Below are 56181 nucleotides of genomic sequence, written 5' to 3'. Positions count from 1 at the left end.
ATGACAGGACACTGGGAAATCATGGGTCTTTACATAGACACACCGTTCAAAGTCTTCCCAGACGGATTCCCAGATGAACTATTAAATGAACTAAAAGAAAAAACAGGCAGAGGCATTATTGGAAATAAACCTGCGTCTGGTACTGAAATTTTAGACGAGCTTGGCGAAGAGCACATGAAAACAGGCGATCTAATCGTCTATACATCTGCGGATTCTGTGCTGCAAATTGCTGCGCACGAAGAAGTGGTGCCTTTAGATGAACTTTACCGTATTTGTGAAATTGCACGTGAACTCACATTAGATGAAAAGTATATGGTTGGACGTATTATCGCTCGTCCGTTTGTCGGGGAGCCTGGCGCATTTAACAGAACACCAAACCGCCATGACTATGCTTTAAAACCATTTGACCGTACAGTTATGAATGAGCTGAAAGATGATGGGCTCGATGTGATTGCAATCGGCAAAATCTCTGATATTTATGATGGCGAAGGAATCACATCTTCTCTTAGAACAAAATCGAACATGGATGGAATGGACAAGCTGGTCGATACACTTAAAACAGACTTTACAGGACTCAGCTTTTTAAACCTTGTTGATTTTGACGCTCTTTACGGACATAGAAGAGATCCAGAGGGCTACGGAAAAGCATTAGAGGAATTTGACGCACGACTTCCTGAAGTGTTTGACCTGTTGAAAGAGGATGATCTCCTTGTGATCACAGCAGATCATGGAAATGACCCTGTTCATCACGGAACAGATCATACAAGAGAATACGTTCCGCTCATTGCTTACAGCAAAAAGCATCAGGGAGCAAATGAACTGCCAACAGCAAAAACCTTTGCTGATCTTGGAGCAACAGTTGCAGACAATTTCAAGTCAGCCATGCCAAAATACGGCACAAGCTTTTTATCTAAACTCAAATAGGGGGAAATCTCGTGGGAGCACAGTTTTCAGAAGCGGCGGCATACATTAAACAAGCATCGACAAACGTACCAACAGTTGGATTGATCTTAGGTTCAGGGCTTGGCATTTTAGCAGATGAGATTGAAAATCCAATCAAATTGAAATATGAAGATATTCCTGGATTCCCTGTTTCAACAGTAGAGGGTCATGCAGGACAGCTCGTCATCGGGACGCTGAAAGGCACTGTCGTATGTGCTATGCAAGGACGTTTTCACTTCTATGAAGGATATGATATGAAGCAAGTGACGTTTCCAGTCCGTGTGATGAAAGAAATTGGCATTGAGACATGCATTGTGACAAATGCAGCCGGCGGTGTGAATACATCCTTCCATCCAGGCGATCTCATGCTGATTACAGATCATATCAATATGATGGGGACCAATCCATTAATTGGACCAAATGACAGTCAAGGTGTTCGTTTCCCTGATATGTCTGCCCCATACGATAAAGATTTGCTGGCACTTGCAGAAGAAACAGCTCAGCGCTTAGGTATATCTGTACAGCATGGTGTTTATGCAGGGATGACAGGTCCTTCATATGAAACACCGGCTGAAGTTCGTTTCCTCAGAACACTTGGAGCAGATGCTGTAGGCATGTCAACTGTTCCAGAGGTGATTGTTGCGCGTCATGCAGGAATCAAAGTGCTTGGTATTTCATGCATTTCTAATGCGGCATCAGGTATTTTAGATCAGCCGCTGTCTCATGATGAAGTCATTGAAGTAACGGAAAAAGTGAAAGCGAGTTTCCTTGATTTAGTAAAAGATGTAGTCAAACAACTCTCATAGCATGTTTCAAGAAGCCTTCTGTTTTATCGACAGAAGGTTTTTTTATGGCAATCATACGATCTCTGAATAAAACAGCCTGTATGAGGAAAAAATAGAAAGGATTACGATAATGGAGGTCTGCCACTTGAAACGTCATATATGTGCATTGTTTATTTTAATGATCCTTATCTCAATGGTTTCACCATCAGCGATAGCAAAAGAAAAGATTGAAAAACCAGGAGAAAAACAAACATCAGAATTGGTGCACGAAGCCAAATCAGCGATCTTAATAGAACGTGACACGGGAAAAGTGCTTTACAACAAAAACAGCGATGAAAAGCTTGCACCCGCAAGTATGACCAAAATCATGACGATGCTTCTCATCATGGAAGCCATTGATCAAGGAAAACTGAAAATGACTGACAAGGTTAGAACAAGTGACTATGCAGCATCAATGGGAGGGTCACAAATCTTCCTTGAGCCTGGAGAAGAAATGACCGTGAAAGAAATGATGAAAGGCATTGCGATTGCGTCAGGAAATGATGCTTCAGTTGCCATGGCAGAGCATATTGCAGGGTCTGAAGAACAGTTTGTGGAGCAAATGAACAAAAAGGCAAAAGAACTCGGCCTCACCTCTACGGTCTTTCAAAACCCAACAGGACTTCCTGAAAAAGACCATTACAGTACAGCTCATGATATGGCAAAAATGGCAAAAGAGCTGTTGAAATATGAACAAATCACTAAATTCACAGGGGTCTACGAAGACTATCTCCGTCAAAACACGGATAAAAAATTCTGGCTTGTGAATACGAACCGATTGATTAAATTTTATCCAGGAGTCGATGGGTTGAAAACAGGTTTTACAGGCGAAGCCAAATACTGTTTAACTGCATCCGCTAAAAAAGGCAACATGCGCGTCATTGCAGTTGTCTTCGGCGCAAGTACACCGAAAGACAGAAACGCTCAAGTGGTCAAAATGTTAGACTATGCATTTAGTCAATACACCACTCACCCGCTTTACAAACGAGGACAAGATGTAGCGGAGATCAAGGTAAGCAAAGGGAAAAAGAAAAAAATTCAGCTTGTCACCTCTGAGCCAATCTCCCTTTTAACGAAAAAAGGCGAAAATGTGGATCAGATTAAAAAAGAAATCAAATTGTCTCAGGATGTCACGGCCCCATTCTCAAAAGGAACGGAACTAGGTACAATTGTCTTGAAAAAAGACGGAAAAGTGCTGCATGAAAGCCCTGTAGAAGCTAAAGAAGGAATGGAAAAAGCAGGCGTTTGGACTTTCTTGAAAAGAGCGATGGCGGAATTTGTGAAATGGAAATAAAATGTGAAAGGCTGCTGTAATTGGCAGTCTTTTTGCTATGAGTAAGAAGAAAAGAACATCTAAATGTGACGAATGGTCACTAGTTTTGTCATGGTGAAGGATTTACTTGATAAAAAAGAGAAACAATCTTTATCCGAAATTAGAGCAAGGAGGAATAAAAAGATGAGCCTTGAAATTGATTTTCAAGTAAAAGAGAGCGTACTTTGCATTCGGTTAACAGGAGAGCTTGATCATCACTCCGCAGAAACATTGAGACAAAAGGTGACGAATTATTTGGAAACAGAGGACATTCGCCACATCGTGCTGAATTTGGCTGATTTAACGTTTATGGACAGCTCAGGTCTCGGAGTGATTTTAGGAAGATATAAAGAAATTAAGCAGCTTGGCGGAGAAATGGTCGTCTGTGCTATCTCGCCAGCAGTGAACCGATTATTTGATATGTCTGGCTTATTTAAAATCATCCGTATGGAGCCTTCAGAGCAAACGGCATTGCAAACATTGGGGGTGGCATCATGAGGAATGAAATGAACCTGACCTTCTCTGCTTTAAGTCAAAATGAATCCTTTGCGAGGGTGACAGTCGCAGCGTTTATCGCCCAGCTTGATCCGACATTAGATGAATTAACAGAAATCAAAACCGTTGTGTCAGAGGCGGTGACAAACTCCATTATCCATGGCTATGATGGAAATCCAGATGGCAAGGTGCATATCCATGTCACACTTGATGACCATGTTGTGTACCTCACCATCCGTGACGAAGGCATGGGCATTACAGATCTTGAAGAAGCAAGACAGCCGCTATTCACCACAAAACCAGACTTAGAACGCTCTGGAATGGGCTTTACCATCATGGAGAATTTTATGGATGATGTCATGATAGACTCATCTCCAGAAATGGGCACGACCATCCGTTTAACAAAGCATCTATCAAAAAGCAAAGCGCTTTGTAATTAAAGGAGCTGCTCATATGGATGTGGAGGTAAAAAAGCAAGCAAAAAAAGCCCAGCTGTCAAATGATGAAGTCAAAGAGCTCATCAAAAAAAGCCAAGACGGTGATCAGCAAGCAAGAGACCTCCTCGTAGAAAAAAACATGCGTCTTGTTTGGTCCGTTGTTCAGCGCTTTTTAAATAGAGGATATGAACCAGATGATTTGTTTCAGATTGGCTGTATTGGACTGCTGAAATCTGTTGATAAATTTGATTTGTCATATGATGTGAAGTTTTCGACCTACGCTGTTCCAATGATCATTGGTGAAATCCAGCGATTCATTCGTGATGATGGAACAGTCAAAGTGAGCCGGTCACTAAAAGAACTTGGAAATAAAATTCGGCGGGCAAGAGATGAATTGTCTAAGTCTCACGGAAGAATGCCCACTGTCCAGGAAATTGCCGAATATCTTGATATCACACCAGAGGATGTCGTCCTCGCCCAAGAAGCGGTCCGCTCACCGACATCGATTCATGAAACCGTGTATGAAAATGACGGAGACCCGATTACATTGCTTGATCAAATTGCGGATCATTCAGAAGAAAGATGGTTTGATAAAATCGCTCTGAAAGAAGCGATCAAGGAATTAGAAGAACGAGAAAAACTCATTGTGTACTTAAGATATTATAAAGACCAAACACAATCTGAGGTAGCAGAGAGGCTCAGTATTTCACAAGTACAAGTCTCGCGGCTTGAAAAGAAAATTTTAAAACAAATCCAAATGCAAATGGATCAAAAAGACAGCTAGCCAATTAGGCTGGCTTTTTTTGTGTGGTAATTACCGGTAAATCAAGTTCTATCAGTATGAGAACCATTTTTCACCACATACTATTTTTAACCCATCGTATAGGAAGTGACTTGGATGGACGGACAAATCTTTCTTCGGCTGCGCCATCGAATCAAGACCGGTAATGATCAGCTTGTTTATTTAGAAGATATCGCCCAAATCACTGGTGATGAGTTTGCTGTGCAAAAGCTTAGCAAAATGCCGATATATCATGTCAGTAAAAAGGATCGTCACATCGCCGTTCTTGATATCATGCATGTGGTCAAAACGATCAAAAAAACATGGCCAGACATCGACATTCAAACCGTTGGAGGCGCTGAGGCCATTGTCGAAATTGATACAGGCAAACGCCAGCTTTCTCCCGTTTTATTTGTGTTTGTATGGCTCCTGTTATTTGTCGGAGCGGCGCTTGCCATTATGAATTTCCACGAGGATGTCAGTATGCGGCTCGTTCATATCCGCCTATATGAAATGATCACAGGAAAAACGGTTGAGCATCCTTATTTATTGCAAATTCCATATAGCTTCGGACTAGGCTTCGGCATGATTTTATTTTTCAATCATGTATTTAAAAAGCGTTTAAATGAAGAACCAAGTCCGCTTGAAGTGGAAATGTTTAAATATCAGCTCGATCTCGATCATTATGTCGCCCTCAAAGAAAATAAAGAGACAATGAAAGACATTCATGATCGGTAAGTGGCTTTTTGTCGTGCTTGTTGGACTTGGCGGCGGTTTAACGGTAGGAGCAGGATTTGTGGCATTTCTCACAGTGCTGGGCATCATCCCTCGTTTAATGCAATTAACCAAAACGCAGCGCTTCATACAAGGATACGAGGCGGCTGTCATCAGCGGGGCGGTCGTTGGCGGCTGGGCAACCTTAAGTCCAATACATTTGCATTTATCCAAATGGCTGGCACTTCCGATCGGTCTTTTAGCGGGCATCTTCGTCGGCATGCTTGCAGCTGCGCTGACTGAAGTATTAAATGTACTTCCTATATTAACGAAAAGAATTGGAATGGACGGGAAAATTGTTTTGCTTCTCATGGCCATTGTCTTAGGAAAGGTATTTGGTTCACTATTTCATTGGCTAATTTATATTTAAGAATTTGGAGGGAACAACACGTGTCGAGTTTAAAAGAGAACTATCCATCTAAGGTGAAAACGTATCAGCCTAAACCTCCTTATGTCCTCAACTGCATCAAGGCTTTTCTTGTTGGTGGATTGATCTGTGCCATAGGCGAGGGGCTGCAAAATTTCTATATTCACTTTTTTGATTTTAATGAAAAGACAGCAGGGAACCCAACCGTAGCGACCCTCATTTTAATTTCTTCTATATTAACTGGTATCGGTATTTACGATAGAATCGGCCAGTTTGCTGGAGCGGGATCCGCTGTCCCGGTGACAGGGTTTGCAAACAGCATGACAAGTGCTGCTCTTGAACATAGAAGTGAAGGGCTTGTGTTAGGTGTAGCCACGAACATGTTTAAGCTTGCTGGGAACGTCATTGTTTTTGGTGTCGTCTCGGCATATGTCGTAGGGATCATTCGATACATCTTGGAAAAGGCGTTTTCGTAGGAGGAATGAAACGTGAAACTAACAGGTAAACAATCTTGGGTATTTGAGCACAAGCTTTATGTCAATGCAGAAGGAACAGCTGCAGGACCGAAAGAAAAAGAAGGCCCGATCGGTCATCTAATTGATAAAACATACGACGAAATGCATTGTTATCAAAAGAACTGGGAAATGGCTGAAAGGCAGCTCATGGATGATGCGATATCAACCGCTTTATCAAAAGCAAATTTGCAAAAAAGCGATGTTGATCTTTTGCTGGCAGGAGACTTACTGAATCAAAACGTCACAGCAAACTATGTGGCAAGAGAACTTAAAATCCCGTTTCTTTGTTTATTTGGAGCATGCTCCACATCAATGGAATCGGTCGCCATTGCTTCGGCATTAGTAGATGGTGGTTTTGCAAAAAGAGCCATTGCTGCGACAAGCAGTCATAATGCGACGGCAGAACGCCAATTTCGTAATCCGACAGAATACGGCGGACAAAAACCAGATACAGCGACAAGTACAGTGACTGGGAGCGGGGCCGTTATTATCAGCCAAGAGCCCTCCCAAATTCAAATTACAAGCGCAACTGTGGGACGAGTTATGGATCTTGGGATTACAGATCCATTTGACATGGGGTCGGCAATGGCACCGGCAGCAGCAGATACCATCAAGCAGCATTTAGAAGATCTAGGGAGAACGGTTGAAGATTACGATCTTATTTTAACAGGTGATCTATCTGGCATTGGCTCACCGATCTTAAAGGATCTGCTCAAAGAAGACGGCATTCAGCTCGGCCGAAAGCACGATGATTGCGGATTAATCATCTATACACCCGATCAAAACGTGTTCGCTGGAGGCAGCGGCTGTGCGTGTTCAGCTGTTGTGACATTCAGTCACATCTTTCAAGAAATGAAGGCAGGGAATTTGCAAAGAGTACTGGTTGTCGCAACCGGGGCACTTCTCAGCCCGACGATGGTCCAGCAAAAAGAGACCATTCCAACCATTGCGCACGGTGTCGTATTTGAGCGTGCAGGAGGAGAGAGCTAATGGATTATCTTATCGCTTTTGTTGCAGGCGGACTTATTTGCGTCATTGGCCAGCTTTTACTAGACGTACTCAAACTTACGCCTGCACATGTCATGACCACCTTTGTTGTGGCGGGTACCATCTTAGACGGATTCGGTATTTATGATAAATTTATTGAATTTGCAGGTGCGGGCGCAACCGTACCAATCGTCAGCTTTGGTCATAGCTTGCTTCATGGGGCGATGCATCAGGCAGATGTACACGGGTTCATCGGAATCGGGATCGGTATTTTTGAATTAACTTCTGCTGGAATTTCAGCTGCGATTTTATTCTCATTTATTATCGCTCTTATCTTTAAACCGAAAGGATAACCTAATATGGGGCAAAGACGGAAAGTCATTTTAGTGACAGACGGAGATATATATGCTGCCAAAACCATTGAGCTTGCTGCTAAAAACGTCGGTGGACGATGTATTTCCAGCTCAAAAGGAAATCCAAGCAAACGGACAGGGCCTGAACTTGTACAGATGATTTTAAAAACGCCGTATGATCCAGTGTTTGTCATGTTTGATGACTCTGGCCTGACAGGTGAAGGAACAGGAGAGACAGCGATGAAGCATGTGGCGCGTCACCCTGAAATTGAAGTCATAGGAGCGATCGCCGTTGCATCCAAAACGCATCAAGCTGAATGGACAAAAGTTCATGTTTCCATTGACCGGGAGGGTGAACTGACAGAATACGGTGTCGACAAGCATGGTCTTCCTGAAATGGAGCCTCATAAAATGAGCGGGGATACAGTGTATTGTCTTGACTCGCTCCATCTTCCGTTTGTTGTTGGGATTGGAGATATTGGCAAAATGGGACGTAAAGATGATCTGAGCAAGGGATCTCCGATCACAATGAAAGCAGTTGAATTAATTTTAGAAAGGAGTGGTTTCCATGAAGAAAGACAAGGTAAACGTGTACCGAGACCCGAAGAAAAATGAAGATTACTTCAAGGAAAATGTCGGAATGGGTCTCAGCTTTGACCTTGGCGTGCGGAAAATTTATATACACGATCAGGAAATCCAACTTTACTATGTAAACGGACTGTGTGATACACAGTATGTCATCTACTTATTAAAAGAGCTAATTGAAATCAATGACAACGAACCTGAATCAGATGATCTGGCACGTGTGGTCGAGAACCGTCTAGTCAATCAGCAGGTCTCGAAGGTTGAAACGCTCGATGAAGCGGTAGACCAAGTGCTGTCGGGGCTTGTGGCAGTTGTAGTAGAAGGTGAAAACTACGCATTTATCATTGATGTCAGAAGCTATCCTGGCAGAATGCCAGAGGAGCCGGATACAGAAAAGGTTGTCCGGGGCGCAAGAGACGGCTTTGTTGAAAACATTATTGTCAATACAGCGCTCATACGAAGACGGGTGCGAGATGAAAAACTGAGATACAAAATGCTCAAAGTAGGCGAACGTTCGAAAGCGGATGTATGTGTTTGCTACATTGAAGATATTGCGGATCCAGATCTTGTCGATATCATAGAGAAAGAAGTATCAGGAATCAAAGTCGATGGGCTGACGATGTCTGATAAAACGATTGAAGAATTCATTATTAAACAAGGATACAATCCCTTTCCCCTTGTACGCTACACCGAGCGTCCAGATGTCGCCGCTAACCATATACTAGAAGGTCATGTCATCATCATTACGGATACATCTCCTAGTGTCATCATTACGCCAACCACCATTTTTCACCACGTTCAGCACGCAGAAGAATACCGCCAGGCACCTGCAGTTGGTACGTTCCTAAGATGGGTACGCTTTTTAGGCATTTTATGTTCAACGTTTCTTTTACCGATTTGGTTTCTGTTTATCCTCGAACCAAGTCTTCTGCCGGATCATTTAAGCTATATTGGCTTTAATAAACCTTCTCATATCCCGGTCATATTACAAGTATTCCTTGCTGATTTTGGGGTGGAATTTTTAAGGATGGCAGCGATTCATACGCCAACCGCTTTGTCGACCGCCATGGGGCTGATTGCGGCTGTTTTAATTGGACAAATCGCCATTGATGTCGGTTTATTTACGCCAGAGGTCATCTTATACGTCTCACTAGCGGCTATCGGGACATTTACAACGCCAAGCTATGAGCTGAGTGTCGCCAATAAGATTGTACGACTCATCATACTAGCACTCGTGGCGATCTTTAAGCTGAATGGACTCATCATTGGTTTTACGTTGTTAATCATATATTTAACATCCATACGTTCATTGCAGACGCCTTATATGTGGCCGTTTCTTCCTTTTAATGGGAAAGCTTTATGGCAAGTGTTAATTCGGACGTCTGTTCCTGGCTCAAAAGTAAGGCCAAGCATCGTTCACCCTCAAAACAGATCAAAAATTCCGCCAAATTCTTAACGCTCATTGAAAGTGGCTGAAGATTGTGATATTGTATTTTTAACTTTGAGAAACGGCAAAAGGCAGCTCACGCAGCTGTCTTTTTTCAGCCGAGGCGGAGAAAGAGGGAATGACATTGTATTTACACGGCACTTGCAGACAAAATGAACTCGGTCATTTAGAAATTGGTGGTGTTGATGCCGTTTCTTTAGCTGAAACGTATGGGACACCACTTTATGTATATGATGTGGCTTTAATACGGGAGCGTGCAAAAAGCTTTCAAAAAGCATTTATAGAAGAAGAGTTAACAGCGCAGGTAGCATATGCGAGTAAAGCATTTTCCTCCATCGCCATGTTTCAGCTTGCCAAGGAAGAAGGATTATCTCTTGATGTCGTATCAGGAGGGGAGCTTCACACAGCCATTTGCGCCGGGTTTCCGGTAGAAAAAATTCATTTCCATGGCAACAATAAAAGCAGGGAAGAATTGAAAATGGCGTTAGAGCACGAGATCGGCTGTATTGTCGTAGATAATTTCTACGAAATGAAGCTCATTGAAGAGCTTGGTCAAGAGCTGTCAAAACAGGTGAAAGTGCTGCTCCGTATTACACCAGGTGTCGAAGCGCATACACATGATTACATTACAACAGGCCAAGAGGATTCCAAATTTGGCTTTGACCTTCACAATGGACAAGCAGATGAAGCGGTGAAACAAGTGCTTGGATCAGAAGTGATCGAGCTTTTAGGCGTTCATTGCCATATCGGTTCACAAATTTTTGATACGGCTGGTTTTGTCCTTGCAGCAGATAAAATCTTTTTGAAGCTAGATGAATGGAGAGAATCATTTGGTTTTATTTCGACCGTGTTAAACTTAGGCGGCGGCTTTGGTATCCGTTATACAGAAGAAGATGAACCACTTCCTGCGACAGAATACGTCGAGAAAATTATCCAAGCTGTAAAAGAGAACGTAGCCCGCTATGAGTTTGATATGCCGGAAATTTGGATTGAGCCAGGCCGCTCTCTCGTTGGAGATGCAGGGACAACGCTTTATACGATCGGCTCATCAAAACATGTACCTGGCATTCGCGATTATGTTGCGGTAGATGGGGGAATGAGTGACAACATTCGTCCAGCTTTATATCAAGCGAAATATGAAGCGGCAAGTGCCAACAAAATGAGCCAAACGCATGATCAAACGGTTTCCATTGCAGGGAAATGCTGTGAAAGCGGAGATATGCTCATTTGGGATATCGATTTGCCAGAGTTATCACAAGGAGATTTATTAGCTGTCTTTTGTACCGGAGCTTACGGCTACAGTATGTCAAACAACTATAACCGCATCCCGCGCCCGGCTGTTGTATTTGTAGAAGACGGGGAAGCGCAGCTTGTCGTTGAACGCGAAACATATGCCGATATTGTCAAACTTGATTTACCGTATCAATCAAAAGTGAAATCATCTACGTAAAAAAGCTGCCTGATGTACAGGCAGCTTTTTATGATGACTTATTTTCCTCCAGTAAATACAGAGACGATTGCGTTCCAAATGGAGACAAAGAAATCCCAAATCTTTTGAAGAAGGTTTTTCCCTTCATCTGATTCTATGAATTTCGTAATCTTGTCTTTTGCTTTATCGATTTGAGATCCTACTTGGCTCCAATCGATATTGATGTTCTTCATTTTATCGAATAGTGAAACAAGCTGATCCTTTTGATCTTGCGTTAGATTTAAGTTTAAATCAGAAGCAGCCTGATCCACTTTTTCTTCTACTTCTTTTGTTGTTTTAGGGACACCATTTTTCGCAATGTCATCCTTGATTTTTGCAATAAGGGCAGAAGCATTGTCTTTCCCGATGGAGTCACCCAATTTAGAAGTTGTCACAAGCTCTTCGTTTGCTACCTGTTTCACATCTTCTGGAATGGCTTTGTCGCTTGACACTTCATAGGCTTTTAATAGACCCGTCAGTGCGGCTGTACCAGAAACTTCAAACGGCGCAGTCACGACAACCTTGGCATCCTTGACACCGGCTGTCATTAAAGCATTTAAATACATCTCATCTGTAATGGTCTTGATGTTATGTGTATCCACAGTCAGACCAGTACCTGATTTTTCAATGGTGATAGATGAAGATGATAATGCTCTCGTCCCGATAGAAGAACGAGGGATATACTTTCCTAAATATTCATGCTCTTCTTTATTGGTTACTTCAATTTTTGTCGCATTTTCAGGTGGATTCAACTCGTCAAGCACCTTCTGGCGATCAGCCGGAGTTAAGTCTTGCCCAAGTGTGACGATGACATCGCCGACAGCTGCATCCGCTAAGCTGACTTTTGGCGCACCAATTAGGAAAAGGAGCGCTGCCATCATACCAAGCATTGATTTTTTAAACATGTTGACCTCCTTCAAGTCGAAAGGGTTCCTCTTTCAAGAGAAACTCATCTTTTGAGCACACGTAAAGAAATGCACTCCATCATATAGACGTAACAAATCGATTCGACGTTTCAATTTTCTTTTTAAGATGTTTTCCTTTTCCAATATAATGAAGACATGTTGCACAGTCTGTCATCAATTTAATAGGAAAAAAGGATCAAGCTCTTCTATTGTATCAATCCTAAGAAAAGAGGTAAATCACAATCAAAGAGCAGGGGATGTTTAACATCACCGAAAATGTGCTATAATGAGCGTTGTTTAACCTGAAAGGAGAATGTGAAAAATGGCGAAAAAAGGATACATACAACTAACGAATGGTAAGAAAATTGAGTTTGAACTATACCCAGAGGCTGCTCCAGGTACAGTAGCAAACTTTGAAAAATTAGCGAATGAAGGCTTCTACGATGGATTGAAATTCCACCGCGTCATCCCAGGCTTCGTAAGCCAAGGCGGCGATCCAAACGGTAATGGAACTGGTGGTCCTGGTTACACAATTAAATGTGAAACAGAAGGGAATCCACATCAACACGAAAGAGGTTCATTATCAATGGCGCATGCTGGTAAAGATACAGGCGGCAGCCAATTCTTTATCGTACATGACCCTCAGCCGCATTTAAACGGTGTTCACACTGTTTTTGGCAAAGTAACATCTGGTATCGAGGCTGTTCTAGATATGGAACAAGGCCAAGGTATGGAAAAAGTCGAAGTTGTCGATGCTTAATCCAAAACACCGCTTAATCGCGGTGTTTTTTTATGTTAAATCTGATTTTACGGTTATTTGTTCCGTAAGGCGGTAGGTGATAATCCAATACAAAAGGGCAATGGCACTGACAGAGGCACCAAATAAACATACCCCGATCCAGCCATCGTTTGCGTATATGCTGGTTGAAACAATAGAACCAGTCGCACTGCCGATGGAGTAAAAAATCATATAAGCAGCAGTAAGCCGGCTTCTCGCCTCAGGCCGAACAGTGAAAATCATACTCTGATTGGTCACGTGTACGGCCTGCACAGATAGGTCAAGAATGATAATACCAATGACTAATGCAATAAGTGAATGCTTAACCAAACCGATGAAAAACCATGAAACGAGCAATAGGACAAGGGCAATGCAGGTTGTGAACTGTCCTAAACCTCGATCAGCAAGACTCCCAGCCCGAGCAGCACCTAATGCTCCGGCTACTCCAGCAAGGCCAAATGCGCCAATAGCAGTATGTGAAAGAGAGAATGGCGTGGTACTGAGGGGCAGCACGAGCGAAGTCCATAACGTACCAAACACAATAAAAATAAGAAGAGCCAGAATTCCACGGATGCGCAGGATTCGTTCTTGTCTGAACAATGTAAACATTGAACGAAGCAGGTTTGCATAGGATAATGACTCTCTTTCGCTGTCATCACCCGGGAGAATTCGGAACAACACGCCAGTTATGATAAGCATCATAATGGCAGAAACTAGGTAGACTGACCTCCAGCCGGCGAGATCGGTTAGTACACCAGCAAACGTTCGTGCGAGAAGAATCCCGATCACGATTCCACTTTGCACCAAGCCAACAATACGACCGCGCTCTTCTGGAGCGGCCCAAGTCGCTGCGAACGCTACGAGTACTTGAGTGACCACAGCAAGCAGTCCGACCACAGCTAATCCTATAAAGAGGACGGTGACGATAGGAGCGATGCCGACTAGAATGAGAGACAACACGGATAAAAGCATCTGACCAATGATGAGCCGGCGTCTATTCAATAGATCACCAAGTGGTACTATCAGTAGCAGCCCCAGCGCATAACAAAGCTGAGTAATCGTAATGACCATGCCAATGGATGAATAGGTGATACCAAATTCGGATGCGAGGGAGTCTAATAACGGTTGTGCAAAGTATATGTTTGCAACTGCCATCCCGCAGGCTATCGCAAACAGCAGTGCCATATAGCGAGTCATCGTTGATCTCGGTTTGATTGGTAAATGAGTCGTTTCCATATCAAGATGTTCAATGGAAGTGATTTTTTCTTTCACCATGCATTTCATCGTCTCCTTTTGTACTAAAAAGTATAATATACTGGTCGGTATATTATGATTCCTGTTAAGGATAACCAACAAAACGTTTTAAAGTCAAGACTTTGATACAGTTAATTGATGCTGATCTTGAGAGGGTAAGGCAATTTGACATTAGTACGTCAATAAAATAAAATTATAATGTACTGATTGGTAACCAAATAGAGAATAATATCAAGAAATAGATGGCTGACTTTGTGAAGAAATTTTATTGTTGAAATGAGGAATTGCTGATGGTTCGACAACGGGAATTTGATAAGGAAAAAGCGTTGGATGAGGCAATGGTGCTTTTTTGGGAAAAGGGGTATAGGGCCACTACATTAAGCGATTTGACTGCAAAAATGGGAATACAGCGGCCAAGCTTATACTCAGCTTTTGGAGATAAAGAGGAATTATTTGAGGCCGCATTACGCAAATATACAAAGCAGCATGCTGGCCATATTCGAACAAAACTTCAAAGCAATCTTTCTGCAAAGGAAGCATTTCATGCATTATTTGCAGATTTAGTAGAAGAGGAATATAGAGATGGTCCGAGTAAAGGATGTTTTTGCATCAATACAATAGTGGAACTTGCGCCACACGAAGAGAAATTTGAAATTCTTACAAGAGAGCATCAGATGTATCTTTCGGTCATTTTTGAAGAAAAGATTGTTCAAGGTATTCGCTCGGGTGAGCTCGAAAGCAGTCTGAATGCTAAAGCTTTAGCACAGACACTGGTCGTTTCTTTCATTGGACTTACCGTCCTCATGAAATCTCGTCCAGAGCGTTCATTTGTAGATCATTCTGTAGCGACGATACTTTCCATATTGAAATAAACAGTCTACGTGGAAAACAGTCAATATAGGGAAAGCGTATTTTGATCAAGCTATCAAAACACGCTTTTTCTTTTAGGACAGTTATGGACAGAACTCGATTTTGTGATATGATAAGAGAACAAATATTCGCATTTGTGGGTGTCGCCACATTCAACTGAAAAACAGAAGTCAATGCAAATTAAAAAAGCGTGTTTCATGCTGAAAGAAAGCAGGAGATAATTTGAAACCATTAACAAAAGAAGAAAAAAATCAAATGATGATTGCCATTCAGCGTTACTTTGCCGAAGAACGAGAAGAAGAGATTGGTGAATTAGCAGCCATTAATATACTAGAATTTATCACAAAAAATCTTGGAAGTTACTATTATAATCAAGGGGTTCGTGACAGCCGGAACATTGCTGTTCAGAGATCGCAATTGTTAGAGGAAGATCTATTCGCACTCGAAAAAAGATGATCATCAATGGTGTGCGCCCTACTAACGGATAAAGAGGAAAGAGACCCCCTTAATAAAGAACGCATATTCGTATCATATGTAATGATGAAAAGGTGGAACCAAAGGTCCAACTCAATCGTTATATAAGTAACCATTAATGGAAATCAGCTTTTTTGGTTTTATTTCATCAAAAGAAGGAATAAAACATACAAATAGGCGAAGTGCAGATGATGGAGGTTCTAAATATGGGGAAAATTAAATTGAAAATTGCCGTCTTATTTGTTTTACTGCTTTGTTTAGGCGCAGGTTATTTATACATGAATGGCATGAAAATTGAAGATGTGCCAACAGCCATTGGTGAAAGCTTAACAAATAATGATAAAGATTATACCATCTATGAATATACCATTACGAAAATTGATGGAGATGAATATTACGGTCAAGCAAAAAACGGCACAAAAATCATTTTTAATGGAAAGAAATTCGAAGATGATGTGGCCGACTTGAAGAAAGGCGATCGTATTAAAGCCTACTTTAGTAATGAAAAAAGAATAGATGGACTTATAAAAGTAGTAAAAGTCGTTAATTAACAAGTCTCCTTTCCTATAAGGAGACTTTTTTTGTGAGAAATCTTGATTGTTGCATTTGACAACAAGGATCGCTATAATAGCCCCTAAGGACAGCTAAATATCGATTGTATCCTTCGGGGCAGGGTGAAAATCCCGACCGACGGTAATAAAGCAAATGCTTTACAGCCCGTGACCCGTTAATTTATTAACGGTTGATTCAGTGAAAAGCTGAAGCCGACAGTGAAAGTCTGGATGGGAGAAGGATAAAGAAAGCTATGAACGAAAAATATTTGTTGATCATAGTTTTATTTCTGATGCAAAAAAGCCAAAGCCCCGGAATTTTTTCCGGGGCTTTCTGTATGTACATGTAGTTAATAGACCGGCATGCAGTGTTTATTAGGTGATCCCTCATCTACCTTGTATGGACCTTAAAAAGCGACGAAGGTGCTCAATCGATCACATGTCCCTAACATCGCTTTTTTATAAAGTGAGAAATACAAATGAAAAGAAAGGGAGGATCACATGTTTACGGGGATAATTGAAGAAGTTGGCACCGTACAGTCATTAAGTAAAAAGTCAGCAGATGCCATGGAAATTGTCATTAAGTGCAGCCGTGTGCTAGAAGATGTTCACCTTGGAGACAGTATTGCGATCAATGGTGTATGTCTTACAGTCACAAGCTTTACAAAAGCACAGTTCGCAGCAGATGTGATGCCAGAGACGGTCAAAGCGACATCACTGGATCAGCTGACATCAGGCAGTCCAGTGAATTTAGAGCGGGCCATGTCCTCGAATGGACGATTCGGCGGCCATTTTGTCTCAGGCCATGTTGACGGAACGGCAGTCATTACCCGAATAGAAAAGAAAAGTAATGCCATTTACTATGATTTGGAGATGGACAAGACCCTCACAGATATGCTCACGCAAAAGGGTTCGATCGCAATAGATGGTGTCAGCTTAACCATTTTCGATTTGCAAGATTCACACGTCACAGTCTCTATTATTCCTCATACGCTTGAAGGAACTATTTTCCCGACTAAATCTATGGGAGAGATTGTGAATATAGAGTGTGACATGATCGGCAAATACATTTATCGCTTTTTAACAAAAGAACAAGGCGAAAAGCAGCCATCCCGATTGACCCCATCATTTTTAAAAGAGCACGGATTCTAGGAGGCGATTGTATGTATCATTCAGTAGAAGAAGCAGTATATGCTCTAAAAGAAGGAGAAATCATTATTGTAGTGGATGATGAAGACAGAGAGAATGAAGGAGATTTTGTGGCACTTGCTGAGCATGCCACGCCTGAAGTTATTAACTTTATGGCTTTACATGGAAGAGGCCTCATTTGTACACCGGTCCATGCGTCGATCGCCAAACACCTGAACCTGCATCCAATGGTAGAACAAAATACAGATGCACACCATACAGCGTTTACAGTGAGCATTGATCATGTGACAACGACGACTGGTATTAGTGCTTTTGAGCGCTCTGCGACCATGCTTGCCATGTTAAATAAAGACGCAACACCAGAAGAATTTGCCCGCCCAGGTCATGTGTTTCCGCTCATTGCAAAAGAGGGCGGTGTACTAGAAAGACCAGGTCATACAGAGGCGGCGGTAGATCTTGCGAAACTGGCAGGTTCAGAGCCAGCGGGTGTCATATGTGAAATTATGAATGTAGATGGCACAATGGCGCGCGTCCCCGAACTAAAAGAGATCCAAAAACAGCACGGTTTAAAGATGCTGACAATAGAAGCATTGCAGACCTATTTAAACAATAACGAAACAGCAACTATCGAAACAAAATAAAAATCACAAAAAAGGATGATCAACATATGAATACAATACAAGGGCATGTAGTAGCAGAAGGACTAAAATTTGCAATCGTCGTCGCGAGATTTAATGACTTTATTACAAGTAAACTGCTTGACGGAGCAGAAGATACATTGCTCAGACACGGAGCAAACGGTGACGATATTGATGTCGTGTGGGTACCGGGTGCTTTTGAAATTCCGTACATGGCAAAAAAACTAGCTGAAACAAAGAAATACGATGCCGTCATTACACTAGGAACCGTAATCCGGGGCGCAACAACTCACTACGATTATGTTTGTAATGAAGCCGCTAAAGGAATTGCTCAAAGTGCCATGTCAACAGGAGTACCGATTATCTTTGGTGTACTAACAACAGAATCCATTGAACAAGCCATCGAAAGAGCCGGCACAAAAGCTGGAAATAAAGGCAGCGAATCGGCTGCAGCTGCCATTGAAATGGCGAATCTCAATCGAACCTTTCGTTAATTTAGTGAAAAAGAGTTTAAAAACGGTATAAAAATGTTTATAATGTGTGATGAGCAAATGATTCGTGAGACATTTGCTGGACATTAGGATAATTTGAATATTGAGGGGTATATATGTTAATTCGTTATAAGAGGTCTTTTGAAAAAATTGCCATGGGGCTACTCTCCTTCATGCCGGGTGAGAAAGACGTCAAACAGCTTCAGCAGACGATGAAGTCATATGAAATGGATGAAAATCGGCAGCTGTTCCTTTGGAAAGATGGCGAGGATATCGTAGGTGCCATTGGTGTGTTGAAAACAGACGACCAAGTACAAATCGAGCATATTAGTGTGAATCCATCCCATCGAGATCAAGGAATCGGCAAGGAAATGGTTTTAGCCGTGGAAGAGGTATTCAAAACCAAAACACTCATTCCAAATGAATTAACGCAAGGCTTCTTTCATAAGTGTCACAGCGAAACAAATTAAATATCACACATGTAAAAGCAGAGGCTACAGTCCTCTGCTTTTTTTACGTTCGATCTGCTTTTTTCGTTCAAGCAATACATCTGTCCGGTCACGCAGTCTATGTTTTTCGATCAAAAATGTGTGGGATAAGTTGCTCTCCTGTCCAAAGGTCAGTCCTTCTTTTTGAGCCATTTCTTGGCATAAAGAAAGAAGCGCTTGATCTTTGATCGGGAGCAACACACTTTCGTAGGGCATGTCTTCATTCATTTTCTTCTTTAGCGTTCTCAGAAGTATGAGAAACGCCTCATCATCTAGACCGAGGTTCGCTAATACGGGCCGGTTTGCTTCCAGCAAGTGGAGGCTGTTTGAAATGAGCCGTTTTGCCCCTTTTCCATTTCCCCGTCTTTGATGATACAAAGCAACGGCAAGCTGAATGAAACCAACCCAATATTCTTTGCGCTGCTCAGGCGGGTCTTCCTTCCAATATTCCTCAAGAATTTCATGACACTCAAAATAATCTCTTGTCGTATGAAATTCATGTAAAAAAGCCACGTACGCTTCAGGATACACAGTGGTCATCTCCTTTTCCACTCTCAGTCTAACATATTGAAAAGAAAAGAAGAAAGAGCGCCCTTCGTGAAAGGACGCTCTGTTTCTTTAATAAACCCAAGCCGCGCCAACGATGATCAGCAAGATGAAAAGCACGACAATAAGCGCGAAACCTCCGCCAAAGTTATAGCCATCTCCCATAATGATACGGCCTCCTTTTTCATCAGTTCTGTTTTACAATGGTATTCTATGTATAAATGCCCTGAGTGGTATGGGCGAAACCACTGTTTTTCTTGTTTTGCCTAGGACATCATGGTCGAAATTATATTGGACGAGAGCTTTATCCTGTCTTATACTAAAGGTTAGCCGGTGAAACGGTACTTAGAAGACAGTAGAAATGGTGAGAAAAAAATGCTGGAATATCAGGTGAAAATAGATTCGTTTGAAGGTCCTTTGGACTTACTTTTACATTTAATCAACCGGTTGGAAATCGATATTTATGATATTCCCGTTGCTAAAATTACGGAGCAGTATTTATTATATGTCCACACAATGAGGGAGCTTGAACTTGATGTGGCAAGTGAATATTTGGTGATGGCTGCAACCCTCCTGAGTATTAAAAGCAGAATGCTCCTTCCGAAACAAGAGGAAGAGCTATTTGATGAAGACCTGCTCGAAGAGGAAGAGGACCCTCGAGAAGAGCTGATTGGCAAATTGATTGAATACCGCAAGTATAAAAATGCAGCACAAGAACTAAAGGAACGCGAGGAAGAAAGGCAAAATGCCTTTACAAAACCTCCGAGTGATTTAAGCGAATTTGCAAAAGAATCGGAAGTGAAGGACACAAACTTACATGTCACGGTGTATGATATGTTAGGTGCGTTCCAAAAGGTATTGAACCGAAAAAAAATAACGAAACCAGCACCATCTAAGATTACAAGACAAGAAATCCCGATTGAAGACAAAATGAATGAGATTATGAACCATTTAAGAAAAACGAAAAAGCGGACCAATTTCATGACTCTATTTCAACATGATCAAAAGGAGCACCTTGTCGTGACGTTTCTTGCTGTTCTCGAATTGATGAAAAGTCATCAAATCATGTTAGAGCAGGAAGGAAACTTTGAAGACATTTATATAATAGGGAGTGAAACGATTCATGACGCTTGATATCGTGAATTGGAAAGCCATCATAGAAGCGCTGCTGTATGCAGCAGGTGACGAAGGCTTAACAAAAAAACAGCTCATGTCTGTTCTTGAAGTAGAAGAGGCAGCATTACTCGACATGATGTCTGCCGTAAAGGAAGAATATCAAAAACAAGAACGAGGGATTGAGCTCATTGAATATGCAGATTCATATATGCTGCTGACGAAAAAAGAATACAGCATTTATTTGAAAAAATTAGTCGAGACCCCATCCAAAGGTTTGTCACAGGCAGCGCTTGAGGTACTCGCAATCGTTTCTTATAAACAGCCGATCACACGCAGTGAGGTAGAGGAGATCAGAGGAGTCAAATCAGAGCGGGTGCTTCATAGTTTAGTAGCCAAAGCACTGCTCTGTGAAGTAGGACGTGCCGATGGCCCGGGGCGAGCGATTCTTTATGGGACAACACCTACCTTTTTAGAGCAGTTTGGCTTAAAGGCCTTGGATGAATTACCTCCGCTGCCAGAGAATGTGGAAGCAGATGGTGTACAAGAAGAGGCTGATCTTTTTTTTGAAAACTTCAATCAAACATTCGAAGAGATAAAATAGTTCAAAAGAATTAAAAATGTATGATAAAATATAAAAAAGATTTTAGGTCTAACATCTATTGATGTCAGATAAAATGGTAATAAAGCCATGAGGGGAAGGTAAACACGAAACAAATGGCACATATGAATGTAAAGGCTCAAGTTGATCAAGCAGGCGTCTTTTTATCAAAGGTTGCAACTGAAATGAATGGTTTTCTGAACGAAGCTACCTTATCAAGCATGAAACGATTAAACCCTGAAGCGGAAGCCTATTATTGTGACATATTGAGTACATTACGGAAGCTTGCAGTGTACAGCGAGGATGCAGCGGCAGTTTGCAGGAAAATCAGCCAGCAGCAGACATTCCCTCAGCAAGCCGCGCAGCAGACGCTTCACCGTATTTATCATCAATGTATTGAAGAATTTTTTACGCCGAAAAAGGATACATGGTATGAAGACAGCCGTTCCGCGTATACAGGAAAGGGCAGCATTGTTTTCCACCATGAAGTATCCGCTGATATGAAACGATTATTTTCTTCATTAGAAAACGATTTTTTAGCGATGAGAGAAGAGCTAGAATATACGACATCTCATCAGCAAATGAAAATGGTATAGCAAGAGGAAAAAGTGTCTCTACATATAGAGACGCTTTTTTTTATGGACGAGGCATCATAACTTTTTAAGGCGCGCATACACTTGTACAAAACGGACAAGGACGTGAATGAACATGCCCTATTTAAAAATTGGAACAGCAGTCCTTCTTCTATTTACACTCTTACTGCCTTTTTCCTCACATGCCAAAGCAGACATATCATTATCTGTGAGTGCAAGAAGCGCCATTTTAATAGATGGACAGTCAGGCAGAGTCCTATTTGGAAAGGACGAGCATGAAAAAAGGAGAATCGCCAGTATTACGAAAATTATGACGGCGGTATTAGCCATTGAATCAGGAAAAATGAAAGACACCGTCAAGGTATCAAAACGCGCGATTCAAGCAGAGGGCTCATCGCTCTATTTAAAAGAAGGGCAGAAGGTGAGTTTAGAAGACTTGACGTACGGGCTTATGCTGCGTTCTGGAAATGATGCAGCTGTTGCCATTGCAGAGCATGTGGGCGGCAGCTTAGAAGGATTTATTTTTATGATGAATCAAAAAGCGTCTGAACTAGGAATGGAGAATACAAATTTTCAAAATCCGCATGGACTCGATGATCATAAACATCATTATTCATCAGCCTATGACATGGCCATTTTAACAAAATATGCCATGGAGCATAAACAATATCAAAAAATTGCGGGCACGACTTTCTATAAAGCGAAAACGATGGAAGGCTATTGGAAAAATAAAAACAAGCTCCTCACTGGTTTATATCAATATTCAACTGGGGGGAAAACGGGATATACGAAGCTTGCAAAACGCACACTTGTCTCTACAGCTGCAAAAGGGGATGCGGCGCTGATCGCTGTGACCATTAATGCGCCAGATGATTGGAAGGATCATATCTCTATGTTTGAATATGCATTTGATCACTATAAAACGTACGTACTTGCTGAAAAAGGAAGACTCGCTTCGTTAAAAGGAACCTTTTACGAAAAAAAAGCATTTATCAAGCGTGATGTGGACTATTTTTTAAATGAAGATGAGAAAAAGCTAGTGGAAATTGAAACGGAAATGCTTACCCCTCAAAAGAAGTGGGAAAAAAACGCCGAAGCCATCCCGGATGTTGTAGGGAAAATGACATTTTTATTAGATGGCCAGGTGATCGAGCAAGTGCCGATTTTTTATGAAAATAAACGAAATCGAATGCCTCAAAAAAGCTTTCAAGAAATGTTTAAGTCTGTCTTTCAGACATCTATAGGCGGATCTTCATGGTCAATCTAATTTGGGTATTCCTCACTGTCATCGGTCTTGTCTATGCGATGTTCAACGGAACGATGGAGGAAGTAAACGAAGCTGTATTTAAGGGCTCAAAAGAAGCAGTTACCATTTCAATTGGTCTGATTAGTGTCCTCGTTTTTTGGCTCGGACTGATGAAGATTGCAGAAGAGGCAGGTTTGTTAAATTTCTTTAGTAAATTGTGCCGTCCCTTTATTTCAAAGCTATTTCCGGATATTCCGCCTAACCATCCCGCAATGGGGTATATTTTGTCCAACCTTATGGCGAATTTCTTTGGTCTCGGGAATGCTGCTACACCGCTTGGGATTAAGGCAATGGAGCAGATGAAAGCATTAAACGGCGGAAAAAATGAGGCAAGCCGGTCCATGATTACATTTTTAGCGGTCAACACATCCTCTATCACACTTGTGCCAACAACCGTCATTGCGATTAGAATGACCTATGGTGCAGATCAGCCAACAGACATTGTAGGCCCAACCATTTTGGCAACACTCATTTCAGGAATCGGTGCAATTCTCATTGATCGCTATTTCCACTATCGCAGAAGCAGGCGGGGGTGATCTCGTGTCATTTATTAACTGGCTGTCACTTGCTTTGATCCCACTGATCATCGCAGGAATTTTGATTGCGGGAACCATTAAAAAGGTACCGACCTATGAAACATTTGTCGAGGGCGGGAAAGAGGGGATTCAAATTGCCTTTTCAATCATTCCTTATTTAGTCGGCATGCTTGTGGCCATTACGATATTCCGTGCGTCTGGTGCGCTTGACTTTGTCATGGGACTGTTAAAACCTGTGTTTACAGCGATCGGCTTCCCGGCAGAAGTGGTGCCGCTTGCGTTTATTCGTCCGATATCTGGCACGGCCGCACTCGGGATGACATCAGACCTCATTGCGACATATGGACCAGATTCTTTTATCGGACAGCTCGCAGCTGTCATGCAAGGGTCAACAGATACCACCCTATACATTTTAACGGTCTATTTTGGAGCAGTCGGTATTAAAAAGATGGGGGATGCGCTGAAAGTAGGACTGTTAGCGGACCTCATTGGAATCATTGCATCTGTCATCATCGTCAGTTTGTTATTTAGCGGCGCCTAATGAGGCGCTTTTTTGTATTTCGTGGATGGAAAATCGCTTTTTAGCTGAAATTAGACAGACGAATCGCTTATTTTTCCACGAATGCTTGTTTGTTTTAAGTCAAGCAAGTAAGATAGTACATGAGGTGAAAGACAAATGGAACGTTTACAGAAAGTAATTGCACATGCCGGCGTCGCTTCTAGACGAAAGGCAGAAGAATTAATTAAAGAAGGACGAGTTACCGTTAATGGTCAAACAGTGACAGAGCTCGGAGTAAAAGTGGGCTCTTCAGATAAAATTGAAGTCAACGGATTAAAGCTTGAAAGAGAAGAACCGGTTTACTTTATGCTTTATAAACCGCGCGGCGTCATTTCAGCTGCTGAGGATGATAAAGGACGTAAGGTCGTCACAGATTTCTTTGATGACGTCCCGCAGCGCCTTTATCCAATCGGCCGCTTAGATTATGATACGAGCGGTTTGATTTTAATTACAAATGACGGGGAATTTGCCCATAAGCTCATGCATCCGAAATATGAAATTGATAAAACGTATGCAGCGAAGCTAAAAGGCATCCCATCAAAGGAATTGCTTAGAAAGCTAGAAAAAGGGATCATGTTAGATCATAAAAAGACAGCACGTGCTCGTGCCAAAATGCTTTCTATCGATAAACGAAAGCAGACATCTATCGTTCAATTAACCATTCATGAAGGCAGAAACAGACAAGTGCGCCGCATGTTTGAAGCGATCGGTCATGATGTGTTAAAGCTAAAAAGAGAGCAATATGCGTTCCTTCATATTGAAGGCATGAGACCGGGAGACCGCAGAGAATTGTCTCCGCATGAAGTCAAGCGCCTAAGAGCGATTGCAGATCATGGGAAAAGCGCTTTTTAATTTTCACATAAACTTCAAAAAATGAAGAAGCATCAAAAGAAGGAGAATGCTATAATTTACCTGAATGTCTATGGGGAAGGGGTACTTCAGATGAAGAAAAGACGGTTTTTCATACGGACGGGCATTCTCCTCGTGATGCTTGCTGCACTTTGTTATACGATGTATAACTCAGTATTTGCCAAACAGGATCAAGTCAAAGAAGGATCTATTGCGCCAAACTTTGTCCTTCAATCAGTGGATGGGGAACGGATTGAATTAAAGGAATTAAAAGGCAAAGGCGTCTTCCTTAATTTTTGGGGGACCTGGTGTGGTCCGTGTAAACAAGAATTTCCTTACATGGCAAATCAATATGAAGTATTCAAGGATCGCGGTGTGGAAATTGTTGCAGTCAATGTTGGGGAATCCAATATTGCCGTGAAAAATTTTATGGAAACCTATGGCGTGAATTTTCCTGTTGCGATGGACAAAGATCGTCAAGTGACAGAGGCATATGATATTACGCCGCTGCCAACCACATTTTTAATTAATCCTGAAGGCAAGGTAATCAAAGTCATAAAGGGAACCATGACAGAACGTAATGTCTATGAATATATGAATTTGATTAAACCAAAGGGGTCATAGAATGAAAGAGGTAAAGTGCGAGTGTGGACATATTAATCCAATCGGTACTGTTTTATGTGAATCATGCGGGAATCCAATTGCAGCTATAGAGAAAAACTCTTCAAAGCTGCTTGATATGAGATATGACGGCAGTGCAAGACGCTCGCAAACATACAACAAAACGATTGTGGATAAAGTATGGAACTTTTTTTCTTCCGTTAAAGTGGGCGTGTGGCTGATTGTTATTACACTGCTTGCTTCCTCACTAGGAACCATTTTTCCGCAGGAGCGGTTTATTCCGCCAGGTGCATCTGCTTCCACCTATTATGAAGAGCAATATGGGTCGTTTGGTAGGCTGTATTACATACTTGGATTCCATGATCTTTATAATTCTTGGTGGTTTTTAGCTTTAGTCGCATCAATCGGAATCTCCCTTGTCATTTGCAGTCTCGACCGGGTCATTCCTCTTTATCGGGCACTTAAAAACCAAGGGGTTATCAAAAAAGAAGGCTTTATGAGAAGACAGCGTCTGTTCAGTGAAACAGACAAAACGTTAGATCAGCATACATATGAAGGCATCATAAGAGCAATGAAACAAAAGCGTTACCGCGTGCGAGAAGAAAACGGACATATTTTAGCTGAAAAAGGCCGCTTTTCACGCTGGGGGCCTTACGTCAATCATATTGGATTAATCATCTTTCTCATTGGATCGATGCTCCGGTTTGTCCCGGGCATGTATGTGGATGAAACGCTCTGGGTCAGAGAAGGGGAAACGGCCCCAATCCCAGGCACAGATGGTCAATACTTCTTGAAAAATAATGCGTTTTCAATTGACCGCTATGAAACTGGAAATGAAAAAGAAGTGTTTGAGAATGCGATTGAAAGAGCTGGCGACGGTCAAGTGGTGAAAAGTTATAAAACCGATGCCACTTTATACAAACGTGAAGGGGAAGTTGTTTTTGGTGAAAAGCCCAAGCTGAAGCAGGTAACAGAACACGATATCAAAGTGAACGAACCGCTCAAGTTTGATCATTTCTCATTATATCAAGTGGATTTTAAACAAAATGAACTCGATCAAATGGTCTTTCAGCTGATTCGTAAAGATACAGAAAAATCTTTCGGAACAGTGAAGATTAATCTGCTGGAGCCTAAGTCAGAATATGATCTTGGTAGCGGTTACAAAGTCAAAGTGATGAGCTATCTCCCTGATTTTTATTTTGACGATGATGGAACGCCGAGTACGAAAACAAGGAATCCAAATAATCCTGCTTTCGTGTTTGAAATGATTTCTCCTGAAAAGCCTAAAGGTGAAAAAAGTTTTGTGGCGATTCAAGAGACAGTAGAAGGCTCTGATAACAACATATATAAGATGAAGTTTGATCGAGTGGAAACGAAAAACGTCACGGGATTGACGGTTAGAAAAGATTTAACTCTCGGGGTGCTCATCGTAGGCGGGATTATCTTCATGATTGGTGTCGTGCAGGGGATGTATTGGCAGCATAGAAGAATTTGGCTGTCTGCAAAGGATGGAAAAGTATTTGTGGCAGGACACACAAACAAAAACTGGTTCGGCTTAAAGTCTGATCTCAACGTGTTACTAAGTGACAGTGGCATCAAACAGCCAGTTGATCAAAAAGAACTGCCTGATACAACAAGTATCAGCAAAAGCAAGGGGGAAGGATTAGATGGCAGCAGTCAGTGAAAACCTGTTATTTGCAGCTTTTCTATTGTATTTAGCGGCAGTTCCTTTTTTTGGTGGTGCCATTAAAGGAAAAAAGAAAGTTGATGGACCGCGCAGGAATAAGGCGGCACTTATCGGCATTACGCTCACCATCATCGGTTTTTTAAGTCAATTTGGCTATTTTATTTCAAGATGGATGGCGTCTGGTCATGCACCAGTCAGTAATTTGTTTGAATTCACAACCGCTTTTGGCATGATGCTTGTGCTCGCATTCATCATTTTATATTTTGTGTATCAAGTGTCTGTACTTGGTTTATTTACACTTCCAATCGCTTTATTGATTATTGCCTATGCAAGTATGTTCCCATCTGATATATCACCGCTGATTCCTTCACTACAAAGTAATTGGCTTTATATTCACGTGACAACAGCAGCACTTGGGCAAGCCATTTTAGCGATCAGCTTTGTGGCAGGTGTCATCTTCCTATTAAAGCATGTCGACCAAACAAAGCCAGGGAAGAAGACATTTGGTTTAGAGCTCGTCATGTTTATGATTGTCGTCACACTTGCATTTATCGCTGTCACGTCCATCTTTAGAATGACAGGATACGAGGCGAAATTTAATTGGGTCGATAAAAATAAAGAGGAAAGTGTGATGGTCTATGAGCTGCCAGCTCTAGTTGGACCTCATAAAGGAGAGCTTGTGACGCAAGATCGTTTGGAACCATTTGTTGATTTGCCGCCTGTTTTTTCAGGAAGAAAGGTCAATACGGTGTTATGGTCATTCGGCACGGGGCTGATCTTGTATGGACTGATTCGGTTGATCATTCGCAAACGACTCAGCGCTCTGCTTCAACCGCTTGTGAAGCAGGTGAACCTAGATTTAGTCGATGAAATTGGATACAGGGCTGTTTCCATTGGTTTCCCTGTATTTGCGTTAGGCGGGCTGATTTTTGCAATGATCTGGGCGCAAATTGCCTGGACTCGGTTCTGGGGCTGGGACCCGAAGGAAGTATGGGCATTGATTACGTTTCTCTTTTATGCAGCCTACCTTCATCTTCGCTTATCAAGGGGCTGGCATGGCGAAAAGTCCGCTTGGTTAGCTGTCATCGGATTCGCCATCATTATGTTTAATCTCATCTTTGTCAATCTTGTGATTGCAGGGCTTCATTCTTACGCGTAATCACATGAAAAAGGCCAACTTTTATGAATCGATTCGGCTTTTTGTTAAAATGAATGTAACAACGGAGAAAGCAGGAGGATTGTCTAATGGAACACACAACTCAAACGAAAATATTAGTCGTAGATGATGAGGCAAGAATTCGCCGCCTTTTAAAAATGTATTTAGAACGTGAAAATTATGAAATCGATGAAGCAGAAAATGGAGATGAGGCGATTCAAAAAGGACTCCAAACAGATTATGACCTCATTTTACTCGATTTAATGATGCCTGGGACAGATGGAATCGAAGTGTGTAATCAAATTCGAGACAAAAAAGCGACTCCAATCATTATGCTGACGGCAAAAGGAGAAGAAGCCAACCGCGTCCAAGGGTTTGAGGCAGGAACGGATGACTATATCGTAAAACCTTTTAGCCCGCGTGAAGTTGTTTTACGTGTGAAGGCATTGCTCAGAAGATCTTCTCAAACGTCTTATCTCAATACTGGGACAACAACAAAAGATGTACTTGTGTTTTCTCATCTTTCAATTGACCACGATGCGCATAGAGTGACGGCTGATGGCAAAGAAGTCAGTCTCACGCCGAAGGAATATGAGCTTTTATATTTCCTTGCGAAAACACCGGATAAGGTTTATGACAGAGAGAAGCTGTTAAAAGAAGTATGGCAGTATGAATTCTTTGGAGACTTGAGAACAGTCGATACCCACGTCAAACGACTTCGCGAAAAGCTGAATAAAGTGTCACCAGAAGCTGCGAAAAAAATCGTGACGGTATGGGGTGTCGGGTACAAATTTGAGGTCGGCGCTGAATGAAACTGTGGAAAAGTGTCGTTGGAAAGTTATGGTTAACCATTCTCTTCCTCGTCCTGATCGTTTTATCTATTTTAACCGTGCTTCTTTTAGAGTTCATTGAGAATTACCATGTAGAAGAAGCAAAGTCAGATTTAACTCAAATGGCAAACAAAGTAGCGGTCATTTTAGAAAGCCATGAGGATCAATCGCTCGCAAGGTCGATTACATCAGAGCTTGCTGACAAATTGACGAGTATTGCGATTATCCAAGAGGACGGGCTAGAGTGGTATTCGTCTGAAAAAGACGGGAAGCTTCCTGCGATTACAAAGAAACAAATTGAAGCGGACAGTGATTTAAATCAAGCACTAAAAGATCGTAAAAAAATCAGTAAACGTGCAGAACCAAATGCAGGCAATCAGAAAGATGAACGAATTGTCGTCGGTGTTCCATTTGAGGCAAACGGAAAAAAAGGCATGGTCTTTCTTTCTCAATCATTACTCGCTGTAGAACAAACAACGAAACATACGACGCGTTATATCTTCTTAGCAGCCGGAATTGCCATTGTTCTGACCACTATCTTCGCTTTCTTCTTATCAACACGTGTCACCTATCCTCTCAGAAAGATGAGAGAGGGAGCACAGGATTTGGCGAAGGGGAAATTTGATACAAAGATTCCTATATTAACGCAAGACGAAATTGGAGAATTGGCCATCGCCTTTAATCAAATGGGCAAGCAGCTTAAATTCCATATCACAGCCTTAAATCAAGAAAAAGAACATTTGTCCAACATTTTAAGCAGTATGGCCGATGGTGTCATCACCATCAATATTGATGGAACGATTCTCATGACGAATCCTCCTGCAGAACGATTCTTGCAGGCATGGTATTACGAGCAAAATATGAAGATCAAAGATGGAGATGAACTGCCACCAGAAGCGAGAGAACTGTTTCATACAGCCGTCAGCACAGAAAAAGAGCAAATGATCGAAGTCACGCTGCAAGGACGTACTTGGGTTCTTCTCATGTCTCCGCTTTATAATCAGCAGGATGTCAGGGGAGCAGTTGCGGTCCTTCGTGATATGACAGAGGAACGAAGACTTGATAAGCTGAGAAAAGACTTCATTGCCAATGTCAGTCATGAACTTCGTACACCAATTGCCATGCTTCAAGGGTATAGTGAGGCGATTGTAGATGATATTGCAGGCTCAGAAGAGGAAAAGAAAGAGATTGCGCAAATTATCTACGACGAATCACTTCGAATGGGACGTCTTGTGAATGACCTTCTAGATCTAGCGAGAATGGAAGCGGGCCATATTACACTTAATCTTGAATCGACAGATACAGAAGAGTTAACCGAGAAGATTTACCGCAAGTTTCTCGGTATTGCGAAAGAAAAACAAGTTGATCTCACATATGACATTCAAGTGGATGAACCGCACTTTGTACTCGATCCGGATAAGATTGAGCAGGTGTTTACGAATCTCATTGATAACGCCATTCGTCATACACCAGAGGGCGGAGAGGTTCACTTCTCGGTTCAATCGGTGGAAAGCGGTCTGAAAATGGATGTAAAAGATTCGGGAAGCGGAATCCCGGAAGAGGATCTGCCATTTATTTTCGAACGTTTCTATAAAGCGGATAAGGCAAGAACAAGAGGGCGTTCTGGTACTGGGCTTGGTCTTGCGATTGTGAAGAACATCGTAGAGGCGCATCAAGGCTCCATTCATGCACATAGCAAAGCGGGTACAGGTACACACTTTACCTTTTATATTCCGAGAAAAAAGCAGGAACTCGTCTAATCCTGACGAAGAATCTTGTTACATGAGAAACACTTCTTTTCTAAAAAAAGAAGTGTTTTTTTATTTTCATATTTTTAAGGAGAAGTTAAACAAAAAGCCCTTCCCAAATTGTCGAACTTGTAATATATTTGTCATAAAGTTGTAATGTAACGTTTTGTAAGAGTCAATCGACAAAAATAAGTGAACGGAGGGGTTTCCTATGCATGAAACCTTTCAAAAAATATATGATTCGTACCATCAAGATTTGTACCAGTTTTTATTTTATATGGTTAAAGATAAAAATCAGGCAGAGGATCTCGTTCAGGAGGTTTACATCCGGGTACTTCACTCATATAAAACTTTTGAAGGAAGAAGCAGCGAGAAAACTTGGCTGTTTTCAATTGCAAGGCATGTGGCGATTGATTGGTTTCGCAAACAGCAAACCATTAGACAACGGGTACTCGGCACGTTTGATTGGGATAAGCAGGATGTAAAGGACCCAGACTTGCTCCCAGACGAACTGGCTGTACAGGATGAAAATGTAAAAGAAATCTATGCCGCACTTGATCATTGCACGATTGATCAACGAGCTGTCATCATTTTAAGATTTATCCAGGGCTACTCAATCATGGAGACGGCAAAGGCGCTAAAGTTCTCGGAAAGCAAAGTCAAAACAACGCAGCACCGAGGCCTGAAAGTGCTCCGAAAACATATGGAGCTTTTGAAGGAGGAGCTAGTGAATGAAAACGAACAGGTCCGATTGGAGCGAAGAACGAATCAAGGTGTTACTAAGTCAGCTTCCAAAGGTGGAGGACAACCGTTCATCTAAGCAGATATACCAGCAGATGCTGATGGCAAGCGGGCAGAAAAAGAAAAGTGCCAAATGGATCGGTCCAGCGGTCGCAACCGTTGTGGTTTTATTTATGGCGTTTTTGATTTCTCCTCATTTATTTCAGCCGGCTGCTCAAGATCATCATAAGCAAGTGGAAACAAGTGCTGACAAAAGTCAGGTGAACGCCACATTAGAGGCGGTCAAACAGACTGATGGGCCCTCACACGTTGTTTCTCGTAAGCAGCAGCAAAAGTATATGACCATTGCATACATAGATGAATCAACCTCTCAGGTAGTTCCAATTAGCATTGAAAAAGAGGATGAGTATGATCATTTGCAGGAAATGATGAACACATATGAGCAGGTGCAGCTGCCTGAAATGACAAAACCTCTTCAATCTTATATTGATATGGTAGATCTTCGAGAAAAAGGAGATACACTCATCTTTCAGTTAAAAAATGATTTGTCCCTCGATACGTTAAAAGAAGCCAACCGGTTTAAAGATATGGTAAAAGAAACGCTAAAATGGAGTAAGTATAAGCAGGTACAGGTCAAGACATCCAAAGGTTCTCAACTTCAATTAGGAGCAAATGGCCGCATTGGAACAATGTCGATTGAGAAACAAACAAAGCACGCTTATTATATTTTAGACAACAAAAGCGGGACTTTTTTAGTGCCTTCAAAAACCCATTATTCTTCGTATGAAGATGCGGTAGAGGCCATGAAGCGGACAAGTGATGCCGGACTTGATCCATTAATTAAAGATGAATCGATTAAAGAAGTGACGACTAAAGGAAAACATGTGACTATCACATTTGGAGCATCAGCGCAATTATCGGACTCAAATGATCATATTCTACTCATTGAAGGTCTGCTGCTCTCAGCGAAAGATTTTGGTTTTACAGAGGTCACCATTCAACAGGCGGGGGCAGATCAAGTTGGTCCATATGAATTAGAAGAACCCATAGAGGTGCCGGCTCTGCCGAATCCAGTTGTTATAAGAGACCGTTAAAGGACGCAAGAAATTGCGTTCTTTTTTGATGTATAGAAAATAGCTTCCTTGCTGTATACTAAGCTGTCATAAAAAGAACCTCAAAGAAGGGGAGTCACTGATGAAAAGGTATTGCTTCATATGTGCCAGCTGTTTTTTGCTGTTGATCTTTTCGCCTTGTGCTCATGCACAGAAAACAAGCGAATGGGTGGAGCCGATAAAAGGAGAAGTCACGGATTTGTTTGGGACAAGAGGTGGCTCGCACAAGGGATTAGATATAGCTGCGCCTGAAGGAGAATCCATATTTGCTGCAAGTGAAGGTGTGGTCTCGCGTTCGTATGTATCTGCTACATATGGAGAGGTTGTGTTTATCCAGCATCCAAATGGATATGAAACCGTCTATGCACATTTACACGAGCGTTTTGTTAAAAAAGGTGACCATGTAGAAGCAGGGCAGCCGATCGGCATTATCGGCAACACAGGGGCTTCTAGAGGCACTCATTTGCATTTTGAGGTGCACAAGGGTAATTGGTCAGTCAGTAAAGAAGATGCGGTAGATCCACTCACAATCATTGCGATGGATCGTTTCCAAGAGCCGGCTCTTCATGTAAACGGGCAAGAAAAAAATACATATCTCATTAAACAAGGAGATACCCTTTGGTCGATTGCAAAGGCGCACGAGATGACTGTGGAACAATTGAAAAAAATCAATGAGCTTACTACTCATCTCATCCGAACGGGAGACCGTTTAATGATTTCAACAAAATAAACCTCATGCAAATGCACGAGGTTTAACATTATTTTTTATAGGTCGATCAGACGGACAGAAAGTATATCTTGCACTTCGGTTAATTCTTTGACAATTTCGTCCTCAAGATGTTTGTCGAAAGAAAGCATCATGATGGCTTCGCCGCCTTTTTCTTTACGTCCTACTTGCATTGTCGCAATGTTGACATCATGGTCGCCTAATATTTGTCCAACCTTTCCAATCACACCAGGTGCATCTGTATGCTGGATGTAGACAAGGTGTCCATCTGGATAAAAATCAATATTAAATCCATTAATGGAAACAACGCGTTCTCCTAAATGCGGGATGTAGGTTGCTTTTAGAGTAAAGGTTGAAAGGTCACCTTTGACTTCAATAGAAATGCTGTTTTCGTAACCAGATTCGCTGGAAGAAATTTTTTCACTAAAGCTAATGCCGCGTTCTTTTGCCACCATCCCAGCATTTACTTCATTTACAGTCGAATCGACGCGTTCTTTTAAAAAGCCTGACAGGAGACTTTTAGTAATAAAGGAGGTTTCGAGTTTTGAAATAGAGCCTTCGTAAGAGATGCTTACTTCTTTTACAGGTTCTCTCATTGATTGAGAGACAAGACGTCCGAGCTTTCCTGCAAACTGATGATAAGGCTGAATCTTTTTGAACTCGTCTTTTGTCATCGCTGGTAGATTAATAGATGACATGACAGGGAGTCCTTTTGCAAATTGAAGTACTTCTTCAGATACTTGTGCCGCTACATTTAATTGTGCTTCCTTTGTCGATGCGCCAAGATGCGGAGTCGCAATGACGAGCGGATGGTCTACAAGCGGATTATCAGTAGGAGGTTCTACCTCAAATACATCGAGTGCAGCTCCTGCAACATGGCCGCTTTCAAGCGCTTCAAGAAGGTCACGCTCGTCAATAATACCGCCGCGCGCACAGTTCACTAGGCGAACGCCTTTTTTTGTTTTTGCAATTGTTTCTTTATTGAGAAGCCCTCTTGTTTCTTTTGTTAATGGGGTATGTACAGTGATAATATCTGATACTTCGAGTACTTCATCAAGTGACTTGGCATTGACACCAATTTTTTCTGCACGTTCTTTTGTGAGAAATGGATCAAATACGTTTACCGTCATGCCAAATGCTCTTGCACGCTGGGCGATTTCGCTTCCGATTCTGCCAAGTCCAACAATCCCAAGAGATTTTCCATAAAGCTCAGCACCAACATATGCGCCTCTGTTCCATTCTTTTGATTTCACAGAAATATTGGCTTGTGGAATATGACGCATGAGCGAAGAGATCATGGCAAATGTATGCTCAGCTGTGGAGATCGTATTACCGTTTGGTGCATTGATGACAATGACGCCATGCTTGGTCGCTTCATCAATATCAATATTGTCTACTCCCACACCGGCACGGCCGACAATTTTTAATGAAGACATTTTTTCATAAAGCTCTTTGGTCACTTTCGTAGCACTTCTGACAAGTAAGGCATCAAATGTGTGTAATTCATCTTCTGCTTCTGTTACATTTTTTTGGACAATTTCAACAAAATCTGATTCTAAAAGTGGTAAAAGACCATCATTGCTCATTTTATCTGAGACTAATACTCGAAACATCGTAAGATTTCCTCCTAAAATAAACGTCATAAATATCTGATAATTTACCATATTCCTTTTCACTGTGTCAATCAAATTAAAGCAGTAAAGCGAAAAAGAAAACACGAACATTTATTGGTATCTTTATAAAGAATGGACACCTTTAAACAAAAGATAACCAATTTTTGCGCATTTGTCATTATAATTTTTAAGTTTTTTACGATTTCTTAAAACTGATGAAATTGCTCAGGATTTTTATCTGTACAAATGCTCATATATCATATATAATGATGTCGAATTGAATAATGATCAATCTTCGGGGCAGGGTGCAATTCCCTACCGGCGGTGATGAGCATAGTCTCTAAGCCCGCGAGCCTTTTTTGGCAGGATTCGGTGTGATTCCGAAGCCGACAGTATAGTCTGGATGGGAGAAGATGGAGGTTCGTAAACGTTGAAAACATGGTTTTTCACACGTTTATTTGTCTAGCCCAAATTCCCCGCTCCTGTTTTCATGAGCGGTTTTTTTGCGGCTGAAATTGAACAATCCTCTTTTCGAAAGATTTGATCGAAAAGGAGAGAGAATATTGAATCAAAGTAAAGTAAAACGTTTAGTCGTCACCAGTATGCTCAGCAGTATTTCGTTCGTGTTAATTTTATTGGATTTCCCTTTCCCAGGGCTTCCAGCGTATTTGAAAATTGATTTCAGTGATATACCAGCCATTATTGCGATTTTAATTTATGGGCCGGGTGCAGGAATTGCCGTTGAGGCATTAAAAAATGTTCTGCATTATCTCATTCAAGGCAGTATGTCTGGTGTTCCAGTTGGGCAAGTCGCGAACTTCATTGCAGGCACATTATTCATCTTACCAGTTGCCTTTATGTTCAAAAAAATTAAATCAGCAAAAGGGATGGCATGGTCAATGATCATGGGTACATTACTGATGACTGTGATGATGAGCATTTTAAATTACTTCTTATTCCTGCCAGCTTACACATGGTTTTTAAACGCACCTGAACTATCTGATCATGCGCTCAAGACGACCATTACAGCAGGGATCTTACCTTTTAACTTTATTAAAGGAATGATCATTACCATCGTGTTTAGCTTCATTTTTGTGAAAATGCGTCCATGGTTTGAAAATAAACGCCAACTTCAAAATAGTTAATATAAAAAAAGCCCCTGCATAAGGGGCTTTTATACTATTCATGCTTAAGTGGGTCACCCTCGAAAGATTCGTCCGCAACTTTGATTGAGTCAGTTGGACATCCTTCAAATGCATCAAGCATATCTTCTTCAAGTACTTCTGGAACTTCTACAGTCCCTTGGTTGTCGTCAAGCGTAACAAATGCAATGCCTTCATCATCATAATCATAAATGTCTGGAGCAGCTGCACCGCATGCGCCGCAAGCAATACATGTGTCTTTGTCTACAATTGTATATTTTGCCATGTTAAAAAATACCTCCCAGATAGTTCGATGGAACACATGGTTTAACCTTTTTAGTTTCACCGATAAAAAACAATTTCCTCAAACCTTATTGTAATGATTTTAAATTCACATTTCAACTGTAAAGTGATTGAGAATGCTTATCACATAAGGGTTTGTTCATAACTTTCCCCCATAAATTGAGTTTAAACATTTCTTCTTGTATGAAATCTGTTAAAATAAAGGGAGAAAATATTCGAATTTTGTCAGGAAGACAGGTGCTTTGATGAATGACTCTTCATTATTTGGATGTCATGTTAATGGACAGCGTATATAAATTGAACGGCGAACGCTCCATTAGTGCTGTCTACCATCTTTTTAAAGGAAAAAAATCATCACAAACCATACAGGATGCCAGCTTGTTTGAGCTTTCCAGGTACTTCGGCTGTTACCCGGGGTTTACGAGGGATCAGCTGAATCGTTCTGCTTTAAAGCTTGAAGAGAAGCACTACATTAGAAAAAACGATGAGACATTCAGCATCACTGAAGCAGGGCAGCGAATGCTAAACCAGCATTTTTCTGAAAAACCGATGCCCGCTTATTTTCATGGTGCCAAATATCACGATAAAGCAAAGATGCTATGGATGAGGCTCTCTTTACTTGTACAAGTGCTTTCTCACTATATGGCTGGATCGCATCAATATGTTCCAATACAAAGAGATGTCTCGGTTCAAAGCTGGACGAAATCTTTCTTGAAACAGCATCAGCAGAAAAGCAAGCTTTCAGAAGATCTGCATCATGAACTAGAAAAGCTCCTTGTTTGTTTAAGCGATCAAGAGGCACTGATTTTTGTTTATTCATTGACCTCAAATGAACGAATCGGGCGTACGTATCAGCAAATGGCGGAGTGGATGAAAGAAGATGTGTGGTATGTGTACCTGCTTTTTTGGAATGTACTCCATTATTTTATTCAATCTGCCCAAAAAGGTGAGGCACCGATTTTGCAGCAGCTCGTAGGTGACCTTGAATTCAAACGCGTGTTAACAACTTCTACCCATAAAACACTTGAGCTTGTCCAAAAAGGATTTGATATTGAACAGATTGCTCACATTCGTTCACTAAAAAAGGCAACGATCGAAGATCATATCGTGGAGCTGTCGATACATGAGCCAAGCTTTTCAATAGATCCGTATGTGAGTATAGAAGAGCAGCGCGCGATCCTTACTGTAGCCAGGGAGCTTCAAACAAATAAAATGAAGCTGATTAAAGAAAAACTCGAGCATCCATTTACTTATTTTCAAATACGATTGGCACTGACAAGGATGGTGAAAGCAAATGGATAAGCTTCATCAGACGCTCATGCGATACTTTGGCCACGACACATTTAAAGTGGGTCAAGAGGACATTATTCAAAGTGTACTGCATCAAAAAGATACGGTTGCCATGCTGCCTACTGGCGGAGGGAAGTCACTTTGCTATCAAATTCCCGGTTATATGACAGAAGGATTAGTTCTGATTATTTCGCCTCTTTTATCGCTTATGGAGGATCAAGTCGAACGAATGAAAATGCGCGGAGAAAAACGAGTGGCGGCGCTTAACAGCACATTGTCTTTTCAGGAGAGACGACATATCATTCGGCATTTGCCATCATATAAATTTTTATTCGTCGCACCTGAGGCATTAATGTCAGAAGTGCTGCTAGAACAGCTCAAGTCGATGCATATTGGTCTGTTTGTCGTCGATGAAGCGCATTGTATATCAGAATGGGGGCATGATTTCCGTCCTGAATATTCAAAGCTGGGAGAATGGAGAGAAGCGTTAGGTCATCCTGTTGCTTTAGCTCTTACAGCTACAGCAACGAAACAAACGCTAAAAGATACAGTGCAAACGCTAAGATTACAGCATCCTGACTTTCATATTCATTCCGTCAACCGCCCGAACATTGCCTTCGTCAAAGAAGCGCACGAATCGAAAGAAGCAAAAGAGAAACGGGCCATTGAGCTTGCGGACTTCCTGCAAGGACCAGGTCTTATTTATTGCCCGACCCGGCAAATGACAGAAGAGCTTGCACTCTGGATGAAACAAAAAACCAATCAGCGTGTTGAGTTTTATCATGGCGGAATGGATGCAGGAGACCGTATGCTCATTCAGCAGCAATTTATCAGCGGTCAGCTTGATCTCATTTGCTGCACGAGTGCTTTTGGCATGGGAATTGATAAAGCGGATATCCGATTTGTCATTCATATGAGCCCGCCGCAATCGATTGAAGCATTTATGCAAGAGATTGGAAGAGCGGGAAGGGACGGGAAAAACAGTGTGAGCATTCTTTTATATACAGAAGAGGATGCAGATATTCAGCAACACTTGATCCAAGCAGAAGGATTTGACGATCCAGAAATTGATTTCTTCTTAGCCCAGCTCACACAAATGCAGACAAATGATGAAAAAAAATTACGTGAACGATTAATGGAAACAGGGCTTCAGGAGACCCGTGCAAGAATGCTGACGCATTATTACATGATGCATGAGTCCGAACAGCGCCCGGCAATCCTCATGAATCTAAAAGAAAAATTGCAGGACAGACAAACTGAAAAGCTGAGAAAAGTGTGGCAATTTAAAGAGCGGATCATGGGTCATGACTGCTTTAGACAATCTCTGTTATCATACTTTCACGAACAGCTTAATCAAACAGAGCATGCGTCCTCTGATCATTGCTGCTCTTCTTGCGGACTTGACCTGTCTGATTATGAAAAAAAAGATCAATCATTGGAGCTGAATGAAATGAAACACTGGAAGACCGTGCTGGATCGTATGTTTCATCTGACAAAAGAGGCGCAGCATTGATTGAACAACATCGTCGAATCATTGAAAAATTAACCGATCGACAAGTCGTAGAACAGCTGTATTTCACGCAGCTCCTCATGCTTATCGTTTCTTTTTTACTAGGCATATTTATGTTCGATCAATGGACGGATTTTACAGCCCTTTGGCAGATTCATGATATGCGCATTCTGACATATGGAATTGGCGGTGCTTTGCTCGTCATCATTGTGGATGCGATTGTCATGAAGGTGTTTCCCGCTCATATGTATGATGATGGCGGTTTAAATGAAAAGATGTTCAAAAACCGAAGCATCCCGCATATTGTTTGGCTAGCACTACTTATCGCCTTTTCAGAGGAAATACTATTTCGCGGAATCGTTCAACAGCAATTTGGGCTGGAGATTGCCAGCATCGTGTTTGCGCTTCTTCACTTTCGCTATTTATCAAAAATACTCTTGTTTATCCTCGTGGTTTCCATTAGTATTTTTTTAGGACTTTTATACGAGTGGACGGGGAATTTATTTGTTCCTGTCATGACTCATTTTGTCATTGACTTAGTCTTTGCTTGTCAAATTCGTTTGAAATATAAGGGGAGGGATGAACATGGAAGAAATGTCGAGAATGCAGAGAAAGAAGGAGCAGCTGACAAACAACCATGACGACGATGTAGAGGAAATTCTTGAAGAAAAAGTACATCCTTCTGATGACTCTCACTTTCCTACACGAGAAGACTTTCATGAATATAAGAAGCAGCGCACGAAAAAAGTGCGCAATCCTTTGTTTACGACATTGGCTATTATCTTTCCTATCATCGTCATCACTGTTTTCTTTCTATTGATCTATTACACATCAAAGGAAATCAACGATAATAACAATCAAGGTGTATACATCGATAAAACCTCAAGTGCTGACACAGACCCAGTTCCGTCAGCACTTGTCGAAACAAAAAATGACGCTAACGATGATAAAGCGGATGCGTCTGATGAAGAGAAGAAAAAGAAAGATGAAGAAAAAGAAAAGCAGCGATCAAAAGAAAAAGCAGAGCAGAAGAAAAAAGAAAAAGCTGCTAAAGAGAAAGAAGAGCGTGAAAAAGCCGCAGCTGCGAAAAAGCGTGAACAGCAGCAGCTCGCACTGCAAAAACAACAAGAAGAGAAAAAACGAAAAGAAGCCGAAGAGAAAAAGAAGCAGGAAGAAAAGCCGGTTCGTGTCGTACAGCACACTGTGGGCCCAGAGGAAAACCTGTATCGAATCTCGATGAAATATTACAAAAACCGATCGGGTGAAGAGAAAATTAAAGCCTATAATCATTTAAATGGGAACAGTGTATACAGTGGTCAAGTACTCAACATTCCATTGGAAAACTAATTACCTGACATGATCGAATGAAAAAGCACATACATATGTAGAAAAAAGGGACAGGGTGTATGTGATGACATTGCACGTAATCAGCCGCTATATGGATCAGCCGACACAGAAAATGATGGAAACGTTGATCAAAAGAAAGCACAAATATGAGGGCTTTGCTAAGCAGTGCAAAAGATGGCAATGGACAGCCCTATTGTCGCTGGCGATTCTTTTGTTTTATTTTGTAATAACGGCAAATAAGGGAGGCTCTCTTCAGCCGGAAGCGATGATTGCAACACTGCTTGGTCATGAGATCTTTCTATTTTGGATAATGGCTGAGGTGTTTGCTTTTTACGCATCTTATTACTATAAGAAAAAAGAGGAAAAGGCTGAGGATGAATATCATCGGCTTAGATGTGAGATTATACAAAAAAGCACAGACTTATGGCCGCAATCAGACCAGTGGAAAGAGCGTGAAGCGGTTTTTCACTATATGCAGAAGCAATATGACATTAATCTCTATTATGAAAGTAAATAAATGTGTAAAAAGACGTTTTAATAGTTGAAACGTCTTTTTTCATTCAAGAGTCTTATGAACGAAACATATGCAAGGGAGCCATTTATGATGAAATATGCCATCGGATTTACTGCCGCCATTGCGGCTGTTACAACAGGTGTGTGTGTAACGGCAAAAATGGTGAAAACGGCAAAACAAAACAACATCAAAAAGCATTACTTTACAATAGAAGCGCTTCAATCAGATCGACCAGCAGTGATTTTCTTTATTTCTGATACACACCGGCGTCTTATTAGTGACTCATTATTAGCAGAAGTCACACAAGAAGAACCAGATGTCATTATGGTAGGAGGGGACTTAGCAGAAAAAGGTGTACCCTACGCCAGGATTGAAGAAAATGTGAAACGTTTATCAAGAATTGCGCCCGTTTATTTTGTTTGGGGAAATAATGATCATGAGCTGCACCAGCAGAAGTTTAAAGAGATACTTCATGCATATGATGTCACGACTCTGCAAAATGAAACGGCTGTGTGGGATTTCGAAGGCCAGCCAATCAAAGTTGGAGGTATCGATGATATTCGGCTTGAAAAGGCGGATTATGAAGCGATACGGCCTGAGTTTGTGAAAGATGAAGTGAATATTCTCTTATCACACAACCCAGATGTACATCATTTGATGAGTGAAGAAGAGGGAATCGACCTTGTTCTGAGCGGTCATACGCATGGAGGTCAGATCCGAATCGGAAAATTTGGTCCGTATGAAAAAGGAAGAACAGGTCAGGTCAAAGGCGCGTTTTTTCTCATTAGTAATGGCTATGGAACAACAAAGATTCCAATGCGTCTCGGGGCAGAACCAGAAACCCATCTGATCTATTTAATGCCTGTAAAAACGCGATGACTTGCTGCACCCTCAATATTTTCCATAAAAGTCACCGTAAGCATAGCTTCATGCTTGTCTTCCGTCTTGACACAGTGTAAACTGAATACAAAATTAAGAACCTATGACTCATCATCTCATATACTACAGTATGATGTGTGTTTAGAAGAGGCAGGAGGGAACGTTATGCGACTGGAGCGTCTGAATTATAATAAAATCAAAATTTTTCTCACACTAGATGACCTGACAGACCGGGGTCTTACGAAAGAAGACCTTTGGAAAGATTCGTTCAAAGTCCATCAGCTGTTTAAAGACATGATGAACGAGGCGAATCAGGAGCTCGGTTTTGAAGCGAGTGGACCGATTGCTGTTGAAGTATTTTCTCTTCAGGCGCAGGGGATGGTCGTCATTGTCACAAAGAGTCAGCAGGAAGATGCTGATGATGATGAGTTTGATGAAGATTACATTGAGATGCAAGTCAAGCTCGACGAGAGTAATCATGTGCTCTATCAATTTGCCTCGTTTGAAGATGTGATTCAACTGTCCCATAGTTTAAGTCGTATTGGACTTTTAGGGGGTACAGTTTACCATTATGAAGGTCAATATTTTCTCAGCCTAGATGATTTTGAAGAACTGTCAGCTGATACAGTCATTTCCATTTTAGCGGAGTTTGGTTCTCCTACGACATTAACGATTCATCGGCTAAAAGAATATGGAAAAGTGATCATGCAAGATGATGCAGTGAAAACGATTCAAATGTATTTTTAATCACTTTTTTCTATTATATTTAATACTGTTGTGATGAAACAACAGTATTTTTTATATTCTTTTTTATATTTATAAACGCTGATATTTTATTTTGATAAAAAACGTTTTTTACCTTTGCTTTACCAGTACGAAGGTGTATACTATTGCTTGAAAGGGAGCAGTAGATCATGAAAGATTTCTAGGGGGTTTATTTTAATGGCAGCCGATCAAAACGCCGCTCATAACGCAGAAGATAAGCTAGATGTTTTAAAGTCAACTCAAACCGTCATACATAAAGCGCTAGACAAATTAGGGTATCCGCAAGAAGTGTATGAATTGCTGAAGGAGCCAATTCGTCTATTAACGGTCAAAATTCCAGTACGGATGGATGATGGATCAGTGAAAATTTTCACTGGTTACCGCGCACAGCACAATGATGCTGTCGGACCGACAAAAGGCGGCATTCGTTTCCACCCAAACGTTACTGAAAAAGAAGTAAAAGCGCTTTCAATTTGGATGAGTTTAAAATGTGGTATTGTGGATCTTCCTTATGGCGGAGGAAAAGGCGGTATTATCTGTGATCCAAGAGAAATGTCATTTAGAGAGCTTGAAAAACTAAGCCGCGGCTATGTTCGCGCAATCAGTCAAATCGTTGGTCCAACAAAAGATGTACCAGCACCAGATGTGTTTACAAACTCTCAAATTATGGCATGGATGATGGACGAATATTCTAGAATTGATGAATTTAACTCGCCAGGATTTATTACAGGAAAACCAATTGTTCTTGGAGGGTCACACGGACGTGATACTGCAACAGCAAAAGGTGTGACGATCTGCATCAAAGAAGCGGCGAAGAAAAAAGGAATTGACATCAACGGGGCTCGTGTTGTCGTACAGGGATTCGGAAATGCAGGAAGCTACTTGGCTAAATTCATGTATGATGCCGGAGCAAAAATCGTAGGGATTTCAGATGCTTACGGCGGATTATACGATGAAGATGGTCTTGATATTGACTACTTGCTAGACCGGCGCGACAGCTTTGGAACCGTGACTAAATTATTTAACGATACCATTACAAACCAAGAGCTGCTTGAGCTTGATTGTGATATCTTAGTACCTGCAGCCATTGAGAACCAAATCACTGAAGATAACGCGGCAAACATTAAAGCCAAAATTGTCGTAGAAGCAGCAAATGGTCCAACGACACTTGAAGGAACAAAAATTCTTTCAGATCGTGGAGTACTGCTTGTCCCAGACGTACTTGCGAGTGCGGGTGGTGTAACGGTTTCTTACTTTGAATGGGTGCAGAATAACCAAGGGTTCTACTGGACTGAAGAGGAAGTCGAAACTCGTTTAGAAGATATGATGGTGAAATCATTTAATAATATTTATGAAATGGCGCAAAACCGCCGCATCGATATGCGTCTTGCTGCATATATGGTCGGCGTACGTAAAATGGCTGAAGCTTCTCGATTCAGAGGCTGGATTTAAGCGGCTTATTTGCATCGCGCCTTAAAATCTCCTATCCTTAAATAGGAGATTTTTTTATGGAATGGAACAAATCATCAAACAGCTAGCAGTTGTTATTGTATTGAAACGACAGGAGTGGAACAAATGAAACAAGAAAAAGCGATCATAATAGGAGGCGGCCCATGCGGGCTATCAGCTGCCATCGCGTTCAAGCAAATCGGAATTGATGCACTTGTCATTGAAAAGGGGAATGTCGTTAACAGTATTTATCATTACCCAACACATCAAACCTTTTTCAGTACAAGTGAAAAGCTTGAGATTGGTGATGTCGCTTTTATTACTGAAAATCGCAAGCCCGTTCGTATCCAGGCGCTTTCTTATTACCGAGAAGTAGTCAGACGAAAAAGCCTGCGTGTGCATGCCTTTGAAAAAGTAACCGCTGTGACGAAAAAAGATGGCTGTTTTACCGTGAGCACATCAAAAGACGACTATTCATGTGATTATGTCGTGATTGCTACTGGTTACTATGATCATCCAAACTATATGAACGTCAAAGGAGAAGACCTTCCTCATGTGTATCATTATTTTAAAGAAGGACACCCATACTTTGATAAAGATGTGACGGTGATCGGCGGGAAAAACTCAAGTGTCGATGCAGCGCTAGAACTTGTGAAATGCGGAAGCAGAGTCACTGTGCTGTATCGAGGAACTGAATATTCGTCTAGCATCAAACCTTGGATTTTACCAGAGTTTGAAGCGCTTGTGCGGAATGGAACCATCCGAATGGAGTTTGGAGCGCAGGTGAAGGAAATCACAGAAGAAGAGGTGATTTTTACAAACCAGCAAGATCAAACGGAGCGAGTGAAAAGTGATTATGTTTTTGCCATGACAGGCTATCATCCAGATCATTCTTTCTTAGAAAAAATGGGTGTGACAATTGATCAAGAATCAGGCCGTCCAGCATTTGATGAACAGACGATGGAGACAAACGTAGAAGGTATTTTCATTGCAGGAGTCATTGCAGCTGGAAATAATGCCAATGAAATTTTCATTGAAAATGGAAGGTTTCATGGGGGGCTTATTGCAGAAGAAATCAACAAAAGAATGAACGGATAAAAAAAGAACTGGATCCTTCTGAGGGATTCGGTTCTTTTTGATATAAAATGGGATTATATAGAAGAATATTTTCATAAAAATGGGCTCGAGTCATATAAAAAAAGGGTAAATCATGGTACGATAATGAAGGATAATGTAGGGAAAGAGGTCTGGTTATGATCGCAATCATCTCAGCAGGTTTAGCTCCCGGCATCGCACTTTTAAGTTATTTTTATTTGAAAGATCAGTACGACAATGAGCCGGTTCACATGGTCATCAGATCTTTTATGCTAGGCGTTATACTTGTGTTTCCAACCATGTTTATTCAATATGTCCTTCAAGAGGAGCATATTGCAACGAACCCTATCTTGATTTCATTTGTGACGTCAGGTTTTTTAGAAGAATCTTTAAAATGGTTTATTTTAATGGTCAGCGTCTATGCGCATGCCCAGTTTGACGAACACTATGATGGGATTGTATATGGAACAAGTGTCTCACTTGGTTTCGCAACACTTGAAAATATTCTTTACTTGGTCGGGCATGGGGTTGAATATGCGTTCACCCGTGCTTTATTACCCGTCTCAAGTCACGCTTTATTCGGTGTTGTGATGGGGTTTTATATTGGGAAAGCCCGTTTCTCTGCAAAAAAAGAGCAAGTGAAATGGTTGATCCTATCTTTAACGCTCCCAGTACTTTTTCACGGCTTATATGATTTTATTCTTCTTGGCATGAGAAATTGGGGATATATTATGCTGCCATTCATGATTTTTTTATGGTGGTTTGGCCTGCGGAAAGCAAAAAAGGCTCGTTCCGTGAAAATGGTGCAAATTTAATGTGGAAAACGTCCTATCAGTTGATAGGGCGTTTTTTTTGTCTTTTCATCCAATTCACTCCTGTGATGAATGTATAAAAATAGGGATCGGAAGAAATATATATTCAAACATCAAAAGTACAGGAGGATCAAATATGGACAAAGCTCGTTTCATGAAACAAATCGTCCTTATCTTCTCAATCGTTCTACTCGCAGCTTCACTGATGTCAGCTGAAAAAAGTGAAGCCTTCACCAGTCAAGTCATCCAGCGAGGTGCAACAGGAGAAGATGTAGTCGAGCTGCAAGCACGGCTCCAATATAATGGCTTTTACAATGGCAAAATTGATGGTGTATATGGCTGGGGGACGTACTGGGCCGTTCGCAACTTTCAAAGCCAATATGGTGTAAAGAAGGTCGATGGACTTGTAGGTAAACAAACAAAAAGCCTATTAGTTCAAAAGACAAAATACTATAAAGACTTTGTTCAGCAGCAGCTGCAAAAGGGGAATGAGTTTACCCATTATGGCGGGAAACCTCTTGATCAGCAAACAAAAGCTTCTGCGAAAAGAAGCTCACAAAAAAAGACAGCTCAAGGGGCAAAAGAGAATCAAAAAAGTCAAAGCGGAGGAAGCGGGACATCTGGAAAGACTGGGAATCAGTCAGGCAATCAGCAAGCAAACCAAACACCGAAACAAACGGCAGCCAACATGCCAGGTGGTTTTTCTAGTAATGATATTCAGCTCTTATCACAAGCTGTTTATAGCGAAGCAAGAGGCGAGCCGTATGAAGGTCAGGTGGCGATCGCTGCCGTTATCTTAAATCGATTGAACAACCCGACTTTTCCAAATACGATCGCAGGTGTTATTTTTGAACCGCTTGCATTTACAGCTGTGGCGGATGGTCAATTTTATATGTCGCCAAATGACACTGCTAAAAAGGCTGTGTTTGATGCCATTAACGGCTGGGACCCGTCTGAGAGCGCCGTCTATTACTTTAATCCTGATACAGCAACCAGTCCATGGATTTGGGGAAGACCACAAATTAAACGAATCGGGAAACATATTTTCTGCGAATAAAAAGAGGTGTAAATAAATGATCAGAGGAATATTGATTGCCATTTTAGGAATTGCTGTCATCTCAACAGGTTATTGGGGCTATAAAGAGCATCAAGAAAAAGACGCAGTGCTGCTGCACGCAGAGAACAACTATCAAAGGGCTTTTCACGATTTAACATACCAAGTGGATCAGCTGCACGACAAACTTGGGGCAACGCTTGCGATGAACAGCCAAACGTCGATTTCACCAGCACTTGCAGATGTATGGAGAATGTCATCAGAAGCACATAACAATGTGAGTCAGCTTCCGCTCACATTAATGCCTTTTAACAAAACAGAAGAATTTTTGGCGAATGTCGGAGACTTTAGCTACAAATCATCAGTCAAATCCTTATCAGATGAACCATTAAACAAAAATACGCACAAAACCATTACGTCTTTATATCATCAAGCGGCTGATATCCAAAACGAACTGAGACAAGTACAGCACCTTGTCCTCAATAAAAATTTAAAATGGATGGATGTTGAAATGGCGCTTGCTGATGGCGACCGAAAGAATGATAACACCATCATTGACGGGTTGAAAACAGTCGAGAGAAATGCAGATGCATTTGCGGATGTCAATCTCGGTCCGACAAATGTGTCGACAGAATCAGAAACACATGGCTACAATCATTTAAAAGGGAAAAAGATCTCAAAGAAAGAAGCGATACGCATTGCCCAGCAATTCGCACCTGATCATAATCAACATTTTAAGGTCAGAAAAAGCGGAAGCAAAACCAATCGAGATGTGTACAGCTTATCGATGTCAGATCCTGATAGTAAAGCGAATTTCTATTTAGACTTGACTGAAAAAGGAGGGCACCCAGTCTACCTTCTTCAAAATCGAGACGTAAAAAAACAGAAAATCAGTTTAAATGATGCATCAGAAAAAGCACTCAGCTTCTTAAAGAAGCAAGGATTTGATGCAGAGTCGTTCCATTTAGATGAAAGCGCGCAATTTGATAATATCGGTGTATTTACCTATGTACCTCTTCAAAAAAATGTACTGCTTTATCCAGATAGTATACGCATGAAGGTCGCATTAGATGATGGTGAGGTGGTTGGATTTTCAGCGAAAGACTATTTAACGAATCATAAAACAAGAGACATAAAAGCACCTAAAATCTCACAAAAAGAAGCGAAGAAAACATTGAATCAGCATGTAAAAATCGAAGATTCTCATGTAGCGATTGTTCAAAATGATATGTCAGAGGAAGTTTTGTGCTATGAGTTCCTCGGAACTATTAAGAACGATACGTACCGAATGTTCATTAATGCGGATACTGGAAAAGAAGAACGAGTAGATAAACTAAAAAACGCAGAACCTATATATAAAGACCTATAGAAAAGGAAGCGAGGTAAAGGCGACTAAGCCTTTTCCTTTTGTTTTATACATGGTTTAATATAGGAGAGGATATGATTTCACAGATGAAAAGAGTGATGAGGAATGTTACAAATAGGGGATGCAATCACAATTGAATACGTCAATGAGAACAAAGAAGTGAAAATTGCAAAATCGAAAGTTTTGGAAAATAATAACGATGATATTTGCATTAATTATCCAGCTGATAAAGAAACGGGCCGCACGATCTATTTAAACCAGCAAACAGAAATCACCGTTTTCTTTTTCGATGAAAATCAAATTCCATACAAATGTACAAGCGAAGTCATCGGAAAGAGGAAAGAAGATATTCCGATGATTGTCATTTCCATTCCGCCAAAAGAAGAAATGATTCGGCTTCAGCGCAGAGAATACCTGAGAGTCGATACAATGGTCAAAGCGGCGATCACGCAAACGGATGAAGAAGCCTTTGACACGTTTATTGTCAATATGAGTGCTGGCGGCTTAGCAATTGCTGTTCCTGAAGGTGTCTCATTGAAAGAATACGGAGAAGTGGTCACAGAGTTTGAACTTCCGCTGAAAGAGCCTGTGGAAATTAAAGCGGTTGCAGAGATGAATCGAGTATATCAAGATGAGCAGACTGGCAAAACAAGAGCGATCATGGAGTTTTCTGAGATTACAAATGACCACCAGCAGCACATTATGAAGTACTGCTTCCAGCAGCAGCTTTTAACACGGGTAAAAAAAGCATAAGAATAAAGGATGTTAAAAGCTTCCATACTAGAGGTGAAAGAATCTAGCGTGGAGGCTTTTTGTATGAAGACAATGGAAAGATGGTTATTGAAAGCGGTGCTCATTCAGCTTGTCTTATTATTAGCCGTTCAGATCACACTTCATTTGACAAAAGGAGAACTCTTTTTGTCAAAAGTCGTGCAATACGAGGGTGTAAATAACATGAGCATTGAAGATTGGATCGAAACGTTTAAGCAGAAGGATTGATAGAAAATTCCCCCGTTTGAGCGGTGATCGTGTTACAATTCATAAGGGAGATTCAATCAAGGAGAGGTATTATGAAAAAGAAATTATCTATCGCAATTGACGGTCCTGCTGCAGCAGGAAAAAGCACTGTGGCAAAAATTGTCGCAGCAAAAAAATCATATATCTATATCGATACAGGTGCCATGTACCGCGCGATTACACTTGCGGCACTTAATCATGGTGTAGACCTTGAGGACGAAACAGCACTTGATGCATTACTAAAAAAAACTGTGATTGATCTGGTCTCAACGGACGAGGGTCAAAAAGTTCATCTAGACAATACCGATGTCACAGAGGATATTCGCACAGACCGCGTGAGCAACCAAGTATCGGTTGTCGCAAAGCACAGAGCTGTTCGGGAAGAAATGGTCCGCAGGCAGCAAGAGCTTGGTCAAAAAGGCGGTGTCGTTATGGACGGAAGAGACATAGGTACGCACGTTCTTCCAGATGCCGAAGTGAAAATTTTCTTGCTTGCATCAGTAGAAGAAAGAGCAAAACGCCGTTTTGAAGAGAATCAGAAAAAAGGCTACGATGTCAATTACGATCAGCTGATCGAAGAGATTGCAAGACGTGACAAACTTGATTCTGAGCGCGAAGTTTCGCCACTTAAGAAAGCGGATGACGCCATTGAAATTGACACAACTTCTCTTTCCATTCAAGAGGTAGCAGGTAAAATTTTAGATGCAGCAGACCGCGTGGAGAAACAGTAAGAAATTTTAGAAAACTTTAATAAGTTAGAGGTTTATCTCTTGACAAACAAGGTCTTTTATTAGAAGTTTATACTAATACTATTTTTATTGATCATTCAAGCAATTATATTGATTTGAATGTTTCTTTAATACATATTCGGCTGGTAATCATCATGCTTAAGACACATATTCGCCCAGTCGTTTTAACTAAGCTGTGTAGGTTTGGACCAAGGAGGTTATCGAAATGACAGAGGAAATGAATCAAATCGATGTTCAGGTACCAGAGGTTGGAGATGTAGTGAAAGGGATTGTTTCTAAAGTTGAGGACAAGCATGTCAATGTAGATATCGTCAATGTGAAACAGCCTGGGATCATCCCAATCAGTGAATTATCAAGTCTTCACGTTGAAAAAGCATCAGATGTCGTGAAAGATGGCGACGAGTTAGAGCTTAAAGTAACAAAAGTCGAAGACGATGCTTTGATTTTATCGAAACGTGCTGTTGATGCAGACCGCGCTTGGGAAGACCTAGAGAAAAAGTTTGAGACAAAAGAAGTATTTGAAGCTGAAGTAAAAGACGTTGTAAAAGGTGGTCTTGTCGTAGATATTGGTGTGCGTGGATTTATTCCTGCATCTCTTGTAGAAGCGCACTATGTAGAGGACTTCTCAGACTACAAAGGTAAAACACTCTCACTTGTCGTGGTCGAACTTGACCGCGAAAAAAATCGTGTGATTCTCTCGCACCGTGCAGTAGTGGAGCAAGAGCAATTAGACAAAAAGCAAGACTTCCTGCAAAAGCTTGAAGTAGGCAGTGTGATTGATGGTAAAGTGCAGCGCCTTACTGATTTTGGTGCATTTGTAGACATTGGCGGCATTGATGGATTGGTTCACATTTCTCAACTATCCCATGCGCATGTTGAAAAGCCATCTGACGTAGTGGAAGAAGGCCAGGAAGTCCAGGTCAAAGTACTTGCTGTTGATCGTGATAACGAACGTATCTCACTATCTATTAAAGAAACATTACCAGGACCTTGGAGCCAGATTGGCGAAAAGGTAAAACAAGGTGATGTGCTTGAAGGAACTGTTCAACGTCTTGTGAGCTTTGGTGCATTTGTTGAAATTCTGCCAGGCGTCGAAGGACTTGTGCATATTTCCCAAATCTCTCATAAACATATCGGTACGCCGCATGAAGTCCTTGAAGAAGGGCAGACTGTGAAAGTGAAAGTGCTTGATGTGAATGAAGATGAAGAGCGCATTTCATTAAGCATCCGTGATTTAGAAGAAAATCCTGAAAAACAAATCGAAGAGAATTATCGTCAATATCAGGCGAAAGAAGAAAACACAAGCGGATTCCAGCTTGGTGACCTGATCGGCGATAAGCTTAATAAATTAAAATAATTTGGTGATCAAAATTGACGAGAGCAGAAAGAAAGAAGCAGCATATTGAACATGCCTTGTCCACTGGACAGCATGCAGCAACAGGTTTAAAAGATGTTTCCTTCGTTCACGTCGGTCTACCAGATCTTGCGACATCACAAATTGATACACATACGACAATTGGCGGACTGACTTTCGGTTCGCCAATTTTTATCAATGCAATGACTGGCGGGGGCGGAAAGTCGACCTATGAGATCAACCGCTCTTTATCGATCGCAGCGAAGGAAACGAATATTCCGGTGGCAGTTGGATCACAAATGGCTGCACTGAAAGATAAAGAAGAAAGACGTACGTATGAAGTTGTTCGAAAAGTCAATCCTGATGGAATTGTGTTTGCGAACTTAGGCAGTGAAGCATCGATTAAGCAAGCGGAGGAAGCAGTCGAGATGCTGGAGGCCAATTTGCTCCAGATTCATTTAAATGTGATCCAAGAGATCGTCATGCCTGAAGGAGACCGTGATTTCAGGGGGGCGCTTGAGCGCATCGCAGCCATCGCTGAATCAGTTGGTGTGCCTGTTGTCGTAAAAGAAGTCGGATTTGGCATGAGCAAGGAAACGGCAAAAAAGTTATTTCATGCTGGAGTTGCGGCCGTTGATGTAGGAGGATTTGGTGGTACGAACTTTTCAAAGATCGAAAATCTTCGCCGCCAAAAAGCGCTTCATTATTTTGACCAGTGGGGGATTCCAACAGCAGCGAGTCTTGCTGAAGTACATACAAGTTTTCCAGATCAAACGGTTTTAGCCTCCGGAGGTATACAAGACGCCCTTGATGTAACAAAATCAATTGCTCTTGGCGCATCCGCTGCTGGTCTAGCTGGCTTTTTCTTAAAATCACTGACTGGCGGAGGGGAGAGCGGCATCATCGCTGATATCATAGATCTTCAAGAAGATGTGAAGATGATGATGACAGTGCTTGGCGTGAAGACCATTGAAGAACTGAGAAAAACCCAGGTTGTCATTTCCGGGGAAACAAGTCATTGGCTCAAAGAAAGAGGCATCGACACAACGTACTATAGTTTAAGATCAAAGAAGAAAAAGGACTAAAATCAAGTTTAGCCCCTAAACATCTAAGGCATGTGGTCATCACATGCCTTTTTTTATTGATTTCTTCTTCGTGCGCTATCTGGACCTTCTAATGCTGTTGCCCCTTTATGATGAATGGATTGATCACGGTCAGATTCCACTCTTTTTGATGCCTTTAAGCGTTTTTCCTGTCTATCTTTTCCCATCATGCATCCCTCCTCAATTATTAGGGTGTCACCTCTTGTTTATTTCATACAATGTTCAAAGTGATCCCTTACGTTTAAAAATTGGGGATTTTCCCATAATGTAATTGAGGTGATGAGACGTTGGAGGCTTTGTACTATTATTGGTCCATATGGTTCGTTTGGATTATGGTGACATTTATTATGGAAAAAAGCTCATGGCGCAGTATGCTAGGCGTTTGTGTCCTCGTCCATATTATATGTAGTCATTTCATGGTATCCATGTTTGATATGAGCCTCAATGCGGGGTACTTGATGACCTTTTTATATGCATGTGCAGGTTTCGTTATATTCCGGTCTGGCCATCAAATGATGAGAATCATGCAATTAGGCTCTATGGTGAGCGCATATGCCTTTTTTATGATTTTTGCATTATATGACCCGGTTTGGTTCACGCTAATAAAAGTGGATTGGGTCGTATTTGCCTTGCTGATCTTGATGTCTTTGACATATGGACATCATTTCACAGAACGAGTCACCCTATGGATGATGTCTGTATGTCTTGGCGAAGCCCTTTATGCGCTGACGATTCACCGCCTGACATCATCGATTGTCATAGGAGATCTCTCTTTTCTGTCCCTTGTTGTTCAAGGGTCCATCTTCCTATTAGGTGTCGATCAGCTTGAAAAGCTCTTGAACGCCCGTTCATCAAGAAAACCAGTAAAAGGGGCTGCAAAATCAACATGACGGATTATACGTTTCCTGTGATTATTGGTGTCATCTTTGGGATGGCGGCCAGACTTTATATGTTAAGAACAGATTACCGGCAATACCCCACGTATATTCATGGACAAGTGATTCATATTGCGCTTGGTTTTATCGCTTCAGGACTTGGTGCGATCATTATGCCTGCACTCATTCAGGAGGAATTTACGGCGATTACCTTTCTCACGCTGGCGGCCACACAATTCCGAGACGTCCGCAATATGGAAAGAAATACGTTAACTCAAATGGATTCATATGAGCTAGTCTCAAGAGGCAGTACATATATAGAAGGCATTGCCATTGCCTTTGAAAGCCGGAATTATATTGCGATTCTCACGGCACTGATTACGACCACAGCCTGTATTTTCTTCTCGCTCGTTATTGGGACAGTGGTCGGTATTCTTTGTTTTTTCTTGGCAAAGCTATTAATGTCTGGCAGCCAATTAAAGGATATTGTCAATATACAAAAAGGAGAGCTTCGCTTTGATGGGGCAGGGCTTTATGTGAATGATATTTACATCATGAATATCGGACTGCCCGAAAAGCAAAAGCTCATTTTAGAGCATGGGATGGGCTTTATTTTGACGCCGAAAAATTTCAACTCAGCCACAACGATTGCCAATCTTGGGCAGCGGCAAGCCATTTTATTTGATTTATCCAACGTACTTGGTGTGTATCGCGACTCTGGTGAACCATCGCTCTGTCCGCTCGCAAAACGTGATCTAAATAACGGCACACTTGGCGTGTTCATTTTACCGCAATGGTATCGTGAAGATTTGGCTGTCCGTGTATTGGAAGAAGTGCCTATTTTAGAAAATGCCATCAGAATGCCGACAGAGTTCATAAAAAAGAAAGTGAGGTAATAGAGCATGGCGAACACCATTGAACAATTTATACTCGCTGTGGCTACAACAAATAAAGAGCGGGTCATGGGCGGAACAGCCGTTTTTTTCTGTGAAAATAAAGAAGAACTCGACATGTACGCCATGAATTTAGAGGCCATTTTAGATGGAATTGCACACGGAATTGGAGAAGATCTTTACTTGATTGTCAAACATTTTTAAGTTATTCATTGTGGTCTGATTAAAAATTGATATAATATATAAGTTGAACCCTTCATGTTTGAAGGGTTTATTTCATAAAACTGAATGAAAATTTTAAATCCCGGTTGAAACATGATGATGAACATATTGAATCGCGGCTGGATTGAAAGGAAGGGTACTATGGGTAAACCTGTCGTAGCCATTGTTGGAAGGCCCAACGTTGGAAAATCTACAATTTTTAATCGAATCGCAGGCGAAAGAATATCGATTGTAGAAGACACACCTGGTGTAACAAGAGATCGAATCTATAGCTCTGCTGAATGGTTAAATTATGACTTTAACTTAATAGATACTGGTGGAATTGATATTGGAGATGAGCCATTTTTAGCGCAAATTCGCCATCAGGCAGAAATCGCAATGGATGAAGCGGATGTCATTATCTTTATGGTGAATGGCCGAGATGGTGTCACATCTGCGGACGAAGAAGTCGCAAAAATTTTATATCGCACGAAAAAGCCAGTTGTACTTGCTGTCAATAAACTGGACAACCCTGAAATGAGAAGTGACGTGTATGACTTTTATGCACTAGGGTTTGGCGAACCGTATCCGATTTCTGGAACGCACGGATTAGGTCTAGGTGATCTGCTTGATGCTGTCGCAGAACACTTCAAAAATTTACCGGATACACAGTATGCGGAAGAAGTTGTTCAGTTCTGCTTAATCGGCCGCCCGAATGTAGGGAAATCTTCTTTAGTGAATGCAATGCTTGGAGAAGACCGGGTCATTGTGAGCAACATCGCTGGTACAACAAGAGATGCTGTGGATACGATGTTTACGTACAATCAGCGTGACTTTGTCATTGTCGATACAGCAGGTATGAGGAAAAAAGGAAAAGTATATGAAACAACAGAGAAATACAGTGTGCTTCGTGCATTAAAAGCCATTGATCGTTCTGATGTTGTCGCTGTTGTTCTAGACGGTGAAGAAGGCATTATTGAGCAGGATAAACGTATTGCAGGCTATGCACACGAAGCTGGTAAAGCTGTTGTGATCGTTGTGAACAAATGGGACGCTGTTGAAAAAGATGAGCGTACAATGAAGGAATTTGAGCAAAACATTCGCGAGCATTTTCAATTCCTGGATTATGCACCTGTCTTGTTTATGTCTGCTCTCACGAAAAAGAGAATTCATACGTTAATGCCATCCATTATTACAGCTAGTGAAAATCATGCGATGCGCGTTCAAACGAATATTTTGA

65 protein-coding genes, 1 pseudogene and 2 riboswitches (2 of these 68 cut by a window edge) are annotated in these 56181 nt (G+C 41.4%); of the genes and pseudogenes, 59 read left to right on the top strand and 7 right to left on the bottom strand.

Translation table 11 applies throughout. The features are described from left to right. The 14 genes from deoB to lysA form a co-directional block, all read left to right on the top strand. On the top strand, positions 1-924 hold the 3' portion of the coding sequence (gene deoB, locus ACP7A0_RS04400) for a phosphopentomutase (RefSeq protein WP_426004372.1). 261 nt of this gene lie to the left of the window's left edge; only the last 924 of its 1185 coding nucleotides appear in the window; the start codon falls outside the window, past its left edge; the stop codon is at positions 922-924. Positions 925-935: 11 nt separating this feature from the next. Further along, entirely contained in the window at positions 936-1748 is an 813-nt protein-coding gene (locus ACP7A0_RS04395; protein ID WP_034661149.1) for a purine-nucleoside phosphorylase, read from the top strand. 157 nt (positions 1749-1905) lie between these two features. Then, complete coding sequence (locus ACP7A0_RS04390; protein ID WP_374955737.1) at positions 1906-3060, top strand: D-alanyl-D-alanine carboxypeptidase family protein; 1155 nt, start codon at positions 1906-1908, stop codon at positions 3058-3060. 162 nt (positions 3061-3222) lie between these two features. Beyond that, complete coding sequence (spoIIAA, locus tag ACP7A0_RS04385; protein ID WP_034661146.1) at positions 3223-3576, top strand: anti-sigma F factor antagonist; 354 nt, start codon at positions 3223-3225, stop codon at positions 3574-3576. After that, positions 3573-4013 (top strand): anti-sigma F factor, encoded by a 441-nt coding sequence (spoIIAB, locus tag ACP7A0_RS04380; protein WP_034661145.1) that lies wholly within the window; start codon positions 3573-3575, stop codon positions 4011-4013. Before spoIIAA ends, spoIIAB begins: the two co-directional genes overlap by 4 nt. 13 nt (positions 4014-4026) lie before the next feature. Continuing rightward, positions 4027-4794 carry an RNA polymerase sporulation sigma factor SigF gene (gene sigF / locus ACP7A0_RS04375; protein ID WP_106039225.1) on the top strand — a complete coding sequence of 256 codons (768 nt, stop codon included), beginning with the start codon at positions 4027-4029 and terminating at the stop codon, positions 4792-4794. Between the two features lie 114 nt (positions 4795-4908). Then, a complete protein-coding gene (locus ACP7A0_RS04370; protein WP_060596767.1) occupies positions 4909-5529 on the top strand; it encodes a stage V sporulation protein AA in 621 nt (206 codons plus the stop codon). After that, complete coding sequence (locus ACP7A0_RS04365) at positions 5519-5935, top strand: stage V sporulation protein AB (protein WP_034661142.1); 417 nt, start codon at positions 5519-5521, stop codon at positions 5933-5935. The genes ACP7A0_RS04370 and ACP7A0_RS04365 overlap by 11 nt, the downstream gene beginning before the upstream one ends. Positions 5936-5955: 20 nt before the next feature. After that, the gene (spoVAC, locus tag ACP7A0_RS04360) at positions 5956-6408 is read left to right on the top strand and encodes a stage V sporulation protein AC (protein ID WP_034661140.1); all 453 of its coding nucleotides are present in this window, start codon (positions 5956-5958) and stop codon (positions 6406-6408) included. Positions 6409-6420: 12 nt separating this feature from the next. Continuing rightward, positions 6421-7437, top strand: coding sequence for a stage V sporulation protein AD (spoVAD, locus tag ACP7A0_RS04355; protein WP_106031042.1), 1017 nt, complete (start codon positions 6421-6423; stop codon positions 7435-7437). Continuing rightward, positions 7437-7787 carry a stage V sporulation protein AE gene (gene spoVAE / locus ACP7A0_RS04350; protein WP_007501045.1) on the top strand — a complete coding sequence of 117 codons (351 nt, stop codon included), beginning with the start codon at positions 7437-7439 and terminating at the stop codon, positions 7785-7787. Before spoVAD ends, spoVAE begins: the two co-directional genes overlap by 1 nt. A 6-nt stretch (positions 7788-7793) precedes the next feature. Then, positions 7794-8402, top strand: coding sequence for a stage V sporulation protein AE (locus ACP7A0_RS04345; protein WP_106031043.1), 609 nt, complete (start codon positions 7794-7796; stop codon positions 8400-8402). Continuing rightward, on the top strand, positions 8356-9828 hold the full coding sequence (locus ACP7A0_RS04340; protein WP_034661136.1) for a spore germination protein: 1473 nt from the start codon (positions 8356-8358) through the stop codon (positions 9826-9828). The genes ACP7A0_RS04345 and ACP7A0_RS04340 overlap by 47 nt, the downstream gene beginning before the upstream one ends. A 115-nt stretch (positions 9829-9943) precedes the next feature. Beyond that, entirely contained in the window at positions 9944-11269 is a 1326-nt protein-coding gene (gene lysA / locus ACP7A0_RS04335; protein ID WP_060596764.1) for a diaminopimelate decarboxylase, read from the top strand. A 38-nt stretch (positions 11270-11307) separates the two neighbouring features. On the opposite strand, the gene ACP7A0_RS04330 is transcribed toward lysA, so the two are convergent. After that, on the bottom strand, positions 11308-12192 hold the full coding sequence (locus tag ACP7A0_RS04330; protein WP_034661133.1) for a DUF1002 domain-containing protein: 885 nt from the start codon (positions 12190-12192) through the stop codon (positions 11308-11310). A 322-nt stretch (positions 12193-12514) separates the two neighbouring features. Here ACP7A0_RS04330 and ACP7A0_RS04325 point away from each other — a divergent pair, with 322 nt between their 5' ends. Beyond that, entirely contained in the window at positions 12515-12952 is a 438-nt protein-coding gene (locus tag ACP7A0_RS04325; protein ID WP_008359679.1) for a peptidylprolyl isomerase, read from the top strand. A gap of 30 nt (positions 12953-12982) precedes the next feature. Here ACP7A0_RS04325 and ACP7A0_RS04320 read toward each other — a convergent pair whose 3' ends face one another. After that, positions 12983-14245: an MFS transporter gene (locus tag ACP7A0_RS04320; RefSeq protein WP_060596763.1), complete on the bottom strand. Its 1263-nt coding sequence runs from the start codon at positions 14243-14245 to the stop codon at positions 12983-12985. A 269-nt stretch (positions 14246-14514) separates the two neighbouring features. Here ACP7A0_RS04320 and ACP7A0_RS04315 point away from each other — a divergent pair, with 269 nt between their 5' ends. From ACP7A0_RS04315 to ACP7A0_RS04285, 7 genes and pseudogenes are all read left to right on the top strand, one after another. Then, positions 14515-15096 carry a TetR/AcrR family transcriptional regulator gene (locus ACP7A0_RS04315; protein ID WP_426004365.1) on the top strand — a complete coding sequence of 194 codons (582 nt, stop codon included), beginning with the start codon at positions 14515-14517 and terminating at the stop codon, positions 15094-15096. Positions 15097-15316: 220 nt separating this feature from the next. Then, positions 15317-15550 (top strand): DUF2164 domain-containing protein, encoded by a 234-nt coding sequence (locus ACP7A0_RS04310; RefSeq protein ID WP_003215556.1) that lies wholly within the window; start codon positions 15317-15319, stop codon positions 15548-15550. A gap of 224 nt (positions 15551-15774) precedes the next feature. Further along, positions 15775-16119 carry a hypothetical protein gene (locus ACP7A0_RS04305; protein ID WP_034318777.1) on the top strand — a complete coding sequence of 115 codons (345 nt, stop codon included), beginning with the start codon at positions 15775-15777 and terminating at the stop codon, positions 16117-16119. Positions 16120-16224: 105 nt separating this feature from the next. Next, a riboswitch (FMN riboswitch) is annotated at positions 16225-16366 on the top strand. A gap of 254 nt (positions 16367-16620) precedes the next feature. Next, positions 16621-17271 carry a riboflavin synthase gene (gene ribE / locus ACP7A0_RS04300; protein ID WP_060596762.1) on the top strand — a complete coding sequence of 217 codons (651 nt, stop codon included), beginning with the start codon at positions 16621-16623 and terminating at the stop codon, positions 17269-17271. Positions 17272-17282: 11 nt separating this feature from the next. Further along, a pseudogene (gene ribB / locus ACP7A0_RS04295) lies at positions 17283-17888 on the top strand (3,4-dihydroxy-2-butanone-4-phosphate synthase); the annotation flags it as partial. 47 nt (positions 17889-17935) lie between these two features. Next, positions 17936-18400 carry a 6,7-dimethyl-8-ribityllumazine synthase gene (gene ribH, locus ACP7A0_RS04290; RefSeq protein ID WP_060596841.1) on the top strand — a complete coding sequence of 155 codons (465 nt, stop codon included), beginning with the start codon at positions 17936-17938 and terminating at the stop codon, positions 18398-18400. A 113-nt stretch (positions 18401-18513) separates the two neighbouring features. Further along, entirely contained in the window at positions 18514-18867 is a 354-nt protein-coding gene (locus tag ACP7A0_RS04285; protein ID WP_003215830.1) for a GNAT family N-acetyltransferase, read from the top strand. Positions 18868-18891: 24 nt separating this feature from the next. Here the strand turns inward: ACP7A0_RS04285 and ACP7A0_RS04280 are convergent, their stop codons facing one another. Both ACP7A0_RS04280 and ACP7A0_RS04275 read right to left on the bottom strand, forming a co-directional pair. Continuing rightward, entirely contained in the window at positions 18892-19416 is a 525-nt protein-coding gene (locus tag ACP7A0_RS04280; protein WP_034661127.1) for a DUF309 domain-containing protein, read from the bottom strand. Between the two features lie 87 nt (positions 19417-19503). Next, positions 19504-19596 carry a YjcZ family sporulation protein gene (locus ACP7A0_RS04275; protein ID WP_012010430.1) on the bottom strand — a complete coding sequence of 31 codons (93 nt, stop codon included), beginning with the start codon at positions 19594-19596 and terminating at the stop codon, positions 19504-19506. 210 nt (positions 19597-19806) lie between these two features. On the opposite strand from ACP7A0_RS04275, the gene ACP7A0_RS04270 reads away from it, so the two are divergent. The 15 genes from ACP7A0_RS04270 (at position 19807) to ACP7A0_RS04200 (ending at position 33613) form a co-directional block, all read left to right on the top strand. Continuing rightward, complete coding sequence (locus tag ACP7A0_RS04270) at positions 19807-20565, top strand: segregation/condensation protein A (protein ID WP_034661986.1); 759 nt, start codon at positions 19807-19809, stop codon at positions 20563-20565. Next, positions 20555-21148: an SMC-Scp complex subunit ScpB gene (gene scpB, locus ACP7A0_RS04265; protein WP_034661126.1), complete on the top strand. Its 594-nt coding sequence runs from the start codon at positions 20555-20557 to the stop codon at positions 21146-21148. The genes ACP7A0_RS04270 and scpB overlap by 11 nt, the downstream gene beginning before the upstream one ends. Before the next feature lie 113 nt (positions 21149-21261). Continuing rightward, positions 21262-21741 carry a YpuI family protein gene (locus ACP7A0_RS04260; protein WP_034661124.1) on the top strand — a complete coding sequence of 160 codons (480 nt, stop codon included), beginning with the start codon at positions 21262-21264 and terminating at the stop codon, positions 21739-21741. A gap of 112 nt (positions 21742-21853) precedes the next feature. After that, positions 21854-23005 carry a D-alanyl-D-alanine carboxypeptidase family protein gene (locus ACP7A0_RS04255; RefSeq protein ID WP_060596760.1) on the top strand — a complete coding sequence of 384 codons (1152 nt, stop codon included), beginning with the start codon at positions 21854-21856 and terminating at the stop codon, positions 23003-23005. Next, positions 22993-23580: a nucleoside recognition domain-containing protein gene (locus tag ACP7A0_RS04250; RefSeq protein WP_012010425.1), complete on the top strand. Its 588-nt coding sequence runs from the start codon at positions 22993-22995 to the stop codon at positions 23578-23580. Before ACP7A0_RS04255 ends, ACP7A0_RS04250 begins: the two co-directional genes overlap by 13 nt. Before the next feature lie 4 nt (positions 23581-23584). Next, positions 23585-24121, top strand: a complete 537-nt coding sequence (locus tag ACP7A0_RS04245) for a spore maturation protein (protein ID WP_003216139.1) — start codon at positions 23585-23587, stop codon at positions 24119-24121. Positions 24122-24256: 135 nt separating this feature from the next. Continuing rightward, positions 24257-24991 carry a 23S rRNA pseudouridine(2605) synthase RluB gene (gene rluB / locus ACP7A0_RS04240; RefSeq protein WP_034661122.1) on the top strand — a complete coding sequence of 245 codons (735 nt, stop codon included), beginning with the start codon at positions 24257-24259 and terminating at the stop codon, positions 24989-24991. A 90-nt stretch (positions 24992-25081) separates the two neighbouring features. Next, on the top strand, positions 25082-25612 hold the full coding sequence (gene resA, locus ACP7A0_RS04235; protein WP_060596759.1) for a thiol-disulfide oxidoreductase ResA: 531 nt from the start codon (positions 25082-25084) through the stop codon (positions 25610-25612). Between the two features lies 1 nt (position 25613). Continuing rightward, positions 25614-27293, top strand: a complete 1680-nt coding sequence (resB, locus tag ACP7A0_RS04230; RefSeq protein ID WP_426004357.1) for a cytochrome c biogenesis protein ResB — start codon at positions 25614-25616, stop codon at positions 27291-27293. Beyond that, positions 27277-28455 (top strand): c-type cytochrome biogenesis protein CcsB, encoded by a 1179-nt coding sequence (gene ccsB / locus ACP7A0_RS04225; protein WP_050943828.1) that lies wholly within the window; start codon positions 27277-27279, stop codon positions 28453-28455. The genes resB and ccsB overlap by 17 nt, the downstream gene beginning before the upstream one ends. Before the next feature lie 86 nt (positions 28456-28541). Then, positions 28542-29264, top strand: a complete 723-nt coding sequence (locus ACP7A0_RS04220) for a response regulator transcription factor (protein WP_003215596.1) — start codon at positions 28542-28544, stop codon at positions 29262-29264. Beyond that, entirely contained in the window at positions 29261-31042 is a 1782-nt protein-coding gene (locus tag ACP7A0_RS04215) for an ATP-binding protein (protein WP_060596757.1), read from the top strand. The genes ACP7A0_RS04220 and ACP7A0_RS04215 overlap by 4 nt, the downstream gene beginning before the upstream one ends. A gap of 199 nt (positions 31043-31241) precedes the next feature. Then, positions 31242-31850 (top strand): RNA polymerase sigma factor SigX, encoded by a 609-nt coding sequence (sigX, locus tag ACP7A0_RS04210; RefSeq protein ID WP_034318821.1) that lies wholly within the window; start codon positions 31242-31244, stop codon positions 31848-31850. Then, entirely contained in the window at positions 31762-32865 is a 1104-nt protein-coding gene (locus ACP7A0_RS04205) for a sigma X negative regulator (RefSeq protein ID WP_106031048.1), read from the top strand. Before sigX ends, ACP7A0_RS04205 begins: the two co-directional genes overlap by 89 nt. Before the next feature lie 100 nt (positions 32866-32965). Then, entirely contained in the window at positions 32966-33613 is a 648-nt protein-coding gene (locus ACP7A0_RS04200) for a peptidoglycan DD-metalloendopeptidase family protein (RefSeq protein WP_426004353.1), read from the top strand. Between the two features lie 35 nt (positions 33614-33648). On the opposite strand, the gene serA is transcribed toward ACP7A0_RS04200, so the two are convergent. Further along, positions 33649-35223 carry a phosphoglycerate dehydrogenase gene (serA, locus tag ACP7A0_RS04195; protein WP_106039218.1) on the bottom strand — a complete coding sequence of 525 codons (1575 nt, stop codon included), beginning with the start codon at positions 35221-35223 and terminating at the stop codon, positions 33649-33651. 287 nt (positions 35224-35510) lie between these two features. Then, positions 35511-35642: riboswitch (FMN riboswitch) on the top strand. Positions 35643-35786: 144 nt separating this feature from the next. Between serA and ACP7A0_RS04190 the strand changes: the two genes are divergently transcribed. Then, positions 35787-36368, top strand: coding sequence for an ECF transporter S component (locus ACP7A0_RS04190; protein ID WP_426004351.1), 582 nt, complete (start codon positions 35787-35789; stop codon positions 36366-36368). A gap of 34 nt (positions 36369-36402) precedes the next feature. Here ACP7A0_RS04190 and ACP7A0_RS04185 read toward each other — a convergent pair whose 3' ends face one another. Beyond that, on the bottom strand, positions 36403-36651 hold the full coding sequence (locus ACP7A0_RS04185) for a ferredoxin (RefSeq protein WP_003215700.1): 249 nt from the start codon (positions 36649-36651) through the stop codon (positions 36403-36405). A gap of 266 nt (positions 36652-36917) precedes the next feature. Here ACP7A0_RS04185 and ACP7A0_RS04180 point away from each other — a divergent pair, with 266 nt between their 5' ends. The 17 genes from ACP7A0_RS04180 (at position 36918) to fni (ending at position 52954) form a co-directional block, all read left to right on the top strand. After that, positions 36918-37970, top strand: coding sequence for a helix-turn-helix domain-containing protein (locus ACP7A0_RS04180; protein ID WP_060596756.1), 1053 nt, complete (start codon positions 36918-36920; stop codon positions 37968-37970). Further along, positions 37963-39471 (top strand): RecQ family ATP-dependent DNA helicase, encoded by a 1509-nt coding sequence (locus tag ACP7A0_RS04175; protein ID WP_426004348.1) that lies wholly within the window; start codon positions 37963-37965, stop codon positions 39469-39471. The genes ACP7A0_RS04180 and ACP7A0_RS04175 overlap by 8 nt, the downstream gene beginning before the upstream one ends. After that, entirely contained in the window at positions 39468-40109 is a 642-nt protein-coding gene (locus ACP7A0_RS04170) for a CPBP family intramembrane glutamic endopeptidase (RefSeq protein ID WP_106039216.1), read from the top strand. The genes ACP7A0_RS04175 and ACP7A0_RS04170 overlap by 4 nt, the downstream gene beginning before the upstream one ends. Further along, on the top strand, positions 40054-40815 hold the full coding sequence (locus ACP7A0_RS04165) for a LysM peptidoglycan-binding domain-containing protein (RefSeq protein WP_426004345.1): 762 nt from the start codon (positions 40054-40056) through the stop codon (positions 40813-40815). Before ACP7A0_RS04170 ends, ACP7A0_RS04165 begins: the two co-directional genes overlap by 56 nt. Positions 40816-40879: 64 nt before the next feature. Then, positions 40880-41332 (top strand): DUF2663 family protein, encoded by a 453-nt coding sequence (locus ACP7A0_RS04160; RefSeq protein WP_060596753.1) that lies wholly within the window; start codon positions 40880-40882, stop codon positions 41330-41332. A gap of 87 nt (positions 41333-41419) precedes the next feature. Further along, positions 41420-42208, top strand: coding sequence for a metallophosphoesterase (locus ACP7A0_RS04155; protein ID WP_034661982.1), 789 nt, complete (start codon positions 41420-41422; stop codon positions 42206-42208). A 165-nt stretch (positions 42209-42373) separates the two neighbouring features. Then, entirely contained in the window at positions 42374-42955 is a 582-nt protein-coding gene (locus tag ACP7A0_RS04150; protein WP_034661102.1) for a genetic competence negative regulator, read from the top strand. 195 nt (positions 42956-43150) lie between these two features. Next, positions 43151-44425 (top strand): Glu/Leu/Phe/Val family dehydrogenase, encoded by a 1275-nt coding sequence (locus ACP7A0_RS04145; protein WP_007500982.1) that lies wholly within the window; start codon positions 43151-43153, stop codon positions 44423-44425. A 123-nt stretch (positions 44426-44548) separates the two neighbouring features. Continuing rightward, a complete protein-coding gene (locus tag ACP7A0_RS04140) occupies positions 44549-45520 on the top strand; it encodes a YpdA family putative bacillithiol disulfide reductase (RefSeq protein ID WP_034661101.1) in 972 nt (323 codons plus the stop codon). A gap of 155 nt (positions 45521-45675) precedes the next feature. Then, positions 45676-46332 (top strand): glutamic-type intramembrane protease PrsW, encoded by a 657-nt coding sequence (gene prsW, locus ACP7A0_RS04135; protein ID WP_060596752.1) that lies wholly within the window; start codon positions 45676-45678, stop codon positions 46330-46332. Positions 46333-46465: 133 nt separating this feature from the next. Beyond that, positions 46466-47386 carry a spore cortex-lytic enzyme gene (gene sleB, locus ACP7A0_RS04130; protein ID WP_060596751.1) on the top strand — a complete coding sequence of 307 codons (921 nt, stop codon included), beginning with the start codon at positions 46466-46468 and terminating at the stop codon, positions 47384-47386. A gap of 16 nt (positions 47387-47402) precedes the next feature. Beyond that, positions 47403-48752 carry a germination protein YpeB gene (gene ypeB, locus ACP7A0_RS04125; RefSeq protein ID WP_106039213.1) on the top strand — a complete coding sequence of 450 codons (1350 nt, stop codon included), beginning with the start codon at positions 47403-47405 and terminating at the stop codon, positions 48750-48752. Between the two features lie 102 nt (positions 48753-48854). Further along, positions 48855-49502: a flagellar brake protein gene (locus tag ACP7A0_RS04120; RefSeq protein ID WP_426004340.1), complete on the top strand. Its 648-nt coding sequence runs from the start codon at positions 48855-48857 to the stop codon at positions 49500-49502. Positions 49503-49565: 63 nt separating this feature from the next. Further along, positions 49566-49748 carry a YpfB family protein gene (locus tag ACP7A0_RS04115; RefSeq protein ID WP_034661090.1) on the top strand — a complete coding sequence of 61 codons (183 nt, stop codon included), beginning with the start codon at positions 49566-49568 and terminating at the stop codon, positions 49746-49748. Positions 49749-49819: 71 nt separating this feature from the next. Then, positions 49820-50497: a (d)CMP kinase gene (gene cmk / locus ACP7A0_RS04110; protein WP_034661088.1), complete on the top strand. Its 678-nt coding sequence runs from the start codon at positions 49820-49822 to the stop codon at positions 50495-50497. A 223-nt stretch (positions 50498-50720) separates the two neighbouring features. Then, the gene (rpsA, locus tag ACP7A0_RS04105; protein ID WP_003215529.1) at positions 50721-51872 is read left to right on the top strand and encodes a 30S ribosomal protein S1; all 1152 of its coding nucleotides are present in this window, start codon (positions 50721-50723) and stop codon (positions 51870-51872) included. A gap of 14 nt (positions 51873-51886) precedes the next feature. After that, positions 51887-52954, top strand: coding sequence for a type 2 isopentenyl-diphosphate Delta-isomerase (gene fni / locus ACP7A0_RS04100; RefSeq protein WP_426004337.1), 1068 nt, complete (start codon positions 51887-51889; stop codon positions 52952-52954). A 53-nt stretch (positions 52955-53007) separates the two neighbouring features. On the opposite strand, the gene ACP7A0_RS04095 is transcribed toward fni, so the two are convergent. Then, complete coding sequence (locus ACP7A0_RS04095) at positions 53008-53139, bottom strand: YpzI family protein (protein ID WP_066030721.1); 132 nt, start codon at positions 53137-53139, stop codon at positions 53008-53010. Between the two features lie 120 nt (positions 53140-53259). Between ACP7A0_RS04095 and ACP7A0_RS04090 the strand changes: the two genes are divergently transcribed. From ACP7A0_RS04090 to der, 4 genes are all read left to right on the top strand, one after another. Beyond that, positions 53260-53862: a YphA family membrane protein gene (locus tag ACP7A0_RS04090; protein ID WP_223249886.1), complete on the top strand. Its 603-nt coding sequence runs from the start codon at positions 53260-53262 to the stop codon at positions 53860-53862. Beyond that, positions 53859-54743, top strand: a complete 885-nt coding sequence (locus ACP7A0_RS04085) for a YIEGIA family protein (protein ID WP_034661083.1) — start codon at positions 53859-53861, stop codon at positions 54741-54743. Before ACP7A0_RS04090 ends, ACP7A0_RS04085 begins: the two co-directional genes overlap by 4 nt. 6 nt (positions 54744-54749) lie before the next feature. Continuing rightward, positions 54750-54944, top strand: a complete 195-nt coding sequence (locus ACP7A0_RS04080) for a capping complex subunit for YIEGIA (RefSeq protein ID WP_003215794.1) — start codon at positions 54750-54752, stop codon at positions 54942-54944. A gap of 159 nt (positions 54945-55103) precedes the next feature. After that, positions 55104-56181, top strand: partial view of a ribosome biogenesis GTPase Der gene (gene der / locus ACP7A0_RS04075; RefSeq protein WP_034661082.1) — the 5' portion only. It continues 233 nt past the right edge of the window; 1078 of the gene's 1311 nt are visible here — the first part of the coding sequence; its start codon is at positions 55104-55106; the stop codon falls past the right edge of the window.

It is taken from the genome of Bacillus sp. DWP3-1 (assembly GCF_049896565.1).
GTDB lineage: Bacteria > Bacillota > Bacilli > Bacillales > Bacillaceae > Bacillus.
Note: the sequence above shows the minus strand (reverse complement) of the source record. Positions and strands in the feature narration are given on the sequence as shown.

What these genes read in the sequence shown, in the direction of transcription:
- ACP7A0_RS04305 (WP_034318777.1), top strand. Translation starts at nt 15,775, where the DNA reads ATGGGGAAAATTAAATTGAAAATTGCCGTCTTATTTGTTTTACTGCTT.
- ACP7A0_RS04320 (WP_060596763.1), bottom strand. Translation starts at nt 14,245, where the DNA reads ATGGTGAAAGAAAAAATCACTTCCATTGAACATCTTGATATGGAAACG.
- ACP7A0_RS04160 (WP_060596753.1), top strand. Translation starts at nt 40,880, where the DNA reads ATGACATTGCACGTAATCAGCCGCTATATGGATCAGCCGACACAGAAA.
- sigF (WP_106039225.1), top strand. Translation starts at nt 4,027, where the DNA reads ATGGATGTGGAGGTAAAAAAGCAAGCAAAAAAAGCCCAGCTGTCAAAT.
- ACP7A0_RS04140 (WP_034661101.1), top strand. Translation starts at nt 44,549, where the DNA reads ATGAAACAAGAAAAAGCGATCATAATAGGAGGCGGCCCATGCGGGCTA.
- spoIIAB (WP_034661145.1), top strand. Translation starts at nt 3,573, where the DNA reads ATGAGGAATGAAATGAACCTGACCTTCTCTGCTTTAAGTCAAAATGAA.
- ACP7A0_RS04200 (WP_426004353.1), top strand. Translation starts at nt 32,966, where the DNA reads ATGAAAAGGTATTGCTTCATATGTGCCAGCTGTTTTTTGCTGTTGATC.
- ACP7A0_RS04270 (WP_034661986.1), top strand. Translation starts at nt 19,807, where the DNA reads ATGCTGGAATATCAGGTGAAAATAGATTCGTTTGAAGGTCCTTTGGAC.
- ACP7A0_RS04205 (WP_106031048.1), top strand. Translation starts at nt 31,762, where the DNA reads ATGAAAACGAACAGGTCCGATTGGAGCGAAGAACGAATCAAGGTGTTA.
- ACP7A0_RS04165 (WP_426004345.1), top strand. Translation starts at nt 40,054, where the DNA reads ATGGAAGAAATGTCGAGAATGCAGAGAAAGAAGGAGCAGCTGACAAAC.
- ACP7A0_RS04250 (WP_012010425.1), top strand. Translation starts at nt 22,993, where the DNA reads ATGGTCAATCTAATTTGGGTATTCCTCACTGTCATCGGTCTTGTCTAT.
- cmk (WP_034661088.1), top strand. Translation starts at nt 49,820, where the DNA reads ATGAAAAAGAAATTATCTATCGCAATTGACGGTCCTGCTGCAGCAGGA.
- ACP7A0_RS04345 (WP_106031043.1), top strand. Translation starts at nt 7,794, where the DNA reads ATGGGGCAAAGACGGAAAGTCATTTTAGTGACAGACGGAGATATATAT.
- scpB (WP_034661126.1), top strand. Translation starts at nt 20,555, where the DNA reads ATGACGCTTGATATCGTGAATTGGAAAGCCATCATAGAAGCGCTGCTG.
- serA (WP_106039218.1), bottom strand. Translation starts at nt 35,223, where the DNA reads ATGTTTCGAGTATTAGTCTCAGATAAAATGAGCAATGATGGTCTTTTA.
- sleB (WP_060596751.1), top strand. Translation starts at nt 46,466, where the DNA reads ATGGACAAAGCTCGTTTCATGAAACAAATCGTCCTTATCTTCTCAATC.
- spoVAE (WP_007501045.1), top strand. Translation starts at nt 7,437, where the DNA reads ATGGATTATCTTATCGCTTTTGTTGCAGGCGGACTTATTTGCGTCATT.
- ypeB (WP_106039213.1), top strand. Translation starts at nt 47,403, where the DNA reads ATGATCAGAGGAATATTGATTGCCATTTTAGGAATTGCTGTCATCTCA.
- ACP7A0_RS04275 (WP_012010430.1), bottom strand. Translation starts at nt 19,596, where the DNA reads ATGGGAGATGGCTATAACTTTGGCGGAGGTTTCGCGCTTATTGTCGTG.
- ACP7A0_RS04260 (WP_034661124.1), top strand. Translation starts at nt 21,262, where the DNA reads ATGGCACATATGAATGTAAAGGCTCAAGTTGATCAAGCAGGCGTCTTT.
- ACP7A0_RS04255 (WP_060596760.1), top strand. Translation starts at nt 21,854, where the DNA reads ATGCCCTATTTAAAAATTGGAACAGCAGTCCTTCTTCTATTTACACTC.
- ACP7A0_RS04145 (WP_007500982.1), top strand. Translation starts at nt 43,151, where the DNA reads ATGGCAGCCGATCAAAACGCCGCTCATAACGCAGAAGATAAGCTAGAT.
- ACP7A0_RS04115 (WP_034661090.1), top strand. Translation starts at nt 49,566, where the DNA reads ATGAAGACAATGGAAAGATGGTTATTGAAAGCGGTGCTCATTCAGCTT.
- ACP7A0_RS04215 (WP_060596757.1), top strand. Translation starts at nt 29,261, where the DNA reads ATGAAACTGTGGAAAAGTGTCGTTGGAAAGTTATGGTTAACCATTCTC.
- rpsA (WP_003215529.1), top strand. Translation starts at nt 50,721, where the DNA reads ATGACAGAGGAAATGAATCAAATCGATGTTCAGGTACCAGAGGTTGGA.
- ACP7A0_RS04120 (WP_426004340.1), top strand. Translation starts at nt 48,855, where the DNA reads ATGTTACAAATAGGGGATGCAATCACAATTGAATACGTCAATGAGAAC.
- ACP7A0_RS04330 (WP_034661133.1), bottom strand. Translation starts at nt 12,192, where the DNA reads ATGTTTAAAAAATCAATGCTTGGTATGATGGCAGCGCTCCTTTTCCTA.
- ACP7A0_RS04220 (WP_003215596.1), top strand. Translation starts at nt 28,542, where the DNA reads ATGGAACACACAACTCAAACGAAAATATTAGTCGTAGATGATGAGGCA.
- prsW (WP_060596752.1), top strand. Translation starts at nt 45,676, where the DNA reads ATGATCGCAATCATCTCAGCAGGTTTAGCTCCCGGCATCGCACTTTTA.
- ccsB (WP_050943828.1), top strand. Translation starts at nt 27,277, where the DNA reads ATGGCAGCAGTCAGTGAAAACCTGTTATTTGCAGCTTTTCTATTGTAT.
- ACP7A0_RS04180 (WP_060596756.1), top strand. Translation starts at nt 36,918, where the DNA reads ATGACTCTTCATTATTTGGATGTCATGTTAATGGACAGCGTATATAAA.
- ACP7A0_RS04285 (WP_003215830.1), top strand. Translation starts at nt 18,514, where the DNA reads ATGTTAATTCGTTATAAGAGGTCTTTTGAAAAAATTGCCATGGGGCTA.
- ACP7A0_RS04155 (WP_034661982.1), top strand. Translation starts at nt 41,420, where the DNA reads ATGAAATATGCCATCGGATTTACTGCCGCCATTGCGGCTGTTACAACA.
- ACP7A0_RS04340 (WP_034661136.1), top strand. Translation starts at nt 8,356, where the DNA reads ATGAAGAAAGACAAGGTAAACGTGTACCGAGACCCGAAGAAAAATGAA.
- sigX (WP_034318821.1), top strand. Translation starts at nt 31,242, where the DNA reads ATGCATGAAACCTTTCAAAAAATATATGATTCGTACCATCAAGATTTG.
- resB (WP_426004357.1), top strand. Translation starts at nt 25,614, where the DNA reads ATGAAAGAGGTAAAGTGCGAGTGTGGACATATTAATCCAATCGGTACT.
- ACP7A0_RS04175 (WP_426004348.1), top strand. Translation starts at nt 37,963, where the DNA reads ATGGATAAGCTTCATCAGACGCTCATGCGATACTTTGGCCACGACACA.
- ACP7A0_RS04325 (WP_008359679.1), top strand. Translation starts at nt 12,515, where the DNA reads ATGGCGAAAAAAGGATACATACAACTAACGAATGGTAAGAAAATTGAG.
- ribH (WP_060596841.1), top strand. Translation starts at nt 17,936, where the DNA reads ATGAATACAATACAAGGGCATGTAGTAGCAGAAGGACTAAAATTTGCA.
- ACP7A0_RS04390 (WP_374955737.1), top strand. Translation starts at nt 1,906, where the DNA reads ATGATCCTTATCTCAATGGTTTCACCATCAGCGATAGCAAAAGAAAAG.
- ribE (WP_060596762.1), top strand. Translation starts at nt 16,621, where the DNA reads ATGTTTACGGGGATAATTGAAGAAGTTGGCACCGTACAGTCATTAAGT.
- ACP7A0_RS04085 (WP_034661083.1), top strand. Translation starts at nt 53,859, where the DNA reads ATGACGGATTATACGTTTCCTGTGATTATTGGTGTCATCTTTGGGATG.
- ACP7A0_RS04370 (WP_060596767.1), top strand. Translation starts at nt 4,909, where the DNA reads ATGGACGGACAAATCTTTCTTCGGCTGCGCCATCGAATCAAGACCGGT.
- ACP7A0_RS04365 (WP_034661142.1), top strand. Translation starts at nt 5,519, where the DNA reads ATGATCGGTAAGTGGCTTTTTGTCGTGCTTGTTGGACTTGGCGGCGGT.
- rluB (WP_034661122.1), top strand. Translation starts at nt 24,257, where the DNA reads ATGGAACGTTTACAGAAAGTAATTGCACATGCCGGCGTCGCTTCTAGA.
- ACP7A0_RS04315 (WP_426004365.1), top strand. Translation starts at nt 14,515, where the DNA reads ATGGTTCGACAACGGGAATTTGATAAGGAAAAAGCGTTGGATGAGGCA.
- resA (WP_060596759.1), top strand. Translation starts at nt 25,082, where the DNA reads ATGAAGAAAAGACGGTTTTTCATACGGACGGGCATTCTCCTCGTGATG.
- ACP7A0_RS04080 (WP_003215794.1), top strand. Translation starts at nt 54,750, where the DNA reads ATGGCGAACACCATTGAACAATTTATACTCGCTGTGGCTACAACAAAT.
- ACP7A0_RS04185 (WP_003215700.1), bottom strand. Translation starts at nt 36,651, where the DNA reads ATGGCAAAATATACAATTGTAGACAAAGACACATGTATTGCTTGCGGC.
- ACP7A0_RS04150 (WP_034661102.1), top strand. Translation starts at nt 42,374, where the DNA reads ATGCGACTGGAGCGTCTGAATTATAATAAAATCAAAATTTTTCTCACA.
- spoIIAA (WP_034661146.1), top strand. Translation starts at nt 3,223, where the DNA reads ATGAGCCTTGAAATTGATTTTCAAGTAAAAGAGAGCGTACTTTGCATT.
- ACP7A0_RS04095 (WP_066030721.1), bottom strand. Translation starts at nt 53,139, where the DNA reads ATGGGAAAAGATAGACAGGAAAAACGCTTAAAGGCATCAAAAAGAGTG.